The sequence below is a fragment of the uncultured Bradyrhizobium sp. genome (genome assembly GCF_936928535.1).
Taxonomy (GTDB): Bacteria; Pseudomonadota; Alphaproteobacteria; order Rhizobiales; family Xanthobacteraceae; genus Bradyrhizobium.
In genome coordinates this window covers 1-43,361 of the sequence record NZ_CAKZHY010000143.1, presented here as the reverse complement: position 1 = coordinate 43,361, position 43,361 = coordinate 1, and the positions used below count along the sequence as shown (strand labels likewise).

The window sequence follows — 43,361 nt, the reverse complement described above, 5'->3', positions numbered from 1 at the left end:
CTTCTTCGCACATCTAATCTAACGTCGAACCGAGGGTGCCGGCTTAGCGCTTACAGATCTTCGTGTAACCGAGCTGGTAAAACGCATTCCAGCGCGCTCGGGACGAATCTCAACATTAGCCCGGGCGGACACTTGGTGAGGGCTGAAACGACCCTATGATGTAACAAAGCGCTGCCCTCACTCAGGCTATGTGCGTGCCAAGTGCCACCTTCGGCGGATGTCAGGTCCTGGCCCGAAAGCGAAGTGCCCGTGCACGGTGCTAACGTGGCTCATGGCTGCACAGCGGACCGACGTTGCTCCGCCCGAGACTTCTCAGTCTTACCCAAAGCGACCTCTCGCTCGTCTAACATCGAAGGCACACCGGTATCCGGCCACGCTTGATCCCGCAGTTGGGTCATCTGCGGAAAGCTTTACCCTCAGAGCATGATCAATGTGCGAGCGTGACAGAGCGTTGCCGCATGACTAACTCAGCCGGGCGTCATTCCCTTCGCCTTGATGATGGCGATTGCTTCCGGCGACTTAAGGTACGCGAGTAGCGCCTTTGCCGCATCTCCTTGCTTCGTGTCAGTGGCGGCCGCACCCGTGAACACGACCTCCTGCTGTAGGTCCGCAGGGAACGGGCCGACCACGTCGAGCCCGGGAGCGGTGAGCACATTGAGCAGGAACACGCCTAATTCTGCTTCGCCCTTCGCAACAGCGGCAACGATCTCGGCTGGCGCCGCTTTTGCCTGAAGCTTGCCTTTGATCCCCTCGCTGACGCCAAGCCGCTCGAATGCTTTCATCACTTGCGCACCGGCGGCGCTTGCCGGCAGCGTCGCAATGGACTGCGCTTTGATCAGCGCCGCCTTGAACGCATCTGGCGTACCGATGTCGGGTTTGGGTGCGCCAGCTCGCACCGCAACGCCGAGGCCGACGCGTGCGATATTGGCCGTCGCCCCCGCCGCAAACTTTGCACGTGCTGTCGCGTCTTGCATGACCTCGACCGGCACGATGCCAATGTCAAATGAGTTTCCGGACGTTGCCTCCTTGATCAGGTTCGGCGTTGTGCCGAAGAAGATGTCCAACTTGTGCCCGGAGGCCTGCTCGAATTTCGGCTTCACCTCGGCCCATACGGCGGTCATCGCACCCCCCGCAAGAACGCGTAACTCGGCTGCCTGTCCGTTCTCGACTAGAAATGTGACAAAGACTGACGCGAGGAATGTCGCGCGCGCAAAACTCAACGCTGTCATGATGTGTTCCCCACACTGGTTCACGCAGCTTAGCAGTTCGGCTGCTCAGCGCCATGTTTACTTGCCTGCAAGCGAATTGCCCGGGGGTCAGGAAATGGCCCATCTGCGAAGTTGCAGCGCGTCTAACGGAGGTCAGCTCATCGTGGCAGAGCGGACCAGATTTGCTCAAGCTGAGTTCTTCGCATTTTGACCCATCAGCGACATTGACGATCCCAAACATATTTCGTCAGATTGGCCTCTGAATTACTCCAGATGTCGAGTTTCGACAGTTACACTGCCGCAAATCTTATTTCGGGGGCTAGAATGCGGCGACGTGAATTTGTTGGCCTTGTAGGTGGTGTGGCGGCATGGCCGCTGGCAGCGGGCGCACAGCAATCGGATCGAATGCGGCGTCTTGGGTGGCTGGATTGGGCGCCCGCCGATGATCCAGCGGCGCAAGCGCGTGCAAAGGTGGTTCAACAGGACCTGGCAAACCTGGGTTGGGTCGTCGGTCGCAACCTTCAGATCGATTACCGATGGGGCGCAATCAACGACGATGCAGCTCAGCGCTTCGGCGCGGATCTTTTGAGTTCGAACCCAGACGTCATACTGTCCGGCGCTACGCCAGCGACCAAGGCGTTGCAGTCGGCGACCCAGACGGTGCCGATCGTGTTTGTATTGATTGCAGAACCGGTCGGTCAGGGGTTCGTTCAGAACCTGGCTCACCCCGGCGGCAATATGACTGGATTTTCCACGCTGGAGCCGAGCATCGGAGCGAAGTGGTTGCAGCTGCTGGTTGAGGCTGCGCCCAACGTCAAGCGCGTGGCTTTCGTGTTCAGCCCCAAAGTCAGTCCCTATGCGAAAGACTACTATGAAGCGATCAAGCGAGAGGCCGAACGGGCTTCTGTCGGAACCGAATTGATAGCCGCGAATGAATCCGCCGAGATAGAGCCGATCCTGGCGCGCCTTGGCCCCGATGCGGGTGTAATCTTCAATTCCGACAGTTTCGTACTGAGAAATCTGAGGCTCGCCATCGATTTGTCGGCGAAGTATCGGGTGCCCGCAATGTACGGCACGGCGGGCATGGGCAACGCCGGAGGACTGATCGCCTACAGTCTCGACTTGCTCGACCACTACCGGCAGGCCGCCCCTTACATTGACCGAATTCTCAGGGGCGAGAAACCCGCCAATCTCCCGGTCCAGCAACCGACAAAATTCCAGCTCGTCATCAACCTCAAGACAGCCCAGACACTCGGCATTTCCTTTCCGCTCACCCTTCAGGCGGCGGCCGACGAGGTGATCGAATGAGGCGACCACTTCCGGTTTTGGCCCATCGCTGCCGCATCCCACGGGCCGAGGCTAAGTCGGCCGTTGGAGGTAGAACGGACCTAACTAACCCGGGCCAATCCGTCGCGATTGACCCTGAACAGACATCAGCCCGTTGGCTAGCCTCAATTCCGAGATGCTCACCTCTTCCATAACGGGTTCCGCCCGATAAGATGGCCCTGTTCACGCTGGGGGCGGAATGTCGAGATTGACAAAAGCGAGCGGCAAGAAGGGCGCCGCGAAGGCCGGCAAGGCGCGATCCGCGAAGGGGCGCGCCACCAGCAAGGATCGCCTTCGGACCGTCGTTAAAGGATCGCAAACTTCGTCGAGCTCGAATGATCTCCTTAGGGAGCTGAACGAAGCTCGCGAGTGGCAAGCGGCGACGGCCGATATCCTGCGTGCAATCAGTCAATCCCCGACCCACGTCGAACCCGTATTCGAAGCCATCGTTCAGTCCGCGGTGCGTCTGACGCGATGTGATCTCGCGTTCTTCCTTCGCTGTGACGGCGCAACGTACTTGCCGATGGCGAGAGCAACTCCAGAAGGTCTGCAGAATGACGCAAGGCCTTCGCAAGCGATTGATCCCAGCGCCAACTTCCCGTCGCGAGCAATTGTCGGGAAGAAGACGCTTCATTTCCCGGATTGGTCGTTGGTCGATCTCCCGCCCCATGAGTCTTGGGTCCGTGAGACCTATGGTATTGTGTCGTCGTTATACTTGCCGTTGATGCGTGGTGAGGAGTGCATCGGCCTCCTGGTGCTGGCGGGCAAGCGCACCAATATCTTTGGGCATCGCGAAGTCGCATTGGCCGAATCGTTCCGCGACCAAGCCGTCATCGCCATCCAAAACACACGGCTGTTCGAAGAGGTCCAGGCCAAGACGCGCGACCTCGTGGAATCTCTAGAGCATCAGACCGCGACCTCGGAGGTGCTTCAGGTAATCGGCAGCTCGATGGCCGACTCGCAGCCAGTGTTCGAGCGAATTCTCGATAGTATGCACCGGCTGTTCGATTGGAAGGACTCTGCTATTTTTCTCGCTCCCGACGACGGGCTGTTGCACCTGGCGGCCCGGCGCGGCGACGGAAATGAAGCGCTTGACCAGGTTTACCCGCGGCCAATCGGCGAGACCTCGGCGCCGGTCGTGATCGGGCAACGCGAGCAGATCTACTATCCCGACGTGATGAACGGTGCGAACGTGCCGGAGAGCTTGCGCCGTGCCGGACGAGCGACCGAAAATTTCTCGGTTGTTCTGACTCCGATGCTGTGGGACGGCCAGGGCGTAGGGCTCATCGGGGTCTCCCGCGAGCCGAATGCGGCGTTCCATGAAAAAGAGCTGAGCATGCTTCGGACTTTCGCCGATCAGGCGGTGATCGCGATCCAGAACGCGCGGCTTTTCAATGAGGTGCAGACCAAGAGTCGTGACCTAGAGGAAGCGCTACGATACCAGACTGGTAGCGCCAACATCCTCAACGTGATTGCCTCGTCGCCGACCGATGTTGAACCGGTGCTGAAGGCCATCGTCGAAAGCGCCTGCGAGCTTTGCGAGGCACACGATGCCGTTGTCCTGCTGAAGGACGGGGACGAGTTGTGCTTCAGTGCGCACCATGGCCCGATCCCGATCAAGACGGACAGATGGCCAATCGGCCGGGGTTGGGCCTCCGGCCGGGCCGTCGTTGATCGGGCAACCGTGCATGTGCACGACATCTATGCCGAGGATGACTTCACCGACGGTCGCGAACTGTCGCGACGTGCGGGTTCGACCGCGGTCAGGAGCATTCTGGCCGCACCTCTGCTCCGAGAGGGCGAAAGCATCGGGGCTATCTTGCTCCGTCGCCAGGAAGTGCGTCCTTTCAACGACAAGCAAATCTCCATGCTGCAGACTTTCGCCGACCAGGCGGTGATCGCGATCGAGAATGCGCGGCTGTTCGACGAGGTGCAACAGCGCACGCGGGACCTTTCAAGGTCGCTCGACGAGCTCCGCACCGCGCAGGACCGACTGGTCCAAACCGAGAAGCTCGCCTCGCTCGGCCAGCTCACCGCAGGCATCGCTCACGAAATCAAGAATCCACTCAATTTCGTCAACAATTTCTCGGCGCTGTCGATCGAGTTGCTCGACGAATTGGATGAGACGTTGAGTCCAGCTCCGCTCGATCAGACAATGCGCGGTAACGTCGGCGAGCTGACGGCGATACTCAAATCCAATCTCGAAAGGGTCGTGCAGCACGGCAAGCGCGCCGACTCTATAGTCAAGAACATGCTGCAGCACTCGCGCGAGGGCTCGGGCGAACGGCGACTTGCCGATATCAACGTCCTGGTGGGGGAAAGCCTCCACCTTGCCTATCACGGCGCCCGGGCCGAAAAGCCCGACTTTGCCATTACGCTCAGGCACGACCTCGATCCCGACGCGGGCGCGCTTGAACTATACCCGCAGGAGATTACCCGAGCGCTGCTCAACCTCATCTCCAACGGGTTCTATGCGGCGACCAGGCGTAAGGCCGAGAACGACGACGGAGCCTTCGAGCCGGTGCTCAGCGCGGCCACAAGAAACCGCGGCGACACGGTTGAAATCCGCATTCACGACAACGGGGCTGGCATCCCGCCTGACGTGAAGGAAAAGATGTTCAATCCCTTCTTCACGACCAAGCCGACCGGAGAAGGGACCGGACTCGGCCTTTCAATGACCCATGACATCATCGTCAAGCAACATGGCGGCCGGATCGATGTCGAGACTGAACCAGGCGCATTCACCGAGTTCATTATCACCCTGCCGCGCGGTTAGGTGTACTGCCGCTGGAACAGAGCTGGAATGACCGCTTCTGGCCCATCTGCGAAGTTGCAGCGCGTCTGGCGGAGGTCCGCTCAAAGCGGCAGAGCGGACCAGATTTGCTCACCTGAGTTCTTCATTTTGACCCAGAGCGGTCATCGACAAGGTACGAACATATTTTCACTTAGACCGTCCCGCACGTCTTCCAGATGTCGAGCTTGAACAGTTAGACTGCCCTATTGGAATGCTCGGGGGGGGGGCAATGCAGCGACGTGAATTCATGGCGCTTGTTGGGGGCGCGACAGCTACTTGGCCACTTGGAGCACTTGCCCAAAAGGCTCCGGTCCGCCTCGGATTTCTCTTCGCCGGTACCGCGAACTCCGACTACGTGCGGCGACTCTTGGCGGGCTTGACCCAGGGTCTCACTGAAAATGGCATGACCGAGGGCCGTGATTATCTGCTCGAAACACGCTTTGCTGACTCTTATGATCACTTTCCGGCGCTGGCTCGCGAGCTGCAGCAAGCCAAGGTGCGAATCATCATCCCCTCAACGATTGCGGCGGTTCGCGCGGCGCAGCAGCTTTCTCCGCCCATCCCTGTCGTAATGGCCGCGATCAACGATCCGGTCGGAACTGGTCTGATTGCGAGTCTTGCGCATCCTGGCGGGCTAACCACGGGGACGGCTACTTTAAACCAGGATGTGACCCCCAAACTCTTGGAATTCCTAGGCGCAATTGTCCCGCGCGCCACTACGCTGGCAGCCCTCTACAATCCTGCAAATCCGTCGAGCGTGAGCTTCTTGCCTAGTCTGCGAAGGGAAGCTGACATCCGTGGAGTTTCCTTGGTAGAGCTCGCGTTTAAGTCGGTCGCAGACTTTGCGAGCACTCTTCCGACGCTCGTGGTGACGCGGCGTCCCGATGCGTTGCAGTTGGTTGCCGATTCTTTTGTCCTCGATCAGGCAGATCGCATCGCCGCACTCGCATCGGCGCAACGCTTACCGACGCTAGCCTCCGTGGCGGAAGTCGCATATGGGGGCGCTCTCTTGGCCTACGGCCTTTCTGTGACTGAGGTCTTTCATCGGTCGGCTTATTACGTTAAGCGGATTCTTGATGGCGCGAACCCTGCTGACCTGCCCGTCGAACAGCCGACGCGCATCGGGCTCGTAATCAACCTGAAGACTGCGAAAGCACTCGGCATAACCATTCTCCCGACCGTGCTCGCCCGCGCCGACGAGGTAATCGAATAGCAATTCTTTTTGCTGCGGTGCATGAGTCCGGAATTGGCCCGTGGCTGACCTCAATCCAGAGCGCGGCGATGTCCGCTTCTGAGTGATGACCCGACCAAGGGATGCTGGCTGACAAGGGGCACCCTTGCCCCTTCGGCGACCTCGCTACCATTGCGGATCTCCGCTTGGCGTCAAAAGGGCCAAGGTCCATCCCTTAGACCCTTATGACGGGCGCAAGTAGCGGGCGCTCGTGCAACATCGTTCCTCCCGTTTGGACAATCAGGGTAGCCGCAAGAACTCAGCCACCTGCCGCCTTACGCAACCCGTACCGTTCTCAAGAACTGGTCGACCTCCTGCTGAAGATGGCGACTCTCCTGCGAGAGTGACTGCGCCGCGGACAGCACACTGCCCGATGCCGCTCCTGTTCGGCTGGCGCCGGTCTCGACATCGACGATGTTCGTACTTACAACTGAGGTACCGCGCGAGGCTTCCTGTATATTGCGCGAGATTTCTTGCGTAGCTGCACCTTGCTCTTCAACCGCGGCCGCAATGGTAGAGGAGATTTCCGAGAGGCGCTCAATCGTGGTGCTGATGTCCGCGCGGCATCTGCGCAGAAGCCATCGAACTGCGACGCCTCGCAATCAGCTCGCTGCTGGCGACGCACCGCGTGCACCTAAGAGTCTATCGGATGAACAACAGGCGCTGATGGAGCGGAACTCTGCCTTGCTTGCACGCGAACTCAATGTGACCGAACAGAGGTGACCAAGACAATCGATTCCGGAAGGCGGCCGCACGACCCGGCGGACCCACCACACCATCGTAGTCGACAGCTTGCTGCCCGCGCGAGATCGGATAGGCTGAGGCACGAAGAACAAAAAAGGTGAGGCTTTAGCATGGATGGAAATGACGCGGATCTGCCGCTGTCGGGGGTGACCGTTGTCTCCCTCGAACAGGCGATAGCGGCCCCTCTCGCCAGCCGGCATCTCGCGGACTGGGGAGCGCGCGTCATCAAGATCGAGCGACCGGGTCAGGGAGATTTCTGCCGGGACTACGACCATGTGATGAATGGCATGTCGAGCCAGTTCGTCTGGACCAACAGGTCCAAGGAAAGTCTCGCGATCGACATCAAGAGCCCGCAAGGCAAGGAGGTTCTCGACGCCTTGCTTCCGAGGGCGGATGTCTTTGTACAGAACCTCGCGCCAGGCGCTGCAGAGCGGTTGGGGCTGGACTCAGCATCGCTGCTGCGGAGGTTTCCACGCATTATCGCGTGTGACGTTTCAGGCTATGGGTTCGGTGGTCCCTACAGCGACAAGAAGGCCTACGACCTTTTGGTTCAGTGCGAGGCCGGCGTACTCGCCGTAAACGGTACAGAAGCTGAACCTGCAAAGGTCGGCCTGTCCGTCGTGGACATCGCAACCGGCATGTACATTCTCAACGGAGTTCTGATGGCTCTGTATCGGCGCGAGAAGACCGGCAAGGGCACCGCTTTCCAGGCGTCGTTGTTCGATTCGATCGCTGATTGGATGAGCTATCCGGCCTACTACACGCACAGCACAGGAACACCGCTTCCCAGAACAGGGGCAAAGCACGCGACTATCGCGCCGTATGGCCCCTTCGGGGTCGGGGACGGTAAGACGATCTTCTTCGGAATTCAGAACGACAGGGAATGGAAGGCTCTGTGTGCCCTGGTCCTAGGAGATCCGGGCTTCGCAAACCATCCGCTTTACCGTACCAATCCGCTCCGCATGCGGAACCGGGACGCACTGCAGCGACACATCGAGGAAAGTTTTGCTTCCAAGACAAGCGAAGAGGTGTTGCGGTTGCTCGATGAGGCTTCGATCGCCAACGCAAGAATGAATTCCGTCGAATCCTTCCTGCAGCACGAACAGCTTCAGAAACGCGGTCGGGTACGAACAGTGGACACTCCGTGCGGTCCAGTGATGAGCTTCCTGCCTGCTCTCACGATTTCCGGCCTCTCACCTCGGATGGATCCCATACCGGCGGTCGGACAGCACAACCGATCCATTCTCGCCGAACTTGGCCTTGAGGAAAAGACGTGACGAATCACGATCAGCGTCCGACCCGGGCGTATTTGGCCGTTCCCGCTCATCGTTCCGAGATGGTCGCTAAAGCAGCCGCCTCGGCTGCTGATGCGGTCTTCATGGATCTTGAGGACGCCGTCCCGCCGTCCGAAAAGAACGCGGCGTTGGACGAGGCCGTCCGTTCCTTGTCGTCTCTCGAATGGGGCAAGAAGCTCGTCGCGGTGCGCCTAAACGGGGTCGATAGCCCGTTCATCGAGCGCGAAATCCGCGCGTTGGGGGCACTTCCCAGACTAGATTCAGTGATCGTGCCAAAGGCGGAGTGGGCGAGCGACATCGGCGGGATAGCAGATCGATTGCGAGCTGCGGCCCCGGATCGCGTGAAGCCCATGGAGCTGGAATTGCTGATCGAGACGGCGCTGGGATTGGTCAATGTTGACCTGCTCGCTGCTTCTCACGCAAGCGTGGTGGCTCTTCATCTCGGCGTTGGGGATTTCGCGGCCTCGATCGGAGCGCGATCCTCGGAGATCGGAGCCTCGCCCGACGGTTATCGCCACGTGGGATCCGCTCAGAGCGGCTATCCAAGTGTGCCGTTAGATCTGTTCGCTTACCCCATGATGCGCGTGCTGGTGGCGGCGCGGGCGTTCGGGCTCCGTGCCATCGATGGTCCGTGCGGCGCGTTTCGCGATGCCAAAATGACCGCAAGCAGCGCACTCAAGGCGGCCGCGATGGGCTTCGACGGAAAGCAGGTGATTCATCCTAGCCAAATCGAACCGACGCTACAGGCCTTCCGGCCTTCCGATGACGAGCTAACGCGCGCCCGGAGGATCGTCGAGGCGATGGAAGAAGCCGAGGCGCGCGGATCGGGGGCGGTTACCCTCGACGGGAAGATGATCGATTACGCCAATGTCCGAATGGCGGGCCGGATCATCAAAATGGGGTCCTAGGAGGGATATTTGCTGTGGCCCGAGGCGCTGCTTGACGATTTCCTGACCGTCCGCCCGCGCGAGGTGGGATTCGCGTATTGAAAGTTATGGAAGCAATTTCCCATAACGATGTTCAACAGTCCGATTCGCGTATGCGTTGTTATGGAACCCACCCTCGCTAAAAGGCAATGAGAGCCTGAGCGAAAGCGATGCGCTGCCTACCCACCAGCGGAGACTCGGAGGATGATACCAAACGGGCAAGCGTTTGCAGCTCTACGGGGCGTATGATTACGGACCCCATACTCCTGAGCGAATGATGACATATATCAATCCGCTCGTCGCGTGCTCCCTGAGATGTCGTCGCACATAGAACAATGCTCTGCTGATTGGGGGACGCCAACGCGTACATGGACATCTGGTAGAACCAATCAGCCGGATATCCCTTCTGCCAAATGTCGCGGTACTTCGCGTCGAGAAACCCAATCAAACTTCCTCCCTTGAACAGAGCGAAGTCAGGCCGAGGCCGCGGTAGAGGCCGCGCCTTTGGATTTCCATGAGCCGCATAAGCGAAAACGTCTTTAGTGACATACTCATCCCGAATAGACTCGCTGAAGAGGTTTTCGCCCAGAAATCGTGACAGTAGTCGTTGAAAGAAACGGTTCATGTCGAAAAGAAAACCGGAAATCGAATGGGGAGGTGCATCTGCATCAAATGACGTGCCGTGCATTTCCAGAATCAGCCGGATTAGACGCAAGGCAGGCATACTCGTTGCGGTAAGACGCGTCAGCCCGCGCTCAACCTCATCAAGATCCCTTTGCTGCAGGCCCGGTCGTGCATCCACCTCAAGGAACGTGTCGATCAACCTCCTAACGCGCAGATATAATTCGCGGTCTACTGTCATGCTTCCAGCAAGCTCGAGCCCCGACCGAAGCACTTGATTCAGCTTCCAATTGGAATGACGATGAAAATGCCAGCAGGGCAACGCTCCATCGACGATACCGCCGCGGGACGCTATTCTTCCAACCAGGATACGTCCCTTAGGGCTTGTCAGCCTCTCTGAAACGGGAAAGTACCGCCGCGCCAGGCCTGAGCGCGATAACTCCTCAATTTCTGCTACGAGCAGGGCAATCAGAATATCGCGGAATCCCAACTTTGCGGTGGGGGCGTCTGCATATCCGAGCACTCGTAGGTCGCGCAGTCCATAAGCGTACTGAAGAAGCGTTGCGAGGGGGGTACCTGATATCTTGGGATTGATCGTGATCCGAAGTGGCCCTACAGCTACGTGCCCAACGAACGATGTAGTCGTTATTTCGAGCCCTCTGTATCCTTCTCGAATGTCGACGCAGCTTCGAAGCACATTTGCTTCTCTTTGAGCGTCTGGATTGCTCCTGAATGTTGTGCCCAAGAGTTGAGGGCACGAGGCCGGATCACGAGAAGCCCATTCGGTCATCACGATAGGCTCAATATTGGTGCTAGGATCAGGACGGTTCAGCATCGTCTGCTTCGTCGGAAGTCAATTCAACCGCATCTTCCCCATAGGTATTCTGATCGCCTTTCTGAACCAGAGTAAGCGTCATCTCCTCATAAGTAAGAGCCTGAACTAGACTATCCTCATTTTTCGGATCGAACATTTCGTCCCGAATACGCCCGCCTTTAACATCGACAAGGCCTGGGCCCAGTATCTCACTCAATGTACCAAAGTCATCGTAACAATACTCCTCGACGAGAGGGATGATGTCCTCCCGAAGCACACGCGCGAACTCCGCTACCGATTCGATCGGGTGGCCTAGCAAATAGGCGTGACCGATCTGAAGATTTCGTGCATCTCGCTTCAGGTGTCTGCGTAACCTTGAATTGAGCGCGTCAAGCCAAGCGCCAAGAGGAAGATCGCCTGCCGCTCGTTTGTCGAGAAGGGAGCTGTCAGGCATCAGCTCAACAAATCCAAAGCGCCTTCTCAAAGCTATGTCGAGTAATGAAATCGACCGATCCGCTGTATTCATAGTGCCGACAATGAAAACGTTCGACGGAACGCGGAAACTTGCACCGCTCGCAAGCGTGACGGGCTTGCCTCGCTTGTCATGTTCGAGCAGTGTTATCAACTCGCCAAAGATTCTAGGCACGTCCCCCCGATTTATCTCGTCAACGATGAGAAAGAAGTGCTTGTCGCCGGCTTTTTCAGCCTCGGCACACAGTTGCTTGAAAATTCCCGCATGTCGTTCAAAGACCATTTGACCAGCAACAGCGTTCGGACGATATCCTTCAATGAAATCTTCATAGCTGTAGCCAGGATGGAAGGTGCACGTTCTCACCAAGCCTTGTGGACCAGAAATTTGCCCCCGTTCTGCTTCCGAGAGCAGAGAGTAAGGCTTACGGAGTGATTGCCGCGCAGCGAGATCACTTGCTACTCGATTCGCAAGATAAGTTTTTCCCGTGCCCGGCGGACCGTAGAGCAAAACTTGCCCCTTCCGGCGCAAGATGCCGTCTATCCTTGCCGCGAACGAATCTAGCTCAGGCAGCGGGGTAATACTGCCGGTCGTCCGAGTGCGGGTCTCGGGGACCCGAGATGAGCTAACCCCGCCGTCAAACAGTCTACGTTCAAGTGCGAGCAGGTTCTCGCCGTTCTTACCCAACTCGTAAACCGTGGTGCGCGGCCCCTCAAACTGAGGCAGTTGCCAGGAATCAAGCAGTAGCCACTTAACCGGTCGTTTATGGGGGAATCGGAGACCACCCTCATATTCATAGGGCCCAACAATCTGTCCTATACCGAGAACCGTCTGACCTTCGCAGGCGAGGATGAGATCATTTTCGGCCGCGTCACGCGCAAATTTTACGATCTCGCCCGCTTTCCGAGAAGCTACCCCAGAATTTGTATAAGCAGGAATCAGCCACTCCGTTATACGATCTTTGAGAGTGACCTTTTCTTCTCCAATATAATTGGAAAGATCTGGGACCGTATCTGGCCAGCCAATAGAAACATAATTACCGTCACGCATTGGAGACCACTGGCTATCACCCGAACTTCCCTCGGTTGTGCCAATTCGCCAATACCGATGAAACCCTCCCGTTCTTCTATTCAATGCTGAGGTCAGCACGCTAACCGGGACGCCCAGGCGGCGAGCAATTGATACGAATCGACCGGCACAGAGAAATCTTGGTGCTCCCGCGTCAAGTATGCCGGCTTGGTCCGGCGGCATCTGGAGTAACTTGTAGAGATGAAAGCGCTGGTAACGTGGACTGTGATAGTCATCTAGCTTGTCGGGATTCGCCAAGAACCAATATTTATGCGCCCATCCATCGCGGGATAGGTCCGGTGCGGCGGCCTCCATCTGCTCTTGCAACAGATTGTAGACTTCATCGGAGTGGTCGTTCGAAGCCAGAGAGCTCAAAACCTTATATCCGGCGATCAATTCGTCACGTTGGCGCCGCGCTATTTGGATCGCTTCTTCCAGACCGATGACCTTCGGGCTTGTCCCCTTGCCTCCAATCCAGGCTCCATCCGTTGGCCTCTGATACACACCAAATTTTAGCGCGGCCCCTCCGCCAATGCCGCCAAATGCGTTGGTTACAAACGCTTCGTCATTCTTGAATTCTAACCAATAGCTCAGGCAGCGCGCGTCGCTGTCCCGACGACCGTGCATCGACAGCAACAACGCCTCGCCGTCTAGACCGCGAAGCACGTCCGGACCAAATCGCTCGCTGAAAGTGCGGACGTATTGGTCGTGCTGTTCATTCGTGACTATCTCACCCGATGCCTGGCCCCGATCTACAATTTCCTGAAGATCCGTAAGAAGCCGATCGTTTACCTGTTGTCCATTCATTGGATTTTCTAACGCTCCCATAACAACAACAAGTTGTGACAGAGTCGAAACCAGGCTGTCCACCTCACCGGTTCAAAGCGGCGTGTAAGAACGCCCACTACTTTCGACCTAGGTCGCACCGGAGAACGAACGTTATGGAAGAGGTCGGCCAGAGACGTACCTCGCGGAGCTAGCCGTCCATCACTACAACCGCGGTATTGCTCAGGGAAACGTACATCGAAAGCTCCTGAAGGCCGGATTGTTTGGAGCTTCTCAGGCTCTCAAGGGAACACCACGTTACGGCGTTCAGGATGAGGAATATAAATATCTCGACGCCGTCGTGCGGATGCCTGCAGGGCGGCTATTTTTTTACGACCTCAAGCTCATTTTGTTTGGGCTCATCAGAGTGGCCGAGGGAAAAGGCCTGTGATGCACACGCGGTTTCCAATGCACATAATGACCTTTGATATTGAGGATTGGTATCACCTCCTCCAACACGAAGAGACCGCCAATGAGGGCCAATGGTCCCGCTGCGAGCCCCGCATCGAGCGAAACACCCAAAGAATCTTAGAGTGTCTCGACGAAGCGCACGTGAAGGCCACGTTCTTTTGCCTCGGGTGGGTTGCACGGAATCACCCCCTCATCATCAAGGCGATCCACGCCGCGGGCCATGAAATTGGGTCGCATTCAGACAAGCACCAACTGGTGAACCAACAGACCCAAACCCAATTCCGAGAAGATCTGCTTCGCTCGATACGATCGCTTGAGGATCTCACCGGCCAAAAAATACGAGCCTACCGAGCACCGGGCTTCTCAATCACGCGTCATAGTATCTGGGCGTTTTCCGTACTCGCGGAGAATGGCATCGAATGGGACTCGTCGATATTCGCTGCGCGCCACTCTCACGGAGGACTGCCGACATTCGCGTCCAATGTGCCCACGATTATTGAGCATGAGAGCGTCAGGATAAAAGAATTTCCTGTTGTTCCGGGACGTCTGCTCTTGGGCCAAATCAGTTTCTCGGGAGGGGGCTATTTCCGTATATTGCCCTATCCCGTTGTTCAACGCCTGATGCGCCGCTCTGACTACGTGAAGGCGTATTTTCATCCCAGGAACTTTGACCCCGACCAACCATTGGTTCCGCGGCTTTCCCCTCAACGCATCTTGAAATCGTATGCTGGGCTCCGTTCCTCGCTAAGGAAGTTCAAAGCGCTTCTCAAGGAGTTTAGTTTCGTCAGCATTGGCCAACAAGATGATCGATTGGGCAAATCAACCGACGTTCGCGCCGAATCAACACGACCTCCAATCACTTAATGTAGAAGGAGATCCCCGTGCAGCCTAGCCGGCTGGTTGCCCACGCTATCGCGCGCCTCGAACGCAGTGCGCGCGAGAAAGTATTTCGTCACATCGGATGGGACATCGTGCGCCCAGCGTATGTGCAATTCGTACTTACCGAGCGCTGCAACTACAAATGCGAATACTGTTCGCATTGGCGCATGGAACAATATGCGGACGAGATATCGCTCGCTGATTGGAAAGCGGCAATTGCTGACCTCAAGAAACTCGCTAATCCCCTGGCGATCGACTTCACTGGCGGAGAACCGACTATCTATCCTGAATTCTCGAAGTCGTCGAATTTTGCCGGGCCCAGGGTGTCGACTGGTTCATGACCACCAACGGATCGGGCCTGACACGAGATAAATTCGTACAGCGTCTCGTAGCCACACGGCCGGTCAAGATTGATATCTCGGTAGATAGCTCGTCTGATGAAGTTCACGACACGGCTCGCGGAGTTCCGGGCTCGCTTAGACGAATCGAGCACGGACTACGCATGCTTCTCGCCGAGCAAACTCGAACGGGTTTAAGGTTTCCCATACGCATCAAAGTAACCGTGCACCGACTGAACGCCGGCAAGTTGGTGCCGATCGTGAATTGGGCCAAGCAAGCGGGTGCTACGGCTGTGGACTTCAATCCCGTAGGCGGACTTTGGCGCAAAGAGCAAATCGAGAGATTGGCAATTCGAGATCCTCACGATATCGGGGTCCTGCAGAGCGAAGTTCAGGAGCTTATTAGGCTTAAGGATCAGGGGCAGCCGATAGAGACAAGTAGCAAGAGCCTTTTGAGCATGGTCGAGCACTTTTCGGGTACGATCAGCTACGGCGCAGCTCCCTGTCGAGATCCCACTCGCAATTATATCGTTAATCCTCGAGGAGACGTAAGAGGATGTGGCTGCGCACCTCCATTCGGAAATGTCCGCGAGAAAACCGCAAAACAAATATGGCAAGGGAAAGCCGCAAGGGCCGCTTGCGTCAAGTCGCTCGCGTGTTCGCTCCAGGTCGCGGTATCAAGTGGAAAGAGTTCGTGTATGGCGCACAAGTCTTTCAAAGACGACGTTCGTCGTGCAATGCTGCTCATTGGATTCAGGAGCAAGCGTGTTCAGTAGCTCCTTCTATTACCAGCAACTAAAATGGCAGCTTTTGCCGGTTTTTCGGAAGCGGCGCCTGGAGCGATTTTTGCGCATAATGCGCCCTCCGCACGGGTCAAAAATCCTGGATGTAGGTGGATTACCCTCGTTGACGGCGTCGCAGGATTTTGGGATGGTTACACCGATCGATACGACATTTCACTTCTCAACCTTCCACGAGCCTTTGAAAGGTTTAGTGCAGTTGAACTAGCTCCGTTTCGGATCATCGAAGCTGATGCATGCGAATGCCATCTCCCTGCGGGAACGTTCGATATTGCTTTTAGCAACGCCCTTATTGAGCACGTGGGAAATGCAAGGCGTCAAAAATTGTTAGCGGACTTCATTCGCTCTTCGAGCAATGGCTTCTGGGTCCAAACACCGTCTCCTTTCTTCCCCATCGAAGCACACTGCGACATGCCTTTCTGGTGGTTCACTTCGTTAGACCGGCGTCGACGAATCATTTCCAAGTGGAACCGTGAGAGCCGGAAATTTCTAGCGAAGCAGATGGCGTCAACCAGACCGATCTGGCCCGGACAACTACGCCGGCTTTTTCCTGATTCCGAGATTCTAAGAGAACATTTTGTGGGACTACCGAAATCGCAGATAGCGTATCGAAAACTCCCAATCTGACTTGTGTAACTCTCTCAAGCACCGAATATTCCGGCGCATCGGTGCCGTCTTGTATTTATCTATTTATCGGCTGGTCTCCAGCTATCACTGTCCTCTACGCGTTCGTTGAACACGCGCTTCAAGACCAGGCAGGGAACTCGCAAATCAGATGTTATGGAAGAAGTCGGCCGCTGACCGCTGTCACGCAGCAGAGCATCAAACCTAGATCGAGGAAAGCTCCTCGTCGGCCGATCAGCTGGCCTGTGCGGAGACCTGTGGCGAGCTGTCGGTTCCTGCTGTGATGTCATTTAAAAACGCCTCCAAGAGCACAGCGCCGGTCTCCTGAATCAGCGCAGCTGCGCGCCCCAGCTCCGCCTTCGCGTGCGCTTGCTGATCATCACTTTCCGATCGTAACAATAAACTAGCCCGGACAATGCGGGCAGAACATTCCGCGACGCGCGCGTGCCGTTCCGTCGCTACCGCAATGGCCTGTTCAACTGTAGAAAGAGCGGCCGCACTTTCGCCGCTCAATCTGTAGGCATTTGCTAAATCTGCCAGAATCCTTGGCTCGTTTTCTAGACCTGCTTGTCGCGACCTCGCGAAGTCCAATGCGTCCGACAGATCGTTAATTGCAGGCGTGAACCTTCCAGCGACGATGTGAGCAAGTCCCCGGCATGCTTGAGCATAGACTCGCAGATAGGGGTTGCCACTTTTTAGAGCGATCGAGAAGGCTCGGTCGGCATGTTGCTGAGCCAACACGACATCTTTCCGGACCCACGCAACGTCGACGTAAGCCATGCTCGGCATCACATGATGAATTTGATCGACCTGCGCGCTGTCGAGATGGAGTACTCGCTCAAGAAATGGACGGGCTTCATCTAATCGATTGAGCACCACCAATATCCTGCCACGCAAAGCGGCGAGCCAAATCTCGATATCGAAGCCCAGGGTTTGACGATCGAATTTTATGATTTCATGGGCGCGGTCCATCGCCTCCGAATTCATTTGAAGCGCCTCTGGCAAATTCCCGGACAGCCACAAAGCATGGCATAGGACAGCCTTAAGCGTTATCTGAACGCTCGGATCGTTGGCCTCGTCGGCCACCGCCTTGGCTTCTCGAATTATTTTCACATATTCGTCCGCAGAGCCGCCGCTGGCCAAAATTCGGCCGTAGGCTGCGTGGATCAAGGCATTAGATCTCATATCCTTTAAGGATCTTGCCAATTCCTTCGCCTCGTCAAAGAAAACAGCGGCATCTGCCGCCGACATCCCTTCGCGCCAACCGAAGTTGACGATCTGACCAGAAGCCGCCATCTTCAAGAAATCGATTTGCGGGGATCTCGACTGATCCAACAGGAGCTCTCTAACTTTTTTCCAGCTTCTTAGTGCTTGACTCGGATCGTGCGTTCCGACCCAAAAGGCGGCACGCATATTCTGCTGCGCGGCCTTGACCTTCTCTCCGGCCTGTTCGAGGTGATATGCCAAAAGAGACGCCCGTTCGTCCGCTTGCTCCTTGAACAAGCGTTCGATCGCATGAGCGACGTCGGCATGAAGCTTGCGCCGACGTTCTAGTAGCACCGAGCGATAGGCGACTTCCTGTATCAGAGGATGGCGAAATGATAGAAGCCGACGCTCGAATGGAGGGACATCATAGAGCACCTCGGCCTGCCTCAATTGCTGAATTGAATCGGACAACGCCTGACCGCTCAATCCGGAAACAAGGTCCTCCAAAATCGAAATAGAGACTTCGCGACCGACGACGGAAGCCATCTCCAGCACCTGTTTTGCTGCGTCCGAAAGTCGATCGATCCTGGCCCCGACAACCGCTTGAACCGTCGTCGGCAGCGGAACCGAGTCAATGCCTCCTTTCAGCCTGTATGCTCCTTTTTCACCTTCAAAATCTCCACGGTCGACAAGCGTGTTGATTAGCTCTTCGAGAAAAAACGGATTGCCTTGCGCCCGCTCGATGATATTCCTGCCAAGCAGAGCAAGCGAGGGATCCGGCCCGAAGTGCTCTAGCACCAAAGACGTCGCTTCATTCTTGGGCAATGGAAGCATGTTGACTTGTCGATAGTGCGATCTTTGGGTCAACGCCGAAGCAAAACCAGGTCGGAAGTTAACTACCAGAAGCGTCGTGGTACCGTAGACGGCATCTGCCAAAGCTTCGACGAACTCTAGACTTGCCGCGTCGATCCAATGCAAATCCTCGATGATGACTACGTTTGCAGCCTCTTGCGGACCTGAACGCGGCAGCGCTCGCACAAAATCCAGCAAAAGCGCTTTGCGCGTCTTAGGGTCCAGCGTGGACTTTGTTTGCGACGGATCGGCGAGCCCCAAAAACTCGAGTATAACGGCCGAGAACGGCTCCGATACCGAAAGAGCGGTCAGCCTCTCAAGAACGCGCTGTCGAGACGCTTCTGCTGTCTCCTTGACCCGGACGCCAAAGTAATCACGCAGAAGTTCTAGCACGGGCTGAAATGGCGTTTCCTTGCCATGATCCAATACCCGCGCCTCAAAGACCCGAATGCCTCTCGCGCGACAGTTTTCGGCAAACTCAAAACATAACCTGCTCTTGCCAATACCGGCCTCACCGACAACGCCGATGACGTTGCCTTCGCTCCGGATGGTATTCTCAAGCTCAAGCATGAGCTTGGAAAGCTGATCAGCCCTACCAGTAAGCGTGCTCAATCGCCTTCCCTCGCGGAAGACTCCGCTCGCCGGCGCATGTTGTAGGCCGACGATCTTGTATATGTCGATCGGCGTTGCGATGCCGCGGATAGTTTGGACTCCCAGCGATTCGACTTCGATAAATTGTTTGGCCGCAGCGTATGTATCTTTCGATATCAAGATCTCGCCGGGGCCGGCCAATTGTTCCAAACGGTTCGCGAGATGAACATTCGAGCCGGCCGCGTCGTATGTTTGATAAAGTCCGTGCTCTATCGCCTGAACAACAACTTCTCCGGTGTGAACGCCAACGCGGATTTGCAGATCAGGATCACCGCAGCGCTTGATTCCGTCCTGCATTGCCAACGCCGCGAGACAACCTCGGATTGGGTGATCTTCATGAGGCTGGGGAGCACCAAAAAGCGCCATTACCCCATCGCCTTGTGATTTGTTGACGACGCCGTCGTAGCGGGCAACGGCCTTGTTCATAAGCTCCAGGATGGGTTGCAGGCGCTTCATGCCCAACTCGGGATCACCCAAACTGTCTATCAATGCTGTTGAGTTACGGATATCCGCGAACAAAACTGTAAGACGCTTGCGCTCTCCCCCCTTCGCATGGAGAGATCGGAGAACCTGCTGCCAAGAACGATTGGCTTCTCCTAAAACGGAATGAGCCAATGCGGTGCCGCATTGTCCGCAATACCGACTGATTGATCCGTTGAGGTAGCCACAGGCCCTGCACTCATTACCGAGAGCTGTACCGCAACCTTCACAATACTCGTTCGATATTCTGTTCTGAAAACCGCAACGCCAACATTTCATAGATGGCCCCTTAGATGCCGGGCGCGACACCTGAAATATAACCTCAAGTCCGAAAGAGTTCTACCACTGCGCACGAGGACGCGTTCTTACCACTTGTCGCCAGTGAATGAGCGAAGGCCTGCTCGCTCGCCAGAACGTCTGCAATCCGACCTTGTCTGCGATTGTAGCGCCTACGAAATCCGTCTACGTAGTTCCCGCTTCCTAATCAAGTGACGTAGGAACGAGGCAGAAGTGGAGCGGATTTGGCGTTCGGCCGTCTAGATATTCGGCTGATCAGGACCGCTTTCTCCCGTGTCCTTCGCCGTCGGGTCGGGCTCATTCACACCTTGTGGAATTTCCTGACGACAGACGAGAGTGATGCTGGCGGGATAGGCATGAGCGGGGCGCGCCGCCGGACTGGGATCAATATCAGCCCGATAGTCGATGCCGTTTGGTAGGGTCCCGTGCACATCAGGCTGGACGTGAAAGCAGACTTGAGTGCAATTCGCATCCGCCACGAAATCTCGCAAAGCATCGCGAATAACGACTGCAACCGTCGACGGCTGCCCCTGTGGGTCATCTTGCGCAGTATTGGGAAGCAGATGTTTTAAGAAATAGAACCAGCGTCCTTTCAAACCATCGGGCCAAATTTTCAATCGATACGCTATGCGCCGCAAGTGTCGGGGAGCATGGAAGAAATGAGCATCTGTGCCGCTGATGAAATTTCGTAAGTTCTGCAGCGGCTGACCGCAGAACCGGGCATCGAGCTTCGCGATTACATTATTATCACCGCCGCTCGGAATCAGAGATCCCATCTTTTTCTCCTTCAAGTTTTACCAAACAAATTCGATATTCTTTCGCATTGGTTCAGAGGACCTGGAAGCGGTGAAGTTAGTGCGGCCTTGCGACGAGCCCAGTCGGAGCACAGGCAGTCGGCTATGACAGACAATGCTCCACCCAGTTCAGATACAGCTGTCTCGATTTGCTCTAATGCGGATTTGATATCTAGAGCGAGGCCGCACGATGAAATGACGTCTTGACCCTGGCCTACTGCCCAACGGTCGGCGGCGCAATCACAGCTTAGATTGCTTGTGGCTGTCAACCGTGGTCCTGGAGCAAGATGGTGACCGATCTCGTGGAGAGTCGCAAACAGCAGCCCGTCCTTGCCCAAGCGTCTGTTGAACGCGAGCCCCCCAAACAAAGCAACAAACTTCTGCGATCCAATACAAAACGCCTGCGCATTGAAGGAGGTACTGGCCTCATAGACCAATGCCTCAACCTCCGGAAACGCCTTTCGGCTGGTCTGGAAAAGTTGGTCCAAGAACGAGCGACGTTCGCTAGAACGATCTTGTTCTCTGGTAGCAAGCGCCAGGGATCCAAGAAGCATTGGTCAAACCCTCGCAATGATTAAATTGGTGCCCCAATCGCGGAGGTTTTGCAATTCCAAATTTACGACTTTCGTGCAGCTGGAGGCGCCCCCACCGCACATCGCAACCGGCCATCCGGGCTGAAGCGCTGTGGACGATGGCATGGGTTCGCAGATGAGATGTTATGGAAGAAGTCGGCCATCGGACGATGGCGGCCCAAGCGTTTTCTTTCATGGCTATCCGCTCGCCGCGAACAGCTCCCACTTTCCCGGCAGTCCTTTGAGTTCGTAAGAACCGCGCTCAGCAAATCTAAGCCCGGCCCCGGCGACGAGGTCGGTTACGACACGCGACACCAGAACTTCATCGGATCCGCAATGCGACATCACGCGCGCGGCGGCATGAACGGCGACGCCGCCGATGTCCGCGCCCCTGATCTCGATCTCGCCGGTATGTAGACCGGCCCGCAGCGGCAGCCCGATCTGCTTCGCGGCGGAGCCGAACGCGAGTGCGCAACGCACCGCCCGGCCGGGGCCGTCGAAAGTTGCCAATACGCCATCTCCGGTGCTTTTGACGAGATTGCCGCGATGCCTGCCGATCACCTGCTGCGCAAGCCGGTCGTGATCATCGAGCATCCGGCGCCAGCGCTGGTCGCCCATCGCAGCCGCGCTACGGGTGGAGTCGACGATGTCGGTGAACAACACGGTCGCAAGCACGCGCTCCAGCTCCGCCGAGCCGTGATCGCGGTAGCCGGTGACGAATTCCTCGATTTCGCCGTGTAGAGCTTCGGTGTCACCCAACCAGAAGTAATGATCTCCGGTCGGATATTCTATCAATTTCGCGCCCGGGATTGCCGCCGCAAGCTTCCGTCCGAGCTCGACTGGAACCTGGATATCGGCTCGGCTGTGCAGCACAAGCGTCGGTACCCGCAATGTCGGCAGAACTGCCGTCACATCAATCTTGCGATTGAGATGCATGATGGTACGCAAGGCGCCGGGGCTGCTCCCCAACCGCTCGAACTTGGCGAACTGCTCCACCGCGCCGGGCTTGCGCGCTTCGCTCGGCGCGACTGTCTTGATCGTGTCGCCGCTGCCCCAATTCTTCACGACCTGCTCGACGCGGGATCGCCATTCGTCATCGGGCAATCGATCCGCGGCGCGGCCAAAGCCACCGATCAGGATGAGATGAGACACGCGCTCCGGATAGGTCGCCGTGAACAGCACGCTCATGCAGCTACCCTCCGAGAAACCGATCAGGGCCGCACGTTTTGATCCAATCGCGTCCATGATGGCGCGCACGTCGTCCATGCGCTCCTCCATCGTGGCTGCCCCGGAAATCCGGTCCGACAGGCCCTGGCCCCTCTTGTCAAAAGTCGTCACCCGCGCGTAGGAGGCCAGTCGCCGCAGGAAGGCTGTGAAACCGGTCATCTCGTGCTGGAATTCGATGTGAGAGAACAGGCCGGGGACCAGAATCATGTCGATTGGCCCGTTCCCCATAACCTGATAGGCGATGCTCACATCGCCACTTTGAGCGTAACGTGTCTCAGGCAGCTGAAAGTCACTCATCGGGCAAACCCACCGCCGATCTATTGTCGCCGCCGGGACAGCCGGGATCAACCCCGGATCACTGCCCGTTTTTGCTGGGACCTCCGTTTACAGCAGAGCTCAGTTTCGGTTCAGCGCATGACCGCTTCGGCTAATGACCTGACCTGATGGCTTGCCGAAGCGCTCAGCTCTACCTTCGACATGGGGAGTCAACCCCCAAGCCAGCTCGCCTCGGTGACGAAGCAACTTTCGCTAACGCCATTCGTGGGGTCGGAAATAAATGCTCGAATTAGCCGCAGCTAAGCGAGTCCATTTACTGCGGATGGAGGGCATGTACCTGAAACTGCACGATTTTCTCTAACCGATCTATACTGACGCGGCTGCAAAAGCTGAAAAATCCTCATTGAACGGGAAAAAAATCCGTGAATGAGAGTAGGGCCGGTCCTCTGCGCGTTAGATGCCCTGAGAAATCAACCACCCCCCCATCCCACGCGCCCCACCAGCGATTAGCCCTAGCTGGCAGCAAGGGATAATTTCTCGCGCGCAACCAGACCGTTCGGCCAGCTTGATCTACTTGCCAGACATTTCGGCTAACCGGCTCTAGAGCGCACTCGCACCAGAGCGGGTTAGCCCTAGCTGCCAGCTAGGGCTAAAGTGGTTTGAGCAACTTACGCCAGCTCACGCAAGCCGCCGAGATGGATGCTCCGGGCGACCAGTGGCAGAGGACCACAATCGCGAGGGCTTGTATTTAATTCCTCAATTTTGCGTATGAACCAGGGACACCGGTCACCCGGGGGGCGCGCTAGACTTCCGCCTTCCCCCTGGTCAGCAATCATGGGCCTGCCCGGTTGGCAATCGGAGCTGCCCAGCCGTTCGCGCATGTTATGCAGTGCGCACTTGCGCGGCGCCTGACACGCGGTCGTGTTGCGATGGAGGAGCGAGTCATGGTCGACGACCCCCGAAATCCGACTTGGACGGCTTTGCTGCGACCCAGAGCTCCCTTCGAAGAGCCTCTTCGGGACTATCCGCTTGCGCAAACCTCCTATTGTTTTGATCTGTGTTCTTCGTGGTGCTCACCATTTTCACAGATTTGGACCCTATCGGGCGGTGCGCTGTCGTACCGCGCTTAAACCAAGTCCGCCACTCAGGCGAGACGATCTCGATCAGGTTCGAGAGATGCTTGCGACCCTGCACTGGTCGTTCGGTGATCCTGACGTGACCGAGGCGGCGTGCTTCGTGGAGCGTCGTCTGCACCGTCGTCCGACAGACGCCGGCCAGCGCCGCGATCTGATCAATCGGCAAGTCGCACACGCCGTGATGCTTTATTTCACCTGCAATAATACAGAGAACGGCTCGCTGGCCTTCCGTGTAGTGATGACGCATCGTATCAGGCAGGGCGCTAGAGCCGCCGAGCCGTCTGCGACGATCGCGCGAGGCCTTGCGATTTGGTGATCGTTGCCGCTGCCGGGGAAGGAAGCGCTTGGCGGTCAGGGGTGCAGACGTCGCGGGCAGCGCATCCGAACGCCGAGCCGGCGCCGTAGGAGCTGCGCCCTGTTCAAACGCCTGCGCATCAGCGTCGCGCCAGGTACGAGACTTCATCCGCTGGACGCTTGCGGCTAGCTCCGCCGAGACGGCAAGACGCGCGTTCATCGTCGCTCACCTTCACCGAACACAGCGACAGCCCAGAAAGCGTCTCCGGGCAGCGAGAACTCACCTAACGGTCGGTCCTCTGCATCGAAGGCCGCATACCGCTTCAAGGCGATTCGCGTGTAGCGCCCCAGGCGCTGCCGACCGAAATAGACGGAATGATTCAGCGGCTCGAATTCTGGTTTGGGGATCGCGCCGGAAACGCTTTGAACATCAATGCCGGCTTGCTGCCCCAAATTATCAGCTAAGCTATTGGAACTGTTAGAATGGCGCTCTCCCCTAGGGAGCGCCATTTTCACCATGTTGTACGGTGGAATTCCCGTTCGGGCGCGCCGGTTTCCGATGAGACCTGGTTGATTTCACACCCCCACTGGTCGTTGACTTGCCACACTGAATCCCGAAGCGCAGATTGCGCTTGCGATTTCCGTCCAGGGGGAATGGTAGGTGGACAAGGGCGAAAATGGTCGCAATGGTCGCTACGCCATTAAGCCCGTTGCCGCGAAGGTGGATTTGCAGGCCATCGGATCGCCGCTCGCATCTGACTCGCTCAGGCTCCGCTCAACCGAGATCCTCGACAGGCTGCGCAGCGGTATCGGTTTCCGCCTGCTGGCTGCCGTGCTGCTGTTCAGCTCGCTCGTCACGCTGACGCTGACCGCGCTTCAGCTTTATCTCGACTATGATCACGAGGTCGGCGTCATCGAGACGCGTCTCGACGAGATCGGCCGAAGCTACCTTGCGAGCCTGGGCGAGAGCCTTTGGGCGCTCGACAAGAACCAGCTCAAGCTCCAGCTCGACGGCATTCAGCGCTTGCCCGGTATCCGCGCGGTCGAGATCCGCGAGGTCATCGATCGTCCGGATCCGATTCACATCTCCGTCGGCAGCCGCAGCGCGCGCGCCAGCATTGCCCGCGAATATCCGCTCGATTACGTGGTTCGCGGCACCAAGCGTCCGATCGGGATCCTGTATGTCGAAGCGACGCTCACCGAGGTCTACCGCCATCTCCTGAACCGGACTCTCGTCATCCTTGCGAGCCAGGCGGCCAAGACGTTTCTTGTCTCGCTCTTCATCCTCTATATCTTCCACGTCCTCGTCACCCGCCACCTCATCACCATTGCCGGCTTTGTCGGAAGCTACAATCTTGCGCGGCCGCCGCCACCGTTGCAGCTGAGCCGGCGGGTTCGGGACAGGCCCGACGAGTTCGACAAGGTTGCGGGTGCCTTCAATGACCTGTGCGCAAATCTGCAGCGTGCCTATGGCGATCTGCAGCAGGTGAACGCGCAGCTTCAGCAGGACCTGTTTGTGCGCCAGAAGGCCGAGCAGGACGCCCAGTTGAGCGAGCAGCGCTTTCGCGATTATGCGGAGACCGCATCCGACTGGTTCTGGGAAACCGGACCGGATCATCATTTCACCTACATTTCGGAACGGCTCGAAGCTTTCGGGATGGATCGTTCAGTGCTGATCGGCACGAGCCGCATCGACACCGCGATCAACAGCGGCGCCGAGCCGGAGAAATGGCGCGAGCACGAGGCCGTACTGGAACGTCACGAGCCGTTCCGCAATTTCGAGTACACAAGGCGCGATCTGGCCGGACGACTGCGCCATGTCAGCGTCAGCGGGCAGCCCGTATTCGCTCCTGACGGCCGCTTCCTCGGATATCGCGGCACCGGCACCGACCTGACCGAGCAGCACGAGATTACGGAGAGGTTGCGCCAGTCCCAGAAGATGGACGCGATCGGGCAGCTCACCGGCGGTGTCGCTCATGATTTCAACAATGTGCTGACGGTCATCACCGGTACGATCGAGATCATCCAGGAAGGCGTGGCCGACCGGCCCGAGCTCGCCGCGATCGCCCACCTCATCGACGAAGCGGCCGTGCGCGGTGCCGAGATCACCTCTCAGCTTCTGACCTTCGCGCGCCGCCAGCCGTTGCAGCCGCGTGAGGTCGACATCAATGACCTGGTGCTCGATGTCTGCAAGCTGCTCAAGCCGATGCTCGGGGAGCACATCGAGATCGACACGTTGCTTGCAAGCGATGCGTCTGCGCTGGCCGATCCGTCGCAGCTTTCGGCGGCGATCGTCAATCTCGCGATCAATGCCAGGGATGCCATGCCCGGCGGCGGCAAGCTGGTGCTCGAAAGCGCCAACGTGGTCATCGACGACGCTGCTGCGTTCCATGACGGGGTGCGCGCCGGCGAATTTGTGATGATCGCGGTCGCCGACACCGGCCAGGGTATTCCGCCTGACATCATCGATCGGGTGTTCGAGCCTTTCTTCACGACCAAAGGGATCGGCCGCGGCACCGGGCTCGGGCTCGCGATGGTCTACGGGTTTGCCAGGCAAACCGGCGGTGCCGTGAAGATCGAAAGCGAACAGGGGCGGGGCACCGTGGTCAGGCTTTATCTGCCACGCTCGGAGATCAAGGCCGCGGCGAAATCGGCATCCGCTCCGGGCGCCGCTGCGATCGGCGGCCAGGAAACCATCCTGGTGGTCGAGGACGATCCGCTGGTGCAAGGCTATGTGATCGCCCAGCTCGGTGGCCTCGGCTACAAGACCCTCATCGCCAGCGACGCGGAGGCGGCGTTGGCGCTGGTCGATCAGGGTGCCGAGTTCGATCTTCTGTTCACCGACGTGGTGATGCCGGGCGGAATGAACGGGCGCCAACTGGCGGAGGCCGTGCTCGCGCGTCGACCGGGGATGAAGGTGCTCTACACGTCGGGTTACACCGACGAGTTTGTCCATGACGGACGCCTCGACACCGGTGTCGCGCTGCTGCGCAAGCCGTACCGAAGGGCGGACCTCGCGCAGATGATCCGCGAGGTCCTCTCGGCAAAATAGTGTGCACGATCCTTTGAATGCCTGTGAGGCCAACTGCCGTTTTTGCGAGGGCGCTTCATGTCATCCTCTCATCCCCGTGCATCCGACGGCCGCTTGCGAAACTGCGGATCGTGTTTCCTGTTCGCCGGTTTGCTGTTGCTGGCCTTGCTGCCGCATCCTCTCCGTGCGGAGCCTTTGCGGCCGTTCGTGATGGTGACGGACCAGCCCGAAACCACATACGAAGGCAGATGGCAGCGGCTTGCCTATCAGGAGGCGTTCAAGCGGCTCGGCGTTCCGCTCGAGGTCGACCTGATGCCGACGCAGCGGGTGAGCGCGATGGTCGATTCCGGCGCCGTCGACGGGCAATTCATGCGCGTCCCCGCCTACGCGGACACACATCCCGACCAGGTGCGGGTCGACGAGCCGATCTACGAGGTGAGGTTTGCGATCTGGGCCAGCAATCCGGCGCTGACCTTGCCGCACCTGGAGGATCTGGCTGCGACGAACTGGATCGGCGTCTATCGACGCGGTGTCGAGCTGTGCCAGCGCTCGCTATCGTCCCTGGTGCCGGAGACGCGCCTGTCCAGCATCGCGACCGAATATGACGGGCTGCGCATGTTGCTGAGCGGCCGCGTCGACTTCTTTTGCGAGATCGATGCCGCGCTCAACAGCGCGCTCTATTCGCGCGAATTCAAGGGCGTCACGTCGGTGCGGCCGCTGCTGACGATCGGCGACCGGGTCGTGCTCTATCCATTTCTGTACAAGACCCATGCCGACCTCGCGCCCCGCCTGGCTGCCGTTCTGATGGAGATGAAGTCGGAGGGCCTGCTGGAACGGTACAGGCAGGAAGCGCGCGAGCAGTGAGCGAAAGTGCACCTGATCTGACGCGTGAAGGCGGCGCTCCTACACGTGCTTCACTGCCCGATCGTCCACTGTGATCAATGCGATGGGAGCGCTTCAGCTCCACGACGGCCGCGTGATACTCCCGAGAGTTTTTCGGGCGGGACATGTTCGGGCAACGGCGTCGCCGCTCATGCCTTCGTTGCCGAAAGCGACTGGAAATCCGCGATCGTCTTCGGAAGATTGGCCAGATCGCTGTTGGGGGCCGTCTGAACGCGGATCGAATGCATTCCGACAAGCTGGGCCATCAAGGTATCCAGGATGTTTTCCGTACAGAACAGGCATTGATTTGCCGGAACCTTCGCGCGTTTCACCGCCTCGTCGAAAATCGCTCTCTGTGGTTTCTCCATCCCGATTTCCGACGAGAACAGCACCAGGTTCGCTTCGAACACGCTCAGATCGAAATCGGCCGGCAGCAGCTTGAGAATCTCAGTTCGCGGGAGATCCGGGGTGTTGGAAATGATCCCGAGGCGAAGTCCCGACTGCCGGAGGCTGCTCAGCAAGGCTTTTGCTTTGGGAAGCCAGGCGCGTGGCTTGGTGGTGACCAGCGTGTCGCCCAGATCGAAAAAGATCACGGTGGTGGTCATGGCGGTCGCCCTCCCTCCGCTGCGGCATTCGCGCAGCGAACGTCTTCAATCATCAATGATTCCGAGGCGTCGGCAATCTTGGGACGATATCAATAGCTTCTGCAATTCAAGATAAGCTAGCCCGCCTTGAGTTGGAGTCAAGGCGAGTGGCGTCGCCAAATCCATGTTGCAACTGGCATCGGCGAGCGCCGGACCTCCCGTCCGGGCATGATGCATCGGCTTCCGTGGAGGTGGTCGGTGCCTTGGAAATCTGTCTCTATAGACGTGTACGCCCTCCGAAGCTGCTGCGGGGCCTTTGGGGGCTTTGGCATGAGCTTCTGCGGAGTGTAGCGACATGAGCGGTTTGGTGATCTCGGGCGGTCGGGTGGTGGATCCTGCGAGCGGAATGGATGCCATCGGCGACGTCGCCGTGCTGGACGGCAAGATTGCCGCGGTCGGCGCCTCGCTCGGCAGTGCCGAGCGGGTGATCGATGCGACCGGGCTCGTGGTCGCACCGGGCTTTATCGACCTGCATGCCCATGGCCAGTCCATCCCGGCCGACCGCATGCAGGCGTTCGACGGCGTGACGACGACGCTCGATCTCGAGGCCGGCGTGCTGCCGGTCGGCTCTTGGTTTGAGCGTCAGGCGAGGAAGGGCCGCGTGCTGAATTACGGCGCCGCCACCAACTGGGCCTTTGCGCGCATCGGCGCGATGACCGGCTCCAATGCAGAGAGTTCGCTGGAGGCTTTCGGCAATGCCATGCGCGACCGCCGCTGGATGGATAACGTGGCGAGCGATGCCGAGGTGGCGGGAATCCTCGATCGCCTCGCACGTGGCCTCAACGAAGGCGGCATCGGCATCGGCATCCTGAACGCTTATGCCCCGGGCGCGGGCGTGCAGGAGCTGACCGCGGTGTGCCAGCTTGCCGCGAAGCAGAACGTGCCGACCTTCACCCATGTCGCCTACATGTCGCGCATCGACCCCGAGAGCGCGGCGGAGGCCTATATCCGCCTGATCGGCTATGCCGGCGCCACGGGCGCGCACATGCACATCTGCCATTTCAATTCGTCGAGCAAGACCGACATCGAACGCTGCCGCGTGCTGATCGAGAAGGCGCAGGCGCAGGGGCTACCCATCACGGTCGAGGCCTATCCTTACGGAACCGGTTCGACCGTGCTGGCGGCCGCCTTCTTCAGCGATCCGCAATTCGTCGAGCGCAACGGCACCGGCTACGATTCCGTGCAGCGCGTCACCGACGGCTACCGCTTTCACGACCGCGAGGAGCTGCTCAAGGCGCAGGCCGAGGAGCCGTCCTCATTGGTGCTCTGGCACATCCTCGACACCGAGAACAATGCGCATCATCGCGATCTCCTCGACATGTCGGTGCTCTATCCCGGCGGCGCGATCGCATCCGACGCGATGCCGTGGACGCTGCCGGACGGCAGCACCTACAAGGGCGATGCCTGGCCGCTGCCCGATGACGCCACCTCGCATCCGCGCTCGGCCGGCTGCTTCACGAAGTTCATTCGCGAATGGGTGCGCGAGCGCAAGACCGTGTCGCTGCTCGAAGGCGTGCGCAAATGCGCGCTGATCCCCGCAGAGATACTGTCGCAAAGCACGCCCGCGATGCGCAGCAAGGGGCGGCTTGCCAAGGACGCCGACGCGGACATCGTCGTGTTCGACTACGAGAAGCTCTCGGACCGCGCGACGTTCACCGCGATGAACCGTCCGTCGGAAGGCGTGCGGCATCTGGTTGTGAGCGGCCATCCGCTGATTGCCGACGGTGTGCTGGATGTGGCCGCGCGGCCCGGAAAGCCCGTGCGCCGTCCTGTCGTTGCGGGCTGAGCCATGGGGGTCCCGATTCTCCTGGTGACGGGCTTCCTGGGGGCGGGCAAGACCACGGTCGTCAATCATCTGCTGGCTCACGCCGAGGGGCGGCGCATTGCCGCCGTCGTCAACGATTTCGGTGCCATCAACATCGATGCGGAGCTGATCGCGGGCGCAAGCGATGGCGTGGTCAGTCTCAGCAATGGCTGCATCTGCTGCTCGCTCGAAGGCGATCTGTTGCGGACGATCTCGACGCTGCTGCGGCGTGATCCGAGGCCGGAATACATCGTCATCGAGACCAGCGGCGTCGCCGATCCCGCCGACATCGTGCGCAACCTGATGGATCCCGTGATTTTGCGCGAGGCGCCGCTGGAAACCGTGCTGTGCGTGTTGGACGCCGCAACGCCGCCGGCCGCCCTGAACGATGCACTCCAGCGCTCGCAGCTGCGCGTCGCCGATATCGTGGCGCTGAGCAAGCTGGATCTCGCCGACGAAGGCGCTGGGCTCCGGATGCGCGAGGCCATCCGCGCCCAGCACGTTCCTGCGGTGGTGGTCGATGCAACGCACGGCGAAATTCCATCCGCGCTGCTGTTTCCCGCGACTGATCGCGCGCCCGCACCTCGCGAGCCAGGGCCAAAACGCCCGGCCGAAGAGCGCTTCGAGACGCTGAGCTGGACCTCCGACCGGCCGCTCTCGCTGCCGCGCTTGCAGCAGGCGATCGGCAAGCTGGCGCCGAAACTGGCGCGCGCAAAAGGCCTGTTCGAAACGGTCGAGCAGCCCGGACGCCAGATGGTGTTCCAGTTCGCGGGCGGCCGTGCAACGCTCGCGCCGGCTGATGCGCCCGCACCGGGCGTGCCGCGCGCGCGGATCGTCTTCATCGCCGAGATCGGTGTCCTCTCCAGGTCCGAGCTCGACGCGCTGATGGACGGCTGTGTTGCCTCGCCTTGACGTGAAGCGATAGAGTTGATCGAGCCGTGCTGGCGTTTCGATCCGAGGCCAACGATGTCCCTGAATGCCCCATCCGCTCCCGCTGATGCAGCCTCACGCCGCGCGGCGAGGCCGGCCATCGTTTATCCGGCCGGGACGATGCCCGGACCTGACATGGTCGTGCTCGAATTTGCGCGGCAGACGATGGTGAAGACACACGAGCTGATCGTGCCGCCACGCGATGCCCGGGCCTTTCGCGTGGTGCGCGGCCAGTTTGTCCGCATCGTCAGCATCGAAGGTCCTCAGGTCGGCGATCTCAATCTCTGGAACGCGGACGATCTTTCCGAGCGCTTCTTCAGCGGCAAGACGCGGGCGCTCCACGGCACCCATGTCGGCCTCGCTGACCGGCTCTGGAGCACGATGCCTCACCTGCGGCCGATGGCGACCATCAGTCACGATACGCTTGGCTGGTACGGCTTCGACGCCGACGGCGCCGGCATTCATGATGTCATCGGCACGCGCTGCGATCCCTACACCAATCTCATGCTGAACGGCACGAATTACGATTTCTGCTGCCACTCCAACCTGTCGCGCGCGCTTGCCGCCGAGTTGAAGGTCGATCCCGCCGCGGTGGAGCATCACGTCCACGACGTGCTCAACGTCTTCATGTGCACGGGCTTCACGCGGGACACGCATCAATATTTCATGAAGGCAAGTCCGGTCCGCCCGGGCGATTTCATCGAGTTCTTCGCGGAGATCAACCTGCTTGGGGCGTTGTCGGCCTGTCCCGGCGGTGACTGCAGCGCAACCCATTCCAGCGATGCCGCGGCCTGCCATCCGCTCAAGATCGAAATCTTCGAGCCGGACCGAACGACGCTGAAGGGCTGGTCCTGGCCGGCGCCGAGCGCGTATCACCGTCACCACGGCCTGCCCACGGCAAGCCGGAGGTCCTAATCCTCCACTGGCATCGCGTCTCCGTGCACGTACCATTCCGCACGCGAGGCCCACTGGACATGCCGGTCGGGTGTCGCGCCGAGCGGCTCGTCGAACGCGCCGGCATGGATGATCGCCTCGCGCCCGCTGCGCGTCAGATGCGGCATCGGGCTCCCGCAGGCTTTGCAGAACGCGGAGGCAAAACTGCGCGCGGCAGCTTCCCCTGAAGGTCGTCATGTCATTTCCTCGCCTGGCTCGGGCGGTTTCTCCGTCGCCTCTTCGGCATGGACAGGGAGAGCGCCGTGCGCGCCTCGCAGGCGGATCATCGTGTCGATCACATCGACGTCGATCTTCAGCATGTCGAGGTCGCGCGTCATCTCGCGCACCTCCTGACCCTTGCGCGCCAGCTCCTCGGAGACGTCCACCGCCATCTTGCGCTCGGTCACGTTGCCTAGCGTGTTGGTGAACAGCTTTGCCCGCATCCATTCGAGCCGCGCCCGCTGGGTGTCACGCTCGAATTTCTTTTCCGCGTAGCGGCGCCGGGCCTCAGCATAGGCGCCGACCAGCGCGGTTCCGGCAGGCTCCATAATTGCTCGACCGACATGGTCATGCCGTTGAGGTCCTGAGTTCAGCTCGGCGGAGGCTTGCTCCGCGGCCTATCAGATCCTTCCCGCTGGCAATTCACAAGAGGGTGTTGGTGGATGCTTTGCGTTCAAGCGAATTGGGCGATGCCGTGTCCGACCGACCAGTTCTCCGCGGGGGCATCGAGCACGTTGACGAACACATCCTCGGGGCGGATGCCGGGATTATCGCCGAGCAGATCCACGATCCGGCGGTACAGCGCCTTCTTCTGCTCGGAGGTGCGCGAGGCGAACACGGTGATCTGGATGAGCACGGCATCGTCGCTGCGCGCGACGCCGTAGGCGTTGCCGCAGCGGAAGTTCGCGGGCGATAGCTCAGTGATGGTCATGAACTCGTCGCCTTCGGGCACGTTCAGCGCCTCGCGCATGGCGCGATAGAGCCCGTCGAGGATCGCCTGCCGGTAGGTGTCCGGCTTTCCGGCGCGCATCGAGACGTGGAGCAGAGGCATCAGTTGGTCCCTTCGCATGCGGGCGCAACCGGCCGGCGCAGGCAAGCGCCGGTCGTTCGGCCCATTGGTGAGAACGGGCTATCAGTTCCGACTGGTTTTTGACACGATGTCCAGAAATCACATTCTTGACGTCGTGTCAAATACTCGGAGTGTCACTTGAGGCCGCGTGAATTCGATCATGACGATGTCCTGCGCATCGCCTTCGAGCAGTTCTGGCGCAAGGGGGTGCGCGGCACCTCGCTGTCGGACATCGCGCGCGATGCCGGCGTTCAGCGCGGCAGCCTCTACAACGCCTTCGGCAGCAAGGAGGCCTTGTTCCTCCAGGCCTATGAGCGTTACGCCGGCGATTATCTGCTCGCCCTGCAAAAGGCGCTTGGCACCGGCTCCTTGCGCAAACGCCTGACGGCTTTCTTCGATCTCACTATCGGCAATTTCCGGTCCGGTTCGCCGCCGCGCGGATGTCCGACCACGCGGGGACTGATGGAGCTTGGCGCAGCTGAAGATGAAGGGCTCGACGAGGACGCGCGGAAGGCCTTTGCGCACTTCATGTCGCGCATCACAACGCTGGTTCAGGACGCGTTGTCGGCAGGTGCCGAGCGCGGCGAGTTCAGCGGTGATCCGGCCGCCACAGCGCTGCACATCGTCACGGTCACGCGGGGCCTCGCCGTGCTCGAACGCGCCTTTGATGACGAACCGCAGTTGCGCAAGATTGCCGCCCATACAGTCGACCTCGTACTCGGCAAGGGCGGCCGCTTGTCAGACTCGCAGAAGATCCGTGCCGGGAACCCGAATGCTTAAGGCTTTGCTAAGGCCGGCGGGATAAAATGGCATATCAGCCCCGCCAAATCTTGCGAGCACCGATGATTTTCTCCCGCATCAGTTTCAAGCTGGTCCTCATTGTTGGCATCAGCCTGGTTGGCATGATCGCGCTGGCGCCGATCGCGCTGTCGACCCTGCGCAGCCAGATGATCGCCGACCGCCAGGCCAAGACCCAGCACATGGTCGACGTCGGCTACGGTATCCTGGCGCACTACCAGAAGCTGGAGAGCGACGGAAAACTCACGCGCGAGCAGGCACAGGCTGGCGCCATGGCCGAGATCAAGAGCCTGCGCTACGACAAGGTCGAGTATTTCTGGCTCAATGACATGACACCCAAGATGATCATGCATCCGATCAAGCCCGAGCTTGACGGCAAGGATCTCGCGGGAATGAAGGATCCTTCCGGCAACGCGCTGTTCCTCGGCTTCGTTGACGTCGTCAAGAAACAGGGTGCGGGCTTCTACAGCTACCTGTGGCCGAAGCCCGGCTTCGAGCAACCGGTCGCGAAGATCTCCTATGTGAAGGGCTTTGCGCCGTGGGGCTGGATCATCGGCACCGGCATCTATCTCGACGATGTCGACGCTGTGTTCCGCCAGGATGCGATGACGTTCGGCCTGGTGTGTCTCGCGGTGTTCGTGCTCGTGCTCGGCGCCTCCTTCGTGATCGGCCGCAGCGTGACGCGGCCGCTCGCGAAAATCACCGGCCTCACCGAGCGCCTCGCCGCCGGCGACAGCGCGTTCGACGTGCCCTACACCAACCGCGCCGACGAGGTCGGCGGGCTCGCCAAGGCGCTGGCCGTCTTCAAGGACAATGCCTCGGCCGTAGGCCGGATGCATGCCGAGCAGCAGGAGACGAAGCAGCGCACCGACGACGAGAAGCGCAAGACGATGGCTGAACTCGCTGGGAAGTTCGAGGCGAGCGTCCAGGCCGTGGTCCGCGACGTCTTCAACGAGGCGCGCGCGATGCAGCAGGCCGCGCAGGGCATGTCGGAGACCGCAGACAAGGCGACCGACCGCGCCAGCTTCGTCGCCACCGCCTGCCAGCAGGCTTCGAACAATGTGCAGACGGTGGCCTCCGCCGCCGGACAGCTGTCGGCCTCGATCACCGAGATCAGCCAGCGCGTCGCCCAGGCTGCGACCGTCGCCGACAAGGCGGCTGCCGACGGCCAGCGCACCAACGACACCGTACAGGGACTGGCGGCCGCAGCCCACAAGATCGGCGAGGTCATCGACTTGATCAACCAGATCGCCTCGCAGACCAACCTGCTCGCGCTCAATGCGACGATCGAAGCTGCCCGCGCGGGCGAGGCCGGCAAGGGCTTTGCGGTGGTCGCAAGCGAAGTGAAATCCTTGGCGAGCCAGACGGCGAAGGCCACCGACGAGATCGGCGCGCAGATCACCGCGATCCAGGCGGAGACCAACCAGGTCGTCGGCAACATCGAAAGCATCCGTGCCACCATCATGGAGGTCAACGAGATCTCCTCCTCGATCGCAGCCGCGGTCGAAGAGCAGGGTGCCGCGACGCAGGCCATTGCCCACAGCGTGCAGGAGGCAGCCTCCGGCACCGATCAGGTCTCGCAAAACATCTCCGGTGTCACCGATGCGACCGCGGAGACCGGCGAGGCCGCTGGCCGCGTGCTGCAATCGAGCGGCCGGCTGGCCGAGAAGCTGCAATCGCTGGAGAACGAGGTCAGCGCCTTCGTTGCGGGCGTGCGGGCGGCCTGACGCGCGCTCGTTCGGCGTTTTTCCGCGTCACGGTATCGCCCGTGACGCCGACAAACTGTTTATCTTGACATGAGGTTCGCCGTGCTCGACGTGTAATCGCGTCGATCGAAGGCACATCTGTGCCCGAAAAGAAAAGCGCGACGGAGAGACGTCATGAGTGCAGGCCTCACCGAGAAGGACTACCTCGCCACCTTGCACGGTCTGTGGGAGAAGGCCTGGCCCAAGGGCATGCCGCGTTCGCCCAACTATCTGCACGGCGAAGTTCCCTTGACCGAGTATCTGCGCGCCTGGGCGAAGCAGAGCCCGAGGCGACCTGCGGTGATCTTCTACGGGCACGTCACAACCTATGCCGAGCTCGACCAGCAGAGCGACCGCTTTGCGGCGCTATTGCAGGCGAAAGGCGTGCGCAAGGGCGATCGCGTCGCTGTCTTCCTGCCGAACTGTCCGCAATTCCACATCGTGTTCTTCGGCATCCTGAAGCTCGGTGCGGTCCACGTTCCCGTGAGCCCGCTGTCGCGCGCGTTTGAACTGTCCTACGAGCTCAACGACACCAAGGCCGAGGTGATCGTGGCGCTCGACCAGCTCATCCCTGTCGTCGAGCAGGTCAGGAGCGAGGTGAGCTTGCGCGAAATCATCGTCGCCAGCTTTGCCGATGTCGTGCCGGCGACACCGGCATTTCCGGCGCCGGACTCGATCCGCACACCGCGCATCGCGGTCGCAGGTGCAACCGACCTGCTGCCGGCGCTCGCTGCGATGGCCGCGCCGGCGCCGCTGCCGCCGCCCGGCCTCGATGAGGTCGCCGCGCTCAACTACACCGGCGGCACCACGGGCATGCCCAAGGGCTGCGTCCACACCCATCGCGACATGGTCTACACGGCCGCCGCCAATTACGGCATCTCGGTCTTGTCGGACGAGAGCAGCGTGTTCCTGTCGTTCTTCCCGGAGTTCTGGATCGCCGGTGAGAATTTCGGCCTGATCTTCCCGCTGTTCTCGGGCGCGACGCTAGTTCTGCTGGCGCGCTGGGATGCGGTCGGTGCCATGGCCGCGATCGACAAATACAAGGTCTCGATCACGGCGATGCCGGTCGATGGCGCGGTCGAGCTGATGGATCATCCGCGCTGGAGCGAGTTTGATCTGTCGTCGCTGCAGCAGGTCCGCGTGGTCTCCTTCGTCAAGAAGCTCAACGCCGACTACCGCAAGCGCTGGAAGGATCTCACCGGCACGATCCTGATGGAGGCGGCCTGGGGCATGACCGAGACCCACACCTCCAACACCTTCACATCAGGCTTCCAGGACGACGATTTCGATCTCAACAACCAGCCGATCTTCGTCGGCCTGCCGGTCCCCGGCGCCGAGTTCAAGATCACCGATTTCGAGACCGGCGCGTTGCTGCCGCTCGGCGCCGAGGGCGAGATCCGCGTGCGCACGCCCTCGCTGCTCAAGAGCTATTGGAACAAGCCGGAGGCGTCAGCGGAGTCGCTGATCGACGGCTGGCTGCGCACCGGCGATATCGGCACCATCGACAAGGATGGCTTTCTGCACTTCCTCGGCCGTCGCAAGGAGATGCTGAAGGTCAAGGGCATGAGCGTGTTTCCGCCGGAGATCGAGGCGCTGCTCGGCCAGCACCCGAAGGTGCTGGGCTCCGGCGTGGTCGGTCGCGACGACCCTGAGAAGGGGCAGGTGCCGGTGGCCTATATCCAGCTCAAGCCGGAGGCGGTTGGTACCATCTCGGCGGAAGATCTACGCGGGTGGTGCGCCGAGCGCATGGCCGTCTACAAGGTGCCGGAAGTGCGTATCATCGATGCGCTGCCGTTGACGGCCACCGGCAAGGTCAAGAAGCAGGACCTCAACCCGAACCAGCCTGCCGCAGTCTGAGTGAGAGAGACGATGTCGTTCAAGAAGCTCCTGATCGCCAATCGCGGCGAGATCGCCATCCGCATTGCGCGCGCCGCGGCCGATGCCGGCATAGCAACGGTAGCGATCCATCCCGCTGACGATGCGCTCTCGCTGCATGTGCGTGTCGCGGATGAGGCGGTGGAAATCCCCGGTCGCGGTGCGCGGGCCTACCTCGACATCGACGCCGTGGTGAAGGCGGCGAAGGGCGCCAGCTGCGATGCGGTCCATCCCGGCTACGGCTTCCTCAGCGAGAACGCGGCGTTAGCCAAAGCCAGCGCCGATGCGGGCATCGTCTTCGTCGGACCGAAGCCGGCCGCGCTGGAGCTGTTCGGCGACAAGGTCGCGGCGCGGCAATTGGCAAAGCGCTGCGGCGTGCCGATCATTGCCGGCACCAGCGGACCGTCCTCGTTAGAGGAGATCACGGCGTTCTTCACCTCGCTCGGCAGCAACGCGGCGATCGTGATCAAGGCGATGGCCGGCGGCGGCGGTCGCGGCATGCGGGTCGTCGAGAACGCGGCTGATCTTGCGGAGGCCTATGCGCGCTGCCAGTCCGAAGCCAAGGCGGCGTTCGGCTACGACGGCGTCTATGCGGAGCGGTTGATCCGGCAGGCGCGCCACATCGAGGTGCAGATCATCGGCGATCATCACGGCGCGATCTCGCATCTCTGGGAACGCGAATGCACCATCCAGCGCCGGCATCAGAAGCTGATCGAGGTGGCGCCGAGTCCGTCGCTCAGCGATGGCTTGCGTGGCCGCATCATCGAGGCGGCCAGGCAGCTCGCGGCAGCGGCGTCTTACGACAATCTCGGCACCTTCGAGTTCCTGGTCGACGGCACCGCCGAAGACAGCTTTGCCTTCATCGAGGCCAATCCACGCCTTCAGGTCGAGCACACCGTCACCGAAGAGGTACTCGGCCTCGATCTCGTCCGTGCTCAGCTTGCGATTGCTGCCGGCAGCTCGTTGGCTTCGCTCGGCCTCGCGCAGACGTCGATCCCGAAGCCGCGCGGCTATGCCATGCAGCTGCGCGTCAACATGGAAACGCTGGACGAAACGGGCGCCACACATCCGACCGGCGGCGTGCTCGCCGTGTTCGAACCGCCGTCCGGCCCCGGCGTCCGCGTCGACAGTTTTGGCTACGCCGGCTACAAGACCAGCGCGGCCTTCGACTCGCTGCTGGCCAAGGTCATCGTGCATGCGCCGGCGGAGTCCTGGCACGATGTGGTCGCCAAAGCCTCGCGCGCTCTGCGCGAGTTCCGGATCGACGGCGTCGTCACCAATATCGCCTTTCTCCAGGCCGTGCTTGCGCATCCCGATTTCAGGACCAACCGCATCGCGACCGACTTCATCGATCGCAACATCGCAAAGCTGGTCGAGGCGGCGGATGGCGCGGCCAAGCCGCTCTACTTTGCTGCGGCCGAGCGCGGCGGCGCTCATGCCGCCGAGGCGCACGTCGCGCAAGTCGTGCCGGAGGGCGCCGTGATGGTCGCGGCGCCCTTGCAGGGCACCATCGTCACCATCCAGGTGAAGGAGGGCGAGATCGTTCGCCCCGGCCAGCAGCTCGCCGTGATCGAGTCCATGAAGATGGAGCACCTCGTCATGGCCGAGCAGGGCGGCCGCGTCATGAAGATCGCGGCCGGCGACGGCGCCACGCTGCTGCATGGCGAGCCGATCCTTTATCTGGAGCCGCTCGATGTCGCGGCCGATCACACGGCTGCAGAAGCTGCCGTCGATCTCGACCACGTCCGTCCCGACCTCGCCGAGCTGATCGCGCGTCAGGCCAATACTCTGGACGAGAACCGCCCGGCCTCGGTCGAGCGCCGCCGCAACACCAACCAGCGCACAGCGCGCGAGAACGTCGCGCAGCTCGTCGACGACGGCTCCTTCATGGAATACGGCAGCCTCGCCATTGCCGCCCAACGGCGCCGACGCAAGCTCGACGACCTCATCAAGAACACGCCGGCCGACGGCCTCGTCATGGGCGTCGCGACCGTCAACGCCGAGAAGTTCGGCGGCGATGCCGCGCGCTGCATCGTCGTGGCCTATGACTACACCGTCCTTGCGGGCACGCAGGGCCATATGAACCACAAGAAGATCGACCGCATGCTGACGCTGGCGGAAGACTGGCGCGTGCCGCTGGTGTTTTACGCCGAGGGCGGCGGCGGCCGACCCGGCGACACCGACCGGCTCGGCATGACCGGTCTCGACGGCCCGTCCTTCGTGCAGTTCGCAAGGCTCTCCGGCCTCGTGCCTGTCATCGGCGTCGTCTCCGGCTATTGCTTTGCCGGCAACGCCGCGATGCTCGGCTGCTGCGACGTCATCATCGCCACCAAGAACGCCTCGATCGGCATGGGCGGCCCCGCCATGATCGAAGGCGGCGGGCTTGGCGTCTATCACCCGGCCGAAGTCGGCCCGGTCTCGTTCCAGTCGCCGAACGGCGTCATCGACATCCTCGTCGAGGATGAGGAGGAGGCGACCTCGGTCGCGCAAAAATACCTGTCCTATTTCCAGGGTGCGGTGAAGGACTGGGAGGCTGCCGATCAGCGCCTGCTCCGTCGCGCCATCCCCGAGAATCGCCTGCGTGTCTACGACATCCGCAGCGTAATCAATCTCGTCGCCGATAAGGGCTCGGTGCTGGAGTTGCGCCGCGACTACGGCGTCGGCATGATCACCGCGCTGATCCGGATCGAAGGCAAGCCGTTCGGCCTGATCGCCAACAATCCGCGCCATCTTGGTGGCGCCATCGACGCCGATGCCGGCGACAAGGCCGCGCGCTTCCTCCAGCTTTGCGACGCCTTCGATCTGCCCGTTGTCTCGCTCTGCGACACGCCCGGCTTCATGGTCGGCCCGGAAGCCGAGAAGACCGCGATCGTGCGGCATGTCTCGCGCATGTTCGTGACGGGGGCGAGCCTCACCGTGCCGCTGTTCGGCATCGTGCTGCGCAAGGGCTATGGCCTCGGCGCGCAGTCGATGATCGGGGGCGGTTTCCATGCCTCGTTCTTCACCGCGGCCTGGCCGACCGGCGAGTTCGGCGGCATGGGGCTGGAAGGTTATGTCCGCCTCGGCTTCCGCAAGGAGATGGAGGCGATCGCCGATCCCGAGGAGCGCGAGACCTATTATCGCAACAAGGTCGCCGAGCTCTACGCCAACGGCAAGGCCGTCTCGATCGCCTCGGTGTTCGAGATCGACAACGTCATCGACCCCGCCGAGACGCGCCGCTGGATCATGGCGGGGCTTCGGTCAGTGCCGAAGCCGCCGGCGCGGACGGAAAAGAAGCGGCCGTGCATCGACACGTGGTGAGGGCGGTGCAGCAATCTTAAGTCTCTCCGTCATTCCGGGGCGATGCGAAGCATCGAACCTGGAATCTCGAGATCCTCAGGTGCGCAAGGGCGCACCGTAGTTCGGCTCTTCGAGCTGTCCCGGGATGACGATGGAGAGAGCTGCGCCACTCGGCCGTCGCGGTTCCCGATTGACATCCCCGCCCGTGGTGCCAGACTTTGCACCATAATACAGGGTGGAGACGCCGCGATGGCCAGCCTTTCGGCCTCGAACCATGTCGCCCGTGTCTTGTCCGTGGCCAATCATGTGGCCGACGTCGATGCATCCTCGCGCATCGAGAGTTCCTGGCGGCGCTGCCTGATCAGCCACAAGCTCGATCCTGCCCGTCAGGGCCCGCCGCAGACGCTCACCGAGGCCGAGATCCGTCACGTCGCCGAGCCGATGGAGGAGACCATCCGGCTGCTGACGCCCGAGCTCGACGATCTCGCGCGCGTGCTGCGCGACGCCGGCTATTGCGTCAATCTGGCTGACGCCAATGCCACCATGCTGTTCAGCCGTTTGCCGGGAGAAGCCGACGCGCGGATGTTTATGGACTGGAAGATCTACACGGGCTCGAACTTTGCCGAGACGTTTGAAGGCACCAACGGGCTTGGTACCGCGCTCGCCGAGCAGAAGCCGATCCTGGTGCATCGCGACGAGCATTTTCGCGCGCAATGGCACATGTTCTCCTGCGCGGTGGCGCCGCTGTTCGACCAGGCCGGGCGGCTCGCCGGTGCCGTGAACATCACCTCCTGCCGCGAGGATCTCGAGCGCGCCGCGCATCAGCTCGCACTCGCGGTGACGATGGAGGCGACGCGGCGCATGGAGGGCGCGATCTTCCGCGATCACTTCCGGAACGCCTGGATCGCGACCGTGCCCGGCGATGGCGGCAGCGGCTTGCTTGCCTATGACGACGACCGCCGCATCGTCGGCGCCTGCCGCTCCGCGCGCGCCTTGCTCGGCCTCACCGATGGCCTGATCGCATCCGGCATCGACCTGTCGCGCTACATCAAGCTTGACCATGCGCGTCATTCAGACGAGCTCGTCGAGCTGCGCCGCGCGGATGGTCGGCCTCTGGGCCAGAGCCATGTCTCCTCGCCGCTGCGCGCAAAACCTTCGGCGCTGCGCCATGATGTTCAGATCGATCGTTTCGACGCGTTGCATCGGCTGGCCGGCCGCGATCCTGGTCTGGTCAAGAGCGTGAAACGCCTGAAGAGCATCGGCGATCACAATCTGCCGGTGCTGCTGCACGGCGAGACCGGCGTCGGCAAGGACGTATTCGCGCGGGCTATCCATGCCGCCAGCAACCGCGCGCGTGACAATTACGTCGCGCTGAATTGCGCGGCGATGCCGGAGAGCCTGATCGATGCCGAGCTGTTCGGCTATGAGGCCGGCGCCTTCACCGGCGCGCGCCGCGACGGCTCGAAGGGCCTGATCGTGCAGGCCGATGGCGGCACGCTGTTCCTCGACGAGATCGGCGACATGCCGATCGCGCTGCAGACGCGGCTGTTGCGCGTGCTGGAGAACCGCGAAGTCTGGCCGCTCGGCGCGCTGAAGCCTGTCGCCGTCGATATCCGCCTGATCAGCGCCACCCATCGCGATCTCGGCCGCATGGCGGAGGAGGGCGCCTTCCGCGCCGACCTCTATTTCCGCCTGCGCGGCATGGAGGTGCGGTTGCCCGCCTTGCGGGAGCGCGCTGACAGGGATGACATCATCCGCCAGATCGCACGCGAGGAAGCGCCGAACTGCTGCCTCTCGGGCGAAGCCTGGGCCCGGCTCGCGGCCTATCCCTATCCCGGCAACATGCGCCAGCTCCGCCATGTGCTGCGGCTTGCCGGCTGCACGGCCGAGGATGGGGTGATTACCGATGCCGATCTCGATTTGCCGCCGTTCGGGGGGAGAGTTGAGCCGGACCTCGAAGCCGCCGAACGTGCCACGATCATCGCTGTACTGCGCAAGCATGGCGGCCGCGTCACCGAAGCGGCGCGAACGCTAAAGCTCAGCCGCGCGACGCTGTACCGGAAGATCAAGCAGCTGAAAATCGAGACGGCGCAGTGACCTTTCTTACCCTCTCCCCTTGTGGGAGAGGGTGGCTCGCCGCGTTAGCGGCGAGACGGGTGAGGGGGATCTCTCCGCGAGTCCTGCTCCCACTTGAACGCGCCGATAGATACCCC

General features: G+C 60.4%; 31 protein-coding genes and 2 pseudogenes. 19 read left to right on the top strand and 14 right to left on the bottom strand.

Annotated elements, in window-relative coordinates:
* Positions 1–467 precede the first annotated feature (467 nt).
* The gene (locus Q0687_RS28160; RefSeq protein WP_298884407.1) at positions 468–1,229 is read right to left on the bottom strand and encodes a substrate-binding domain-containing protein; all 762 of its coding nucleotides are present in this window, start codon (positions 1,227–1,229) and stop codon (positions 468–470) included.
* Positions 1,230–1,481: 252 nt separating this feature from the next.
* Between Q0687_RS28160 and Q0687_RS28155 the strand changes: the two genes are divergently transcribed.
* The 3 genes from Q0687_RS28155 (at position 1,482) to Q0687_RS28145 (ending at position 6,541) form a co-directional block, all read left to right on the top strand.
* On the top strand, positions 1,482–2,516 hold the full coding sequence (locus Q0687_RS28155) for an ABC transporter substrate-binding protein (RefSeq protein WP_298884405.1): 1,035 nt from the start codon (positions 1,482–1,484) through the stop codon (positions 2,514–2,516).
* A gap of 217 nt (positions 2,517–2,733) precedes the next feature.
* The gene (locus Q0687_RS28150) at positions 2,734–5,310 is read left to right on the top strand and encodes a GAF domain-containing protein (RefSeq protein WP_298884403.1); all 2,577 of its coding nucleotides are present in this window, start codon (positions 2,734–2,736) and stop codon (positions 5,308–5,310) included.
* 247 nt (positions 5,311–5,557) lie between these two features.
* Positions 5,558–6,541 (top strand): ABC transporter substrate-binding protein, encoded by a 984-nt coding sequence (locus Q0687_RS28145; protein ID WP_298884401.1) that lies wholly within the window; start codon positions 5,558–5,560, stop codon positions 6,539–6,541.
* Positions 6,542–6,834: 293 nt separating this feature from the next.
* On the opposite strand, the pseudogene Q0687_RS28140 reads toward Q0687_RS28145, so the two are convergent.
* Positions 6,835–7,116, bottom strand: a pseudogene (locus Q0687_RS28140) (chemotaxis protein); the annotation flags it as partial.
* A gap of 297 nt (positions 7,117–7,413) precedes the next feature.
* Between Q0687_RS28140 and Q0687_RS28135 the strand changes: the two are divergent.
* Together Q0687_RS28135 and Q0687_RS28130 are read left to right on the top strand one after the other, a co-directional pair.
* Complete coding sequence (locus tag Q0687_RS28135; protein ID WP_298884399.1) at positions 7,414–8,580, top strand: CaiB/BaiF CoA-transferase family protein; 1,167 nt, start codon at positions 7,414–7,416, stop codon at positions 8,578–8,580.
* Positions 8,577–9,506, top strand: coding sequence for a CoA ester lyase (locus Q0687_RS28130; protein ID WP_298884397.1), 930 nt, complete (start codon positions 8,577–8,579; stop codon positions 9,504–9,506). The genes Q0687_RS28135 and Q0687_RS28130 overlap by 4 nt, the downstream gene beginning before the upstream one ends.
* 157 nt (positions 9,507–9,663) lie before the next feature.
* On the opposite strand, the gene Q0687_RS28125 is transcribed toward Q0687_RS28130, so the two are convergent.
* Together Q0687_RS28125 and Q0687_RS28120 are read right to left on the bottom strand one after the other, a co-directional pair.
* A complete protein-coding gene (locus Q0687_RS28125) occupies positions 9,664–10,935 on the bottom strand; it encodes a hypothetical protein (protein WP_298884409.1) in 1,272 nt (423 codons plus the stop codon).
* Between the two features lie 28 nt (positions 10,936–10,963).
* Positions 10,964–13,303 carry an AAA family ATPase gene (locus tag Q0687_RS28120; RefSeq protein ID WP_298884395.1) on the bottom strand — a complete coding sequence of 780 codons (2,340 nt, stop codon included), beginning with the start codon at positions 13,301–13,303 and terminating at the stop codon, positions 10,964–10,966.
* A gap of 435 nt (positions 13,304–13,738) precedes the next feature.
* Between Q0687_RS28120 and Q0687_RS28115 the strand changes: the two genes are divergently transcribed.
* Genes Q0687_RS28115 through Q0687_RS28105 form a run of 4 tightly spaced genes read left to right on the top strand, consistent with a single transcriptional unit; the run spans position 13,739 to position 16,376 of the window.
* Positions 13,739–14,596, top strand: coding sequence for a polysaccharide deacetylase family protein (locus Q0687_RS28115; protein ID WP_298884394.1), 858 nt, complete (start codon positions 13,739–13,741; stop codon positions 14,594–14,596).
* A 17-nt stretch (positions 14,597–14,613) separates the two neighbouring features.
* Positions 14,614–14,952, top strand: a complete 339-nt coding sequence (locus tag Q0687_RS28110) for a radical SAM protein (RefSeq protein WP_298884392.1) — start codon at positions 14,614–14,616, stop codon at positions 14,950–14,952.
* Positions 14,949–15,725, top strand: coding sequence for a radical SAM protein (locus tag Q0687_RS35890; RefSeq protein ID WP_363324005.1), 777 nt, complete (start codon positions 14,949–14,951; stop codon positions 15,723–15,725). Before Q0687_RS28110 ends, Q0687_RS35890 begins: the two co-directional genes overlap by 4 nt.
* Positions 15,726–15,749: 24 nt before the next feature.
* Positions 15,750–16,376, top strand: coding sequence for a class I SAM-dependent methyltransferase (locus tag Q0687_RS28105; protein ID WP_298884391.1), 627 nt, complete (start codon positions 15,750–15,752; stop codon positions 16,374–16,376).
* 231 nt (positions 16,377–16,607) lie between these two features.
* Here Q0687_RS28105 and Q0687_RS28100 read toward each other — a convergent pair whose 3' ends face one another.
* The 6 genes from Q0687_RS28100 to Q0687_RS28075 all read right to left on the bottom strand — a co-directional run bounded on the left by Q0687_RS28100 (position 16,608) and on the right by Q0687_RS28075 (position 24,677).
* The gene (locus Q0687_RS28100) at positions 16,608–19,841 is read right to left on the bottom strand and encodes an adenylate/guanylate cyclase domain-containing protein (protein ID WP_363324004.1); all 3,234 of its coding nucleotides are present in this window, start codon (positions 19,839–19,841) and stop codon (positions 16,608–16,610) included.
* Between the two features lie 257 nt (positions 19,842–20,098).
* Positions 20,099–20,635 carry a hypothetical protein gene (locus tag Q0687_RS28095; protein ID WP_298884387.1) on the bottom strand — a complete coding sequence of 179 codons (537 nt, stop codon included), beginning with the start codon at positions 20,633–20,635 and terminating at the stop codon, positions 20,099–20,101.
* 11 nt (positions 20,636–20,646) lie between these two features.
* On the bottom strand, positions 20,647–21,207 hold the full coding sequence (locus Q0687_RS28090) for a hypothetical protein (protein ID WP_298884384.1): 561 nt from the start codon (positions 21,205–21,207) through the stop codon (positions 20,647–20,649).
* A 216-nt stretch (positions 21,208–21,423) separates the two neighbouring features.
* Positions 21,424–22,701 (bottom strand): adenylate/guanylate cyclase domain-containing protein, encoded by a 1,278-nt coding sequence (locus Q0687_RS28085; RefSeq protein WP_298884381.1) that lies wholly within the window; start codon positions 22,699–22,701, stop codon positions 21,424–21,426.
* Between the two features lie 969 nt (positions 22,702–23,670).
* Positions 23,671–24,378, bottom strand: a complete 708-nt coding sequence (locus Q0687_RS28080; RefSeq protein ID WP_298884379.1) for a hypothetical protein — start codon at positions 24,376–24,378, stop codon at positions 23,671–23,673.
* Positions 24,375–24,677 carry a hypothetical protein gene (locus Q0687_RS28075; protein ID WP_298884376.1) on the bottom strand — a complete coding sequence of 101 codons (303 nt, stop codon included), beginning with the start codon at positions 24,675–24,677 and terminating at the stop codon, positions 24,375–24,377. The genes Q0687_RS28080 and Q0687_RS28075 overlap by 4 nt, the downstream gene beginning before the upstream one ends.
* A gap of 142 nt (positions 24,678–24,819) precedes the next feature.
* Between Q0687_RS28075 and Q0687_RS28070 the strand changes: the two genes are divergently transcribed.
* Both Q0687_RS28070 and Q0687_RS28065 read left to right on the top strand, forming a co-directional pair.
* Positions 24,820–27,210 (top strand): ATP-binding protein, encoded by a 2,391-nt coding sequence (locus tag Q0687_RS28070; protein WP_298884373.1) that lies wholly within the window; start codon positions 24,820–24,822, stop codon positions 27,208–27,210.
* A gap of 57 nt (positions 27,211–27,267) precedes the next feature.
* Complete coding sequence (locus Q0687_RS28065; protein WP_298884370.1) at positions 27,268–28,053, top strand: hypothetical protein; 786 nt, start codon at positions 27,268–27,270, stop codon at positions 28,051–28,053.
* A 167-nt stretch (positions 28,054–28,220) separates the two neighbouring features.
* On the opposite strand, the gene Q0687_RS28060 is transcribed toward Q0687_RS28065, so the two are convergent.
* Positions 28,221–28,676 carry an HAD-IA family hydrolase gene (locus Q0687_RS28060; RefSeq protein ID WP_298884367.1) on the bottom strand — a complete coding sequence of 152 codons (456 nt, stop codon included), beginning with the start codon at positions 28,674–28,676 and terminating at the stop codon, positions 28,221–28,223.
* 334 nt (positions 28,677–29,010) lie between these two features.
* On the opposite strand from Q0687_RS28060, the gene Q0687_RS28055 reads away from it, so the two are divergent.
* The 3 genes from Q0687_RS28055 to Q0687_RS28045 are packed head-to-tail and all read left to right on the top strand — an operon-like array spanning position 29,011 to position 32,364.
* The gene (locus Q0687_RS28055; RefSeq protein ID WP_298884364.1) at positions 29,011–30,501 is read left to right on the top strand and encodes an amidohydrolase family protein; all 1,491 of its coding nucleotides are present in this window, start codon (positions 29,011–29,013) and stop codon (positions 30,499–30,501) included.
* A gap of 3 nt (positions 30,502–30,504) precedes the next feature.
* On the top strand, positions 30,505–31,431 hold the full coding sequence (locus Q0687_RS28050) for a GTP-binding protein (RefSeq protein WP_298884361.1): 927 nt from the start codon (positions 30,505–30,507) through the stop codon (positions 31,429–31,431).
* A gap of 54 nt (positions 31,432–31,485) precedes the next feature.
* Entirely contained in the window at positions 31,486–32,364 is an 879-nt protein-coding gene (locus Q0687_RS28045) for a DUF1989 domain-containing protein (protein WP_298884358.1), read from the top strand.
* Here the strand turns inward: Q0687_RS28045 and Q0687_RS28040 are convergent.
* The 3 genes and pseudogenes from Q0687_RS28040 to Q0687_RS28030 form a co-directional block, all read right to left on the bottom strand.
* Positions 32,361–32,540, bottom strand: a pseudogene (locus tag Q0687_RS28040) (aldehyde-activating protein); the annotation flags it as partial. The gene Q0687_RS28045 and the pseudogene Q0687_RS28040 sit on opposite strands and share 4 nt — an antisense overlap.
* A gap of 36 nt (positions 32,541–32,576) precedes the next feature.
* Positions 32,577–32,930, bottom strand: a complete 354-nt coding sequence (locus Q0687_RS28035) for a hypothetical protein (RefSeq protein WP_298884355.1) — start codon at positions 32,928–32,930, stop codon at positions 32,577–32,579.
* 125 nt (positions 32,931–33,055) lie between these two features.
* Complete coding sequence (locus Q0687_RS28030; protein WP_298884353.1) at positions 33,056–33,433, bottom strand: tautomerase family protein; 378 nt, start codon at positions 33,431–33,433, stop codon at positions 33,056–33,058.
* 156 nt (positions 33,434–33,589) lie between these two features.
* Here Q0687_RS28030 and Q0687_RS28025 point away from each other — a divergent pair, with 156 nt between their 5' ends.
* The 5 genes from Q0687_RS28025 to Q0687_RS28005 all read left to right on the top strand — a co-directional run bounded on the left by Q0687_RS28025 (position 33,590) and on the right by Q0687_RS28005 (position 43,245).
* Positions 33,590–34,231, top strand: coding sequence for a TetR/AcrR family transcriptional regulator (locus Q0687_RS28025; protein WP_298884351.1), 642 nt, complete (start codon positions 33,590–33,592; stop codon positions 34,229–34,231).
* Positions 34,232–34,293: 62 nt separating this feature from the next.
* Positions 34,294–35,976 (top strand): cache domain-containing protein, encoded by a 1,683-nt coding sequence (locus Q0687_RS28020; RefSeq protein WP_298884348.1) that lies wholly within the window; start codon positions 34,294–34,296, stop codon positions 35,974–35,976.
* A 153-nt stretch (positions 35,977–36,129) separates the two neighbouring features.
* Positions 36,130–37,851, top strand: coding sequence for an AMP-binding protein (locus tag Q0687_RS28015; RefSeq protein WP_298884346.1), 1,722 nt, complete (start codon positions 36,130–36,132; stop codon positions 37,849–37,851).
* 12 nt (positions 37,852–37,863) lie between these two features.
* Positions 37,864–41,169, top strand: coding sequence for a carboxyl transferase domain-containing protein (locus Q0687_RS28010; protein ID WP_298884343.1), 3,306 nt, complete (start codon positions 37,864–37,866; stop codon positions 41,167–41,169).
* Between the two features lie 228 nt (positions 41,170–41,397).
* Positions 41,398–43,245 carry a sigma-54-dependent Fis family transcriptional regulator gene (locus tag Q0687_RS28005; RefSeq protein ID WP_298884341.1) on the top strand — a complete coding sequence of 616 codons (1,848 nt, stop codon included), beginning with the start codon at positions 41,398–41,400 and terminating at the stop codon, positions 43,243–43,245.
* Positions 43,246–43,361 lie beyond the last annotated feature (116 nt).

Excerpts from the sequence above, each read along its gene's own strand:
- Q0687_RS28045 (WP_298884358.1), top strand. The coding sequence starts at position 31,486 with ATGTCCCTGAATGCCCCATCCGCTCCCGCTGATGCAGCCTCACGCCGC.
- Q0687_RS28160 (WP_298884407.1), bottom strand. The coding sequence starts at position 1,229 with ATGACAGCGTTGAGTTTTGCGCGCGCGACATTCCTCGCGTCAGTCTTT.
- Q0687_RS28155 (WP_298884405.1), top strand. The coding sequence starts at position 1,482 with ATGTCGAGTTTCGACAGTTACACTGCCGCAAATCTTATTTCGGGGGCT.
- Q0687_RS28065 (WP_298884370.1), top strand. The coding sequence starts at position 27,268 with ATGTCATCCTCTCATCCCCGTGCATCCGACGGCCGCTTGCGAAACTGC.
- Q0687_RS28020 (WP_298884348.1), top strand. The coding sequence starts at position 34,294 with ATGATTTTCTCCCGCATCAGTTTCAAGCTGGTCCTCATTGTTGGCATC.
- Q0687_RS28005 (WP_298884341.1), top strand. The coding sequence starts at position 41,398 with ATGGCCAGCCTTTCGGCCTCGAACCATGTCGCCCGTGTCTTGTCCGTG.
- Q0687_RS28120 (WP_298884395.1), bottom strand. The coding sequence starts at position 13,303 with ATGAATGGACAACAGGTAAACGATCGGCTTCTTACGGATCTTCAGGAA.
- Q0687_RS28030 (WP_298884353.1), bottom strand. The coding sequence starts at position 33,433 with ATGCCTCTGCTCCACGTCTCGATGCGCGCCGGAAAGCCGGACACCTAC.
- Q0687_RS28090 (WP_298884384.1), bottom strand. The coding sequence starts at position 21,207 with ATGCTTCTTGGATCCCTGGCGCTTGCTACCAGAGAACAAGATCGTTCT.
- Q0687_RS28080 (WP_298884379.1), bottom strand. The coding sequence starts at position 24,378 with ATGAACGCGCGTCTTGCCGTCTCGGCGGAGCTAGCCGCAAGCGTCCAG.
- Q0687_RS28015 (WP_298884346.1), top strand. The coding sequence starts at position 36,130 with ATGAGTGCAGGCCTCACCGAGAAGGACTACCTCGCCACCTTGCACGGT.
- Q0687_RS28035 (WP_298884355.1), bottom strand. The coding sequence starts at position 32,930 with ATGGAGCCTGCCGGAACCGCGCTGGTCGGCGCCTATGCTGAGGCCCGG.
- Q0687_RS28105 (WP_298884391.1), top strand. The coding sequence starts at position 15,750 with ATGGCAGCTTTTGCCGGTTTTTCGGAAGCGGCGCCTGGAGCGATTTTT.
- Q0687_RS28100 (WP_363324004.1), bottom strand. The coding sequence starts at position 19,841 with ATGAAATGTTGGCGTTGCGGTTTTCAGAACAGAATATCGAACGAGTAT.
- Q0687_RS28115 (WP_298884394.1), top strand. The coding sequence starts at position 13,739 with ATGACCTTTGATATTGAGGATTGGTATCACCTCCTCCAACACGAAGAG.
- Q0687_RS28095 (WP_298884387.1), bottom strand. The coding sequence starts at position 20,635 with ATGGGATCTCTGATTCCGAGCGGCGGTGATAATAATGTAATCGCGAAG.
- Q0687_RS28050 (WP_298884361.1), top strand. The coding sequence starts at position 30,505 with ATGGGGGTCCCGATTCTCCTGGTGACGGGCTTCCTGGGGGCGGGCAAG.
- Q0687_RS35890 (WP_363324005.1), top strand. The coding sequence starts at position 14,949 with ATGACCACCAACGGATCGGGCCTGACACGAGATAAATTCGTACAGCGT.
- Q0687_RS28075 (WP_298884376.1), bottom strand. The coding sequence starts at position 24,677 with ATGGTGAAAATGGCGCTCCCTAGGGGAGAGCGCCATTCTAACAGTTCC.
- Q0687_RS28060 (WP_298884367.1), bottom strand. The coding sequence starts at position 28,676 with ATGACCACCACCGTGATCTTTTTCGATCTGGGCGACACGCTGGTCACC.
- Q0687_RS28150 (WP_298884403.1), top strand. The coding sequence starts at position 2,734 with ATGTCGAGATTGACAAAAGCGAGCGGCAAGAAGGGCGCCGCGAAGGCC.
- Q0687_RS28055 (WP_298884364.1), top strand. The coding sequence starts at position 29,011 with ATGAGCGGTTTGGTGATCTCGGGCGGTCGGGTGGTGGATCCTGCGAGC.
- Q0687_RS28145 (WP_298884401.1), top strand. The coding sequence starts at position 5,558 with ATGCAGCGACGTGAATTCATGGCGCTTGTTGGGGGCGCGACAGCTACT.
- Q0687_RS28010 (WP_298884343.1), top strand. The coding sequence starts at position 37,864 with ATGTCGTTCAAGAAGCTCCTGATCGCCAATCGCGGCGAGATCGCCATC.
- Q0687_RS28135 (WP_298884399.1), top strand. The coding sequence starts at position 7,414 with ATGGATGGAAATGACGCGGATCTGCCGCTGTCGGGGGTGACCGTTGTC.
- Q0687_RS28125 (WP_298884409.1), bottom strand. The coding sequence starts at position 10,935 with ATGACCGAATGGGCTTCTCGTGATCCGGCCTCGTGCCCTCAACTCTTG.